Genomic DNA, 57,671 nt, shown 5'->3' with positions numbered 1-57,671 from the left:
GTCCAGGTCGACTCCGGCGCGCACGCGATGGTCGGCGGCCATGGTTGCCGCGGCGGCCGCGCCCCCGATCGAATGTCCCGCGATTCCGATCCGGCTCGCATCGATCGCGCGGGACAGCACCCCGGCCCGTCGGGGCTTCGTCAGCTCGTCGATCACGAAGGACATGTCCTTGGCCCGGCCGCGCGCGACGGCTGCATTCTCCTCGCGTGTGTGGACCTGCGCGCAGGCCGCACAGGTCAGCATTCGGCCTCCAGGAAAGGCCGTGCCAACGGATTCGTATGCGTGGTCCACGGAGGCAACGACGTAGCCGCGACTCGCGAGATCATCGGCGATCGACGTGAGTGTGGTGCGCGGCATCGAGAATCCCGGAGAAAGCAACACCAGGGGGAAGCGCCCCGGCGCCGGGAGAACACCTTCCCGAGCGTGCGTACGCGCCCCTGCAACCGTTGCGGCAGGCACCACGCCGCCGAGACCTCGGGCCTCCAGCAGGAGCTGCGCCTCGTCATCGGTCATGTATGCCGCCGGTGAACCGCTCGTGCCACGCGCGGGGTAGGACACCGACACCATCAACTCCCGGTTCCCCGCCCTTGGCACCCACGGGTCAGTGCGGTGCCTGTCGACCAAGTGCAGGGCGCGGCGGCCCACCGTGTACGGACCGGTGGGAAGTGGCAACGCCAACCCGCTCGTGTACGGGACCTGGGAGCCAGAGGTCTGCACGCTCTGGGCAAGGGCGGGGGGTGCGGTGTCAAGGAGCGGGGCGGAAAGGGCGAGGGTGAGCAGACTGGCTGCCATGGCTCTGCGACGTCTGGTGGTCATACAGCCGACGCTAGACCTTCGGCGTCCTCCAACTCATCGCTCTGCAGGCTTACTTGGGCGTACCTCTGTGGTCGGATCTTGTCGGGCAGGTTTCCGACCGTGTGTGAGCGGATCCGCTGCCTCGGAGACGGCGGGGCAAGGAGCCCGCAACAACCGCGCCGATGGCGACGGCGACGAGGTGGACGGTGATGCTCGCCGCGAATCCGCCTGGCAGCCAGCCCAGCAGGCCGGCGTTGCTGTGGTCGACCAGCTGGCGGATCGCTCCCTGCCCCCCGAGGACGAAGAGAGCCACGCCGAGGACCTGTAAGACGTCGTGCTTCACGTGATGCCCTCCGGAGCTCAAGATGACGCTGCCGCGGCAGAAGCACCGCTGAGAACGGTGGTGAACCACGTGTAGACGGGAGCGAGTGTGGGTGATGCGGGCCATCCATTGATCGTCGCCAGGAGCTGCCAGTAGCGCTTGGCGTGTGGGTCAACGGTCATCTGCAGGCGGGCGACGAGCCAGCGGCGCAGATCTCCATCGCCGGCATGCTCGAACGCGTGGCCGTAGAGACTGCCCAGTGAGCCGGCAAGGGGTGCGGTTTTGGCGGAGGCGGGGAGGACGCCGACGGATACGGCTTCGTCGATTCGTTCACGCATCGCTTGATCGAGACCGTCGTGCAGACCACTGACGTCCTGCTGGGAAGGCTCTTTCGCCTGGTCCTCCGCTACGCGCCGTACCGCGGTACGGAAGTCCGCGTCCTGGCAGAGTTCGGCGAGTTCCACCCAGGCCCCCACCTGTTCGGGCGTGGGATCGTCGGGGAGTTCGGGCAGTGCGGATCGCATCAGGGCCACGAACTCGGGGTTGGCGTCGAAGCCTCGGAAAGCGTCGTCGATGAAATCGGTCACCAGCCGGCGTTGTTCGGACTGGGAGAGCGTGGCGAGTCGATGCAAGAGGTCCATCTCCATGGTGGTGGGGCCGCGTCTGGCGGCTGCTCGTAGTACTGCCCGGCGCAGCCGGAGGGTCTGGATCTGTACGTCCAGCGCGTCGGCGTGTGCTTCTGCGACTTCCGGTAGGGATGCCTCCCGGTCCAGCACCTTGCGCACGGTCGCCAGGTCGAGCCCGAGATCGCGCAGTGTGCGGGCCAGATCCAGGCGTGCGAGCGCGTCGCGGCCGTAAAGCCGATAGCCCGCCGGGCTCCGGTCGGTCGGCGGGACGATGCCCTGGTCGGAGTAGTACCGGATGGTCTTCACCGTCAGACCGGTCCGGCGGGATAGTTCTCCGATGGAGTAGAGCGTCTCGCTGTCCATGCCCCCAGCTTGGTGTCTCCCCCCACGGGAGACTCAACCGGGCAGAGCCCTGTTCTTAGATCTCCTCCCATGGTTTCCAGGCGTTGGTGCAGCCTTCCTGCCGGCGCTGATCGAGGTAGGGGTTGTAGTCGTCGGAACAGGCCGCGAGCGTGTCAGCCTCCGTATCCCGGATGCCACTGGCTCAACAGACACCTTCTAGACTGAGCCATTGGTACAGCCTCAGCGGTTGGAAACGGACGAGGAGGGCGCGGCATGCCCGTGGACGAGCTCGACACCCGCATCCTGCGGCTGCTGCTGGAGCAGCCGCGCACGAGCGTGCGCGAGTACGCCCGCATCCTCGGCGTCGCCCGGGGCACGCTCCAGGCCCGACTCGACCGTCTGGAGCGCGACGGCGTGATCACCGGCACGGCGCCGGACCTCTCCCCCGCCGCGCTCGGCCATCCGGTGCTCGCGTTCGTGCACATCGAGGTCACCCAGGGCCATCTCGACGAGGTGGGCGACGCGCTGGCGGCGGTGCCGGAGATCGTCGAGGCCTTCTCCATCACGGGCGGCGGGGATCTGCTGACCCGGGTCGTCGCGCGGGACAACGCACATCTGGAGGACGTCGTGCAGAAGCTGATCAGCCTGCCCGGGGTCGTCCGCACCCGCACCGAGATCGCCCTGCGGGAGCGCGTCTCCCACCGGCTGCTGCCGCTGGTGGAGTCGATCGGTCGCGCGGCCCGGCCCTGACCCCCTCACGACCCCCTTACGCTCCCTGGATCATGGTCTTTGGCATGCTGACACCATGAGCAATCTCGGCGGCATATCGGTCATCTTCGATCTCGACGGAACGCTCGTGGACAGCGAGCCCAACTACTACGAGGCGGGCCGGCAGACCCTCGCCGAGCACGGCGTCCCCGACTTCAGCTGGGCGGACCACGAGCGGTACGTGGGCATCAGCACCCAGGAGACGGTCGCGGACTGGAGGGAGCGGTACGGTCTGCGGGCTTCCGTGGAGGAACTGTTCACCGTCAAGAACCGCCGCTATCTCGAGCTCGCCCGCAGCTCCACGCGCGCCTACCCGGAGATGCGCCGGTTCGTCGAGCTGCTGGCGGCCGAGGACGTGCCCATGGCGGTGGCCTCGGGGTCCTCGCCCGAGGCCATCGAGGCGGTCCTGAGCGGCACGGGCCTGGACGCCAGCCTGCGGACCGTCGTCTCGGCGGACGAGGTCGCGCACGGCAAGCCCGCTCCGGACGTCTTCCTGGAGGCGGCCCGCCGGCTGGGGGCGGACCCGGCCGGCTGCGTGGTGCTGGAGGACGCCGCTCCCGGCGCCGCCGCCGCGCACGCGGCGGGGATGCGGTGCATCGCGATCCCGTATGTCCCGGCGCAGGCGGACGCCCCCGAGTTCGCCACCGCCGGACTGCTCCTGCGGGGCGGCCAGAAGGAGTTCACGGCACAGACGGCGTTCGAGTGGCTGGTCCGCTCGGCACGTCTTTCCTGAACTCGCCTCGCCCGTTCCTGAACTCACCTCTCCCGACCCGTTGACGCTCCCCCGTCCCCTCCCTAGGGTCTGGTCGATCACTCGCACAGCGTTCGGCATATCGAATACCTTGAGTACGTCGAATGCGTCGAGTCCGTGGACCCGTCGGCCCCGTGGAGGAGCACACATGGCACGGCCCCTCTCCAGACGATCCCTTCTCCAGGCAGCGACGCTCGCCGCCGCCGTACCCGCGCTCTCCGAGGCGGCGACGGGCCGGGCCGTCGCCGCCCCCGCGACCACCGCCGCCATCCCGGCCGCCTGGACCGTACGGCCCTTCGGGCTGGAGGACGTGAGCCTCGGCCGGGGCGTCTTCGCCGACAAGCGGCAGTTGATGCTGGACCACGCCCGCGGCTACGACGTGAATAGGCTGCTCCAGGTGTTCCGCGCCAACGCCGGTCTCGCCACCGGCGGCGCGGTCGCCCCCGGCGGCTGGGAAGGCCTGGACGGCGAGGCCAACGGCAACCTGCGCGGGCACTACACCGGCCACTTCCTCACCATGCTGGCGCAGGCGTACCGGAGTACGAAGGAGCAGGTGTTCGCCGACCGGATCGGCACCATGGTCGGGGCGCTGACCGAGGTGCGCACGGCGCTGCGGCGAGAGCCGGAGGTGCTGAGCGTCGCCGGGAGGTTCGGGACCGCCGCGGACCAGGTACGGGGCTCCTACCAGTACGTGGATCTGCCGGCCGCCGCGCTCGGCGGGACCTCGGCCGTCACCCTCTCCGTCTGGGTGCGGCCCACGCACGACGCCAACTGGACCCGCGTCTTCGACTTCGGCAACGACACCACGCGCTATCTGTACCTGGCCGCCCGCGATCAGACCGGGGTGCCGCGCTTCGCCGTCACCACGTCGGGCGCGGGCGGCGAGCAGGGCCTCGACGGCACGGCCCCGCTGCCGCTGAACCAGTGGACCCATCTGGCGGTGACGATCGCGGGCGGCACCGGCACCCTCTACGTCAACGGCACCGCCGTCGCCCGGAACACCGCGATGAGCCTCACCCCGGCGGCTCTCGGCATGCTGAAGAACAACTGGCTCGGCCGCTCGAACTACTCCGCGGACCCCGTCTTCGCGGGCGCCTTCGAGGAGTTCAACATCTTCTCGCGGGCGCTGACGGCCGCCGAGATCACCGAGTTGCAGAGCCGCCGGGCCGCCGACGCCTCGACGGGCCGGGGCGATCTGGCCTCGTACGCCTTCGACGAGTCGGCCGGCGGGACCTTCGCGGACGCCTCCGGGCGCGGACTGACCGCCACTCTGCGCCGTACCTGGGGCGCACCGAGCCACCCCGGGTTCCTCGCGGCGTACCCGGAGACGCAGTTCATCGACCTGGAGTCGAGGACCTCGCCCGACTACACGAAGGTCTGGGCGCCGTACTACACCGCGCACAAGATCCTCAGGGGTCTGCTCGACGCGTACGCCGCCACGGACGACGACCGGGCCCTGGACCTCGCGTCCGGCCTGTGCGACTGGATGTACTCCCGGCTGTTCAAGCTGCCGGAGGCCACGCTCCAGCGGATGTGGGGGATCTTCTCCAGCGGGGAGTTCGGCGGCATCGTCGAGGCGATCTGCGATCTGCACGGCATCACCGGCAAGGCCGAACACCTCGCGCTGGCCCAGCTGTTCGACCTGGACCGGCTGATCGACGCGTGCGCCGCGAACACCGACATCCTCGACGGGCTGCACGCCAACCAGCACATCCCGATCTTCACCGGGTACGTGCGGCTGTACGACGAGACGGGCGAGGAGCGCTACCTCACCTCGGCGAAGAACTTCTGGGACATGGTCGTCCCGCACCGGATGTACGGCATCGGCGGCACCAGCACCGCGGAGTTCTGGAAGGCCCGGGACGTGATCGCGGGCACCCTGAGCGCGACCACCGCCGAGACCTGCTGCGCGTACAACCTGCTCAAGCTGAGCCGGACCCTGTTCTTCCACGCGCAGGAACCGAAGTACATGGACTACTACGAGCGGGCCCTCTACAACCAGGTGCTCGGCTCCAAGCAGGACAAGCCGGACGCGGAGAAGCCGCTCGTCACGTACTTCATCGGGCTGACGCCCGGTCATGTCCGTGACTACACGCCCAAGCAGGGCACGACCTGCTGCGAGGGCACCGGCATGGAGAGCGCCACGAAGTACCAGGACTCGGTGTACTTCGCGAAGTCCGACGGCAGCGCCCTGTACGTCAACCTGTACAGCCCGTCCACGCTGACCTGGGCCGAGAAGGGCGTGACGGTCACGCAGACCACCGGATACCCCAGGGAGCAGGGCAGCACCCTCACCTTCGGCGGTGCCCGCGCCGCCTTCACGCTGCGGCTGCGCGTGCCGTCCTGGGCGACCGCCGGGTTCCGGGTGACCGTCAACGGGACTGCGGTGCCGGGCACTCCGGCGCCGGGGAGCTATGTCGCCGTGTCCCGGACCTGGCGGGCCGGCGACACCGTCCGGGTCACCCTGCCGTTCCGGACGCGGGTGGAGAAGGCCCTGGACGACCCGTCGCTGCAGACCCTGTTCCACGGCCCGGTCAACCTGGTCGCCCGCGCCTCCGCGACGGAGTTCCTGAAGGTCGGGCTGTACCGCAACGCCGGACTGTCCGGCGACCTGACCGCCTCCCTCACGCCGGTGCCGGGCAAGCCGCTCCACTTCACGCTGGACGGGACCGAGTGGGCGCCGTTCTCCGAGGGGTCGGAGGATCCGACGCACGCCTACTTCCGGCGCCAGGAGCCGAAGGTCGTCTTCGGCGACCGGGACTCGGGCGTGGCCAACCCGGCGAAGAGGGACGGCACCACGCTGCTGGACGAGGTCTGGGCCGGGGCGCCCTTCCGGAACAAGGGGGCGCTGGTGGCGCGGGTGCGGTCCACGGTGGACGCGTGGGTGACGGCCGGACTGCTGAGCAGGGCCGACGGGGACAAGGTGGTGAGCACGGCGGGAGCGGCCTCCTACGAACCCTGAGCGAACGGAGCGGCGTTCGGGTGGGCCCGGTGCTGTGCGTTTCCGGCACCGGGCCCCGTCACATCCGGAACTTTTTTGCGGCAGGGGTGATTGTTTCGCGTCGGGCATCCGTACTTCTCGGTGTTGGGCCGTTCATACCCCAGGAGGCACGATGCGCATCTCGCGCAGCACGGCAGGAACCGCGTTTGTCGGCGGTGCGATGATCCTGACGCTCACCGCGCTCGCCTACCCCAGCATGCTGGGTGTGCAGAACGCGGCTTCCGGCCAGGACCGCATCATCGCCAACACCCAGTACGGGCCGCTGACCGAGGCGGATCGCGACTTCGTGGTGAAGGTGCGTGCGGCCGGGCTGTGGGAGCAGCCGCTGGGGCAATTGATCATGGAGCGGAGCAAGTCGCCGGCGATGATTGAGGTCGCGGAGCATCTGCTCGTGGGGCACGGCCGGCTCGACGCGGGCTGCCGCAAGGTCTCCACGGACCTGGGCATCACCCTGCCGAACGAGCCATCGCCGCAGCAGCAGCAGTTCGTGGCGACGGCGGAGGGCAGCTCCGGCAAGGAGTTCGAGTCCACGGCCGTGACCCTCATGCGCATCGCGCACGGGGGCATCTTCCCGACCATCGCCAAGATCCGGGCGACCACCCGGAACAGCATGGTGCGGGAACTCGCCGACACGACCAACGACACCGTGCTCGACCACATCACGGTCCTGGAGAAGACCGGTCTGATCAACCACGAGCAGGTCAGCTTCCAGATCACCTCCCCGCCCAAGCTGCCCCAGGACCAGACGACGCCCCCGCCGCCGCAGCAGGGTGCGCCGGTCCGTGTACTGGGGGTCCCGGAGAACCTGAAGGATCTGCAGACGGTCGCTCCCAACCCGTCCTACGGGGCAGCGCCGCAGCCGACTCAGTCGGGCGGCTGAGCCGGAACGGTTCGCGAGGGCCTCGCCCGCTGCGGCGGGCCCCGGAACCGACTAGGAACGGCGGCGAGGCTTGCCGCGCCCGTCGCCCTTGGGGGCGCCGCGCCCGCCCTTGCCGGTGCGCTTCGCGCCCGCTGACCGCCCGGCCGCCGACTTCCCGGCCCCGGACTTCCCGGGCGCCGGCTTCCCGGACACCGGTTTACGCCGGGCGCCGCCCCGGTCGGACGCCGCGGACTCGTCCGGCTGCTTGCGGCCCCGAGTGCTGTTGACCGTGCGGCCGCGGACGACGCCGATGAAGTCCTCGACCTGGTCCGTCGTCGCGTCCTGGGGCCAGGCCAGTGCCACGCTCGACTCGGGGGCGTCCTTGAGGGGGCGGTGCGTGAGGTCCTTGCGGTGGTGGAGGCGGGCGAGCGACAGCGGCACGACGAGGACGCCGATCCCGGCCGCGACCAGTTCGATGGCGTCGGCCGTGCTGGCGGGGCGTTCGAGGGCGGGCTGTCCGGGGAGGCTCTCCCAGTCGAGGACGTCGTCGAGGGGGTGCAGCACGATGTCGTCGGCCAGGTCCTCCGGGGACACCTCGTCGACCGCCGTGACCAGGTGGTCCTTGGGCACCACGACGACCGTCTGCTCGGTGTAGAGGGGGATCGCGCTGAAGACCGTCCGGTCCACGGGCAGCCGGACGAGCCCCGCGTCGGCGCCCCCGCCCAGCAGCCGCTCGGCCACCGCCCCGGCGGCCACCTGCGTCAGAGCCAGCGGGACATCGGGCTGCCGCTCGTTCCAGACACGCACCCACTTGTCGGGCATCACCCCGGGGACGTACACGAGCCGGAACGAGGAAGAAACATCCGAGCCTGTCACCGGGCCAGGTTACCGGGCGTGGTCGGAGGTCGTGCACACGCTCGATACCCTGGGCAGTATGACGTCGCACCAGAGCACCCAGACGATGAAGCCCGCCACCGCGGCGAAGAAGCTGGGTGTGTACCTCGAGGCCACACCCGCCGAGTTCCGGGAGGGTGTCGTCTCGCGCGCCGAGCTGAACGAGCTCCAGGCGAACCCGCCGCAGTGGCTGCAGGACCTGCGGCACAACGGCCCGCACCCCCGCCCGGTGGTCGCGGCGAAGCTTGGGGTCTCCATCGCGGGGCTCGCCCGGGCCGGTGTCACCGAGCCCCTGACCACCGAGCAGATCGAGACACTGAAGCAGGAAGGCCCCGAGTGGCTGGAGCGGGAGCGCGCCACCCAGGCCGAGGTCCGCAAGGAAGCCGCCCGCATCAAGAAGAAGAACGCCGAGCAGGCAGAACGCCAGGCCTGACGCCCCCTGCCCCGAAGGCCCCGACCGGATCATCCGGTCGGGGCCTTCGTCGTTCCCGGGCCGCGCTCCCCGCACCGTATGGCCTCGGTGAAATCTTTCGGCCATGTATTGACATGCCGATGAAACGATCCGTAGCTTGGCCGATCATTTAGATTCGTGAAGTGAGTTCACGGATATGAACGGAGAACCATCCATGCGGGATCGCCGACGCTGCATCGATTTGCGGCTCCGCCGCGGGCGCCTCGTCGCCGCGCTCGCCGTCTCGGGGCTCCTGTTCGGAACGGCCGCCTGCGGCTCCGGCTCCGGCAGCGCCCGGGCCGGCGATCCGAACACGCTGGAGGTGTGGACCCGGAGCGATCCGGAGTCCGCCCAGACCTACCAGAGGGTTTTCGCCGCCTTCACCAAGAAGACCGGCATCAAGATCGACTACCAGCCGGTCATGAACTTCGACCAGCAGTTGCAGAGCCGCGCGTCCACCAAGGACCTGCCGGACGTCATGATCAACGACACGGCCCTGATGGGCAGCTACCAGGCCCAGGGCCTGCTCAAGCCCATCACCCCGGACTCGATCGCCGGACATGACGAGATCACCGCCAAGTCCTGGTCGTCGACGGTGGGACGCGACGGCCGGCACTACGGCATCCCGTACTCCCGTCAGGCCATGACCCTGTTCGTCCGCAAGGACTGGCGCGAGAAGCTCGGCCTGCCCCAGCCGAAGACCTGGCAGGACACCCTCGCCCTCGCCAAGGCCTTCGCCACCCGCGACCCGGACGGGGACGGCAAGAAGGACACCTACGGCATGGTGGTCCCCGGCAGCGCCCAGAACGGCTATGTCGCCTGGTGGGGTTCGAGCTGGCTGTGGCAGGGCGGCGTACGGATCCTGGAGAAGGAGGGCAGGGGCTACCGGCCCGCCATGGACTCGGCAGCGGCCCTGCGCACCGTCACCTGGATGAAGAAGAACCTCTTCTGCGGCGACAGCGGCGTCATCCAGCCCAGCGCCCTGACCTCCGTCACCGCGAACACCACCAACTTCCAGGACGGCAACGCCGGGATGTACCTCACCGGGCCGTACAACATCTCCACGTTCGACAAGGCACTCGGCAAGGACAAGTACGAGGTCCTGCCCGCGCCCTCGGGCCCGGCCGGATCCAAGGTGCTGGCCGACGGCGAGAACGTGTACTTCGGCGCCAGGACCGGCAAGGCGAAGCAGGAGCGGGCTCTCGCCGCCTTCCTGGTCTCCCCCGAGGGCCAGACGCTCGCCATGACCGGCGACCACCAGCCCGTCGTGCGCATCCCCGTGAACTCCACGCTCGACGCGGCGAAGGTGCGGAGCGACCCGCGCTGGAGCGTCGTGCAGAAGGCGTACGAGGACGACTCCACGCAGTTCCCCAACGCGCCCGACTTCGCCCCGATCAAGCAGGACACCGCCGACGCGCTCAACGCGATCTTCACGTACTGCGGCAGCGACGTCCGCTCCGGCCTGAAGGAACTCAACGACACCCTCGCCGGTGACCTCAAGGACCAGGACCTGTTGAAATGACCGCGACCGTGACGACTCCCGGGCCGCGCAGAGCCCGGATCCTCGGCAAGAGGGCCGTACTGCCCTGGCTGTTCCTCGCCCCGGGCCTGCTGCTCGCCCTCGTCTTCAAGTTCCTGCCCATGGGCAAGGGCGTCTGGCTGAGCTTCTTCGAGGTACGGCCCTTCCTCGGTGACAAGTGGGTCGGCCTCGACAACTACACCCGGGTGCTGACCGACCACCGCTTCCAGGACGCCATCGGCCACACGCTGCTCCTGGGCGTCGGGATGTCCCTCGGCGGCATCGTCGCCGGCTTCCTCCTGGCGCTGCTGCTGGAGGGTCAGGCCCGCTCACTGAAGATCATCCGTACCGCCGTCTTCCTTCCCGTCGTCACCGCGACCGCGGTGGTCGGCGAGATGTGGCGGCTGATGTACTACCCGACCTCCGACGGCCTGATCAACAGCGGTCTCGGGCTGCTGGGCCTCGGTCCCGTGCCCTATCTGGACAACCCCGACACGGCACTGTGGGCGACCATGGCCATGGGCATCTGGATGCTCGCCCCCTACAACATGGTGATCATCCTCGCCGGACTGGCGGGCGTGGACCGCTCGTTGTACGAGGCCGCCGCGATGGACGGTGTCTCGCTCTGGCAGCGGCTGCGCCACATCACGCTGCCCGCGATCCGCCCCGCCCTCGGCATCGTCCTCACCCTTGCCGCCATCCGCGGGCTGCGCGTCTTCACCGAGGTGTACGTCCTCACCGGCGGCGGCCCGGCCGGGTCCACCGATGTGTGGATGACCCGCGCCTACACCCTCGGCTTCACCCGTAACGACATCGGCGGCGCCTCGGCCGCCTCCGTGGTCCTGCTCTGCGTGACGCTGCTGCTCACCGTCACGGTCAACTACCTCCGCAAGAGGGGAGACGTGAGATGAGCGCTCCCGCCATCGACCCCGTCCGGACCCCGGTGACCGCCTCTCCCGCGGGCAGGTCCGCCGGGAAGCAGCGCACCACCCCCGCCCGCTTCGACACCGCCCTCGGCTGGAGCGACCGGCCGGGCCCCGCCTGGGCGCTGCGCGTCCTGCTCTGCGTGCTCGCCCTGGGCGTCTTCGCCGCGCCGTTCCTGACGATCTTCTCGGGTTCCTTCAGCGAGAAGGCCAGCGGCTCCACCCTGTCGTTCCTCCCCCACCATCCGACCCTGCTGAACTTCAAGGTGGCGGGGGAGCGCGGCATCTGGGACTACTTCGGCAACTCGCTCGTCATAGCGGGCGGCGGGCTGCTGCTCCAGCTCGTCGTCTGCACGCTCGCCGCGTACGCCCTGGCCCGGCACCGCTTCCGTGGACAGGCCCTGATCCTGACCCTGTTCATGCTGACGATGATGCTCCCCGAGGAGGTCATCGCCATCCCGCTGTCGCTGGTGCTCGGGCATGTGCCCGTGGTCGGCATCGACCTCAAGGGCACCGTCTGGGGTGTGATCCTGCCGCTCGGCGCCTGGGGCTTCTCGGTGATGGTGCTCACCGAGTTCATGAAGGACATCCCCGCCGAGATCGAGGAGGCCGCCCGTATCGACGGCGTGGGCGAGCTGCGGATGCTGTGGCAGGTCGTCCTGCCGCTGTGCAAGCCCGCGCTCGGCGTGGCCGGGGTGCTCGGCTTCATCATGATCTGGGACCAGTACCTGCTGCCCCTGATCGCCGCCAAGGACCCCACCGACTACACGGTCACCGTCGCCCTGTCCATCCTGCGCACCGACCCCGAGGTCGGCTCCGGAGTGGTGCTGGCCGGTGCGGTCATCGCCCTCGTCCCCAGCCTCATCGTCTATCTGCTCCTCCAGCGCTCGCTGGTCACCGGCATCGCCGCCGGCGCCACCAAGGGCTGACCCCCTGCCCCCCACTTATGAGGGAGACATGAAGTTCCACGGAGTGCTGTTCTTTCCGGTCACGCCGTTCACGGCGGACGGCTCACTGGACGAGGAACGGCTTGCCCAGCACATCGAGTCCGGTGTCGCCGCAGGCGCGGGAGGTGTGTTCGTCGCCTGCGGCACCGGTGAGTTCCACGCGCTGTCGCCCGAGGAGATCGAGCGGGCCACCCGGGTCGCCGTGCAGACGACCGCGGGACGCGTGCCGGTCCTCGCGGCGGCCGGCGGTCCGGCGGCGGTCGCCCGGGACCAGGCCGCACGCGTCGAACGGGCCGGCGCCGACGGCATCCTGCTGCTGCCGCCCTACCTCGTCAGCGCACCGCAGCAGGGTCTCGTGCGGTACGTCCGGGAGGTCACCGCCGCAACCGACCTGCCCGTCGTCTTCTACCAGCGGGGCACCGCCCGGCTCACCGAGGACACGGCCGCCGAGATCGCCGCCCTGCCCGGTGTCGTCGGACTCAAGGACGGCATAGGGGACATCGAGCGGATGCACCGCATCGTCCGCGCGGTGCGTGCCGTGCCGGGCACGGAGGACTTCCAGTTCTTCAACGGCCTGCCCACCGCCGAGATGACCGCGCCCGCCTACCAGGGCATCGGCGTCGAGCTGTACTCCTCGGCGGTGTTCGCCTTCGCCCCGGAGATCGCCCTGGCCTTCCACCGGGCCCTCGCCGAGCATGACGACGCCCTGGTCAACCGGCTCCTCGACGAGTTCTACGGCCCGCTGGTCGCCCTGCGCGACGAGGTCCCCGGCTACGCCGTGTCGCTCGTCAAGGCCGGGGTGACACTGCGCGGCCTGGACGTCGGCGGCGTACGGGCGCCGCTGCTCGATCCGGAACCGGAGCATCTCGCCCGGCTCGCGAAACTCATCGACCACGGACTGGAGGTGGCCGGCGCATGAGCTCCACGCGTATCCGCGAACTGATCGTCACGCCCATCGCGTTCGGCGACCCGCCGCTGCTCAACTCCAACGGCGTGCACGAGCCGCTCGCCCTGCGGATCATCCTCCAGCTGGTGCTGGAGGACGGCACGGTGGGCCTCGGCGAGTCCCCGGGCGGCACGGCCCGCCTGGAGCGGCTGCACATCGCCGCGAAGACCGTCGTCGGCATGGACGTCTTCGACACCACCGCCGTGGCCGCCGCGATCGACGCGGCCCTGCTGCCGACCGTGCCCAGCTCCCACGAGCGCGGCTGGACCACCTCGGCGATCGAGGTGGCCTGCCTCGACGCGCAGGGCAAGCTGCTCGACCGGCCGGTCAGCGACCTGCTCGGCGGCGCGGTCCGCGAGGCGGTGCCGTTCGCCGCGTACCTGTTCTACAAGTGGGCCGAGCACCCCGCGCTCGACGGCCGTCCGGCCATCACCGACGACTGGGGCGAGGCCCTGGACCCGGCCGGGATCGTGGAGCAGGCCCGGCTGATGCAGGAGCGCTACGGCTTCAGGTCGTTCAAGCTCAAGGGCGGCGTCTTCCCGCCCGACGAGGAGATCGCCGCGATGCGGGCGCTCGCGGAGGCCTTCCCCGGGCAGCCGCTGCGTCTCGACCCCAACACGGCGTGGACGGTGGAGACGTCGAAGTACGTCGCCCGTGAACTGGACGGTGTCCTGGAGTACCTGGAGGACCCGGCCCAGGGCATCGAGGGCATGGCGGAGGTGGCGAAGGACTCCCCCATGCCGCTCGCGACCAACATGTGCGTGATCGCCTGGGAACATCTGAAGCCCGCCGTCGAGCAGAACGCGATCCAGGTCCTGCTCACGGACCACCACTACTGGGGCGGACTGCGCCGCACCCGTGAACTGGCCGCCGTCTGCGAGGCGTTCGGGCTCGCCCTGTCGATGCACTCCAACTCGCACCTGGGCATCAGCCTCGCCGCGATGACCCATGTCGGCGCGGCCATCCCCAACCTCGACCACTCCTGCGACACGCACTACCCGTGGAACTCGGCGGACGACGTGATCGTGCCGGGCGTGCTGGAGCTGCGCGACGGGGAGGTCAAGGTGCCCACCGGTCCGGGTCTCGGTGTGGAACTCGACCACGAACAGCTCGACCGGCTGCACCGGCGGTACGTCGAGTCAGGGATGCGCAGCCGGGACGACACCGGCTATATGCAGCGCTTCCAGCCGGAGTACGAGCGGCTGCTGCCCCGCTGGTGACACCCGTGCGCCCCTCCGCGGGGAGGGGCGCACGCTCTCACTTCCCGGACCGGGGGACCTTCAGCCGGTCCCAGGTGAGCTTGCCGGGGATGCCGTCGGCGTCCTTGCCGGAGAAGTTCTGCTTCTGCTGCCAGAGCGCGTAGGACCGGCGGTCGGCCTCGGACCAGTCGGGGCTCGGCCCCTCCTCGTAGCGGCTGCAGCCCTCGGCGACCAGGCGGCGGCCCATCGCCGTGATGATCGGGGAGCGCTGTCCGACGTGGAAGAACCCGGCCCCCGGGAACGGCTCGTAGGACGGCTTGGGCGCGGGCTCGGGATCCGGGTCCGGCTTGGTGCTGCCCCCGGCGCCCTTCAGCCGGTCGGAGATGCGCTTGCGCATGCCGTCCATGGTGAAGCCGCGCGGGTCCACCTTGCCCGGCTGCCACTCCTTGTGGCCGATGACGGAGCGCTCGGACCAGCCGTGGTGGCGGCAGATCGCCGCCGACACCTTCTCGATGGCCTCCTTCTGCGCCTCGGGCCACGGGTCCTTGCCGTTGCCGAGGTTGATGCACTCGAAGCCGTAGAAGTGCCGGTTGCCGTCGGTGTCGGCCTCGTTGTCGCCCGGCAGCTTCGACTCGTTGATCACCGCGCGCAGGACATCGCTGTCGCCGAGACCGGCGTGGTTGGCCCGGCCGTTGCCGACCAGGTGCACATGGCCCTTCTTGTCGATGACGCCGTGGCACAGCGGGCCGGGCAGGCTCGAGTAGCCGTCGTAGCAGGTGTCGACGGAGGAGGCGGTGCCCGAGGTGACGGTGTGGTGGATCATCACGCCGTTCACCGGACCCCAGGGGCCCTTGCTGTTGCGGTTGTGGGTGCGCCAGCTGCGGACCTCGTGGACGGTCACGCCCTCGGCCCGCAGGATCTCCACCAGCTTCGACGCGCTGAGCGGCTTGGCCATCAGTTGTCTCCTTCGACGGCGGCTTCCGCCTCCGCTGTGGTCTGGGACCTCCCCTGTGAGGGGTCCTCGGCGGCCAGCTCCTCCAGGCGGGCCTGTTCCTCCGCGGCGAGCGTCGCCTCGTCGGCGGCCGGCATGCCGCTCGCCAGCGGGCCGAACGCCAGGCGCAGATCGACCGCGCTGCCCTCGCCCTTGATCAGGGCCAGCGGGGCGAAGTGCCGGGCGATGCCGGCCGGTCCCCGCAGCAGCGGGCGGCGGGCCGGGTCGACCGGCCACTCGACGCCGCCGGTGGCGGTGCGGGCGGGCACGATCCAGTGGTCGCCGGTGCGGTAGGCGCCGCCCTTGGCGAAGTACACCTCGACGCCGTCCTCCAGGGGCAGCCACTCGCCCTCGGTGACGGGGATCGCGCCGCCCCGCAGTTCGGTGCTGCGGCCCTTGCGCTTCGGGCCGCCGCGGTGGTCCCAGCGGCGCAGGTACGGGTTCAGGTGCGCCAGCCGTCCGACGCCCGGGTCCGGTTCGGCCGAGAGGCGGACACGGCGGCCGGGCAGGTCCAGTTCCTCGACGCGCAGCAGCGGCAGGGGCTCCAGGCGGGAGGCGTAGGCGGTGTCGGTGAACTCGACGTGGTCGCCGACGTCCAGGTCCAGCTTGTCGTCGTGGCCGAGGGACGCCAACCGCACCCAGGTGCCGTCGAGTTCGTCGACGGGGAAGACGACGGAGCCGTTCTCGCGGGACCACTTGAAGGTGGCGTCCTCCGCCTCGCCACCCGCGTGGACCTCCACCCGGTACAGCTGGTTCTCCGGGCCCCGGTAGCGGGCGTCGGGCTTGACCAGGCACGGGTCCTCGTCCGCGTGGCCGGGCCGCTCGCTGCGCGCCGCGAGCCGGGCCGAGACGGCCGACCGGCGCTGCGCCCAGCGGGTGAACGCGGCCCGCACGACCTCCTTGGACGGGTCGGTCTCCTCGATCTCCAGCTGGGTGAGGGACAGCGGCAGTACCTGCCAGACGACCTTGAGGCGGGCGGCGGTGTCGGGCATGGCGGCGCCGAGGGCGACCTCGCGCAGCGCGGGGTCCTCGGCCGCGTTGACCGAGCGCTCCCACACGTTCAGGTAGACGAGGAACGGCGTCTGGGCGGGCGAGGGCAGCCGGTCGCCGGGCTTCTCCGGGTCGCGGAACGCGTCGGGCTGGTCCCAGTAGGTCCACTGCGCGGGCGGCTCCGGCGCGGACTCCTCGCTCTCCTCGTCGGTGACGGGCACCCCGGCCGCCGGGCGGTCGGCGTCGCACAGGACGCCGTCGACGTAGTAGCGGCCGCCGTGGATGACGAGGGTGTCGATCTCGTGCTTGCCGCCCACGTACTCGATGCGGAAGCCGGCGGCGTCGCGCGGCCCGCCGTGCGGTCCGATCAGGTCGGCGGCGAGGCTGCGGGTCTGGTGGAGCTGGATCGCGGTCTGCTCGTTGAGGTCGGCGTCGAGCTGGACGCGGCCCTGCTGGGCGACGACCGCCGAGTAGTGCCGCTCCGGCCGGAACGTGGAGCGGGAGAGGTCTGCGTGCATGAAGGGTGTCCCCTCGGGTTCAGAGGTGCGGGTTCACGAAGTCGGTGGCGGTGCGGCTCACGTCACGAAGAAGATCCCGGCGTCGGTGCCGGCCGGCGTGTACTCGGCGAGCCGGGCCCTGAGGCCGTCCTCGCGCTGCGGCCGGTACAGGTCGTGGAAGGCGCCCATCTCGGCGCCGTCGTCGGCGCCGCGCCGGATCTCCTCGGGGCATCGGTCGGACAAAAGCGCGTACCAGGGCGTCCCGTAGCGCTGGGACGTGAACGACGGCCCGGTGTCCGTGCAGCGGTGCCGGCTCGGCGTGCGCGAACCGCTGGAGACACGGGAGTAGCGCACGCAGCCGATGCCGCGCCGGGCCACGTGGAGCCGGCCCGTGAAGACGCTGTTCTCGGCGATCTTCACCGCGTGCGTGTGGATCTCGCCGATGACGGTGGTGCGGTGCAGGTGCAGCACGGCGTGGGCGTGGCGGCAGTCCGGGGCGGACAGGGCCTCGCGGTCGTCGGCGGTGGCGTCGAGGACGCTGTCCCGGATGTGGATGTCGAGGGGGTCCTCGCCCACCTCGTCGCCGATGACCTCGATGGTGCCGAGGACGCTGTGCTCGATCTGGAGGCAGGCGGTGGTGCGGTCCAGGACGATGCTCGGCTCCTCGGGCGAGTGCGGATCGCACTCGGGCTCCAGGGACCAGCCGGGCACGAGCGTGCTGTGCCGTACGACGACGGCGCCCATCGCGCCGGTCACGTTGATGCCGCGGCCGGCGACCAGCAGCCCGTCGAGGACGACACGCGGCCGCTCGTGCGGGGCGCAGTCCTCCGACACCGCGCGGATGTTGAGCGCGTCGGGGCGGTTGCTGTACCAGTCGAGCAGGCGGATCACGGGGCGTGTGCCCTCCGCCGCCCGCACCTCGAGCCGGTCGCCCGGGTCGAGGTCGAAGTCCAGCTGCTCCTGGTAGGCGCCGCTGTGGGTGATCTCGATGATGCCGTCGGGTCCGGTGCGTCCGGCCCGGCGGTCGTGCTGCCAGGCCCGGTAGGCGTCCATGATCTGCCGGTACGGCTGTCCGGGCCCGACCCGGTAGAACTCCGCGTCGGGGCGCGGCTCACGGTCGCGTTCGTACTCGCCGCCGCCCATGTCGGCCGCGAACGCGTAGTGGTAGTCCACCCACACGCCCTGCCGGGGCGCGGACCGCGAGCCGAAGGCGATCCGGCCCAGCTCGGGGTCGACGGCGACCTGGCCGCGCTTGGGCCGGTAGCGCCAGTCCGACAGATCGGCGACCACGATGTCCGCGGGCGGTACCGGGTTGTCCTCGCCGTCGCGCCGGATGACGAAGCTCTTGCCGGGGCCGTAGTAGTCGAGCAGCCGGTCGTGCAGGAGACGGCGGGTGACGAACGCCGGCACGTTGTCGACGGTGGCGATGTGCGTCGGCGAGGGCTCCGGGAACGGCTTGGTGACCAGCGGGGTGTCGTTGCCGAGGATCGAGAAGGTGTAGAGGTTGCGGGCCCGGTCGATGCAGTAGGCGGGGGTCCGGGTCAGTGCGTACGACTTCAGCCGCCATACGAACAGGGCGACGCCGGCCGGGGTCCAGCCGCCCTGCCGGTGCCGTGACTCGGCGCGGCGGACGTCGGCCGTACGGGCGCTGTTCGCGAAGGGGCCGCCGCCGAGGGCGAGTTCGGCGCCGTCGCGCAGGTCGGTCAGCCGGCCGCGTTCGCCCCGGTGGGTGCCGGTGCCGTACAGCTTCACCGGCTGGGTGTGGGCCACCTGCCGGGACAGTTCGACCGCGCGCGCCGGCCAGGCCGCGACCTGCTCGGACAGTTCCTCCAGCAGGTGCAGGGTGCCCTTGCGGCGGCGGCTCGCGACCGTGGCGGCCACGTCCCGGCGCGGGGCGACGGCCTCGGCGAGGGCGGCCCGGCCGCCGTCGTGCAGGCCGGTGGTGAGGACGCGTTCGTAACCGGGCAGGGTGCGGTAGCCGACGAGGTCGCCGAGGTACGGCAGCACCCAGGGGGCCGCCGTCTCCACGAACAGATCCTCGTAGCCCTGCTGGACGCCGTCGCGGACGCGGTCGACCTGCTCGGCGATCACGGCGAGCAGCGCGCGCAGCGGCTCGCCCTCCTCGGCGTCGCGCAGCCGGTGCCAGCGGGGCAGCAGGTCGGCGAGCCCGTCCGGCTCCCTGGGCACCACCGGGGCCGGCGTCTCCAACTGGGAATCCGGGGACATCACTTGACCTCCGTCAGAATCAGGGTGTCCGCGGCGCGGGGCGACAGCAGCGCGAGCTGGGCCGGGCGGATGCCGCGGAAGACGAACACCGACCGGCCCTTGGGCAGGCGCCGGGTGTCGGTGATGTCGGGGTTGAGGCGCAGCAGCTCGGCGAGCGGGACGCCGTACTTCGCGCAGATCTCCGACAGCGTCTCGCCGTTCTCGGCGCGGACCGTGTGGATCTTCTCGTCGTACGTGGCCGCGTGCGCGGGGACGGACGCCTTGGGCGGGCCGGGCCGGGTGAGCAGCTCGGTGAGCTCCTCCGGTGTGGCGGAGGCGGGCACGCCGGTGAAGACGTCGACGTCCACGTAGTCGACGCCGGGCACGGTGTGGGCGGTGGCCAGGACCTCGGAGAGGCGGGCGGGCCGGCCCAGCTCCCGGCCCTCGAAGCCGAGCCGGTTCAGCAGGGCCTGCCGCAGGCGCGGCTCCACGGTGTGCCAGGCGTGGTCGGGGGCCACCTTCACCCGGGCGGCGATCAGCAGCAGGACCAGTTCCCGGCCGTCCACGCGGACCGGCAGGTTGGGGTCGCCGTACTCGGTGAGGGCGCCGCGCAGGGCGCGCAGGGTGTCCGATTCGGGGGCGATGGGCACATCATCCGTTCCGGCGACCGTCACGTGCAGCACGCGCCGCCGCCCGTCGAAGAGTTCGCGTGCCGAGGCCCGGCCGATGCCGGCGCGGGAGCGGGCGAAGTCCTCGTAGTCCGACTCGGACACCAGCCGGTCAAGCGCGGACACGGCCAGCGGGACCGTACGGCGGGTCAGGCCGGGGCCGTCGACGTCGGCGCCGCCGGTGGCCGGACGCGGGTTGGTGACCGCGGTGACGCCCAGCGGCCGGGTGAGGGGCTGGGTGACGCGGTCCGCGGGCACGTTGGCGGCCCTGCCGGTGCCGAAGCGGTAGCGGGCGCGGACGTTCTCGTGGCCGGAGGGCAGCCGGGCGCCGTGCACACCGTCGCCGAAGGTCACGGTCGTCCGGCCGTCGGCCGTGGCACCGCTGATGTAGACCCGCTCGGTCGGGCCGCGCCCGGCGAGGCTGTCGACCTCGTGCCACAGCACGCCGTCGACGCGGAGTTCCAGCACGGGGGTGGCGCCGAGGGGGTTGTCGTCGGCGAGCCAGGTCAGCGGGGACTGCCAGAGCGCGAAGGTCTGGTTGACGCGGTCCGAGTCGCCGCTGCCGATGGCCTCCTCGCGGCTCTCGCCGTGGGTGGACTCGACGACGTTGCCGAGGATGCGGACCGTCTCGCGACGGTAGCGGTGGGCGAGGTCGGCGGTGAGGGTGAGCCGGGTGTGGACGTGATCGCCGGGGAGCCGGGGGTCGACGGCCGGGTCGGCGGCGGCGACGGTGACCACCTCGGTGGCCTTGACGCCGGCCGTGCCCGGGAGGTCGCCGCGCTCCCCCGCCACGACGAGCGTGCGGCCGGGCCGCAACCCCTCGTACAGCTGGGCGAGTTCGATCTCGTTGCCGTGCACGTCCTCCCCGAGGGGCTCGTCGGCGAGCCGCAGACGCTCCCCGGCCGCGTGCACGGTGGTGTCGCGGATGTGCGACAGCAGCACGTCGAACTCGTCCAGCCAGGGGTCGGCGAGGGTGAGTTCGGTGCCGCGTCCGGTGATGCCGTAGTTGGTGTACGCGGCCGTACGCGCGGCCACCACCTGCGTGGTGACGAACGCCAGCTTCGGATCGCCGGGCACACCGCCCTCGACTCCCTTGGCGGGCCGCTGGATCGCCACCCAGCTGCCGACGGTGATGCCCTCGTGCACGGTGTCCAGCTGGAGCGTGCGGCGGTTGACGGGCTCCGGCTTGCTGGCGATCACGACCTCGACATGAGGCTCGGCGCTGCCCACCGTGTACGTGAGGCTGACCTCGTGGTCGCCGTGCGTGAACTGCTCACTGGCGCCCGGCCGCAGGGCGATCTGCTCGGAGGTGCCGTTGTGGACGCCGACGTGGACCAGGCCCTCGTCGTCGGGCCGGGACACGAAGAGCGTGCGCTCGGGCAGGGCGGAGAGGTAGCGGGCCGTGACACCGGGCTCCTGGGAGTCGGCCGGACGGCGGTTCAGCCAGCTCAGGTCGCGGTCCTGGCCGGAGCGCACGGACAGTTCGACCTGGCCGGGGCCGAGCGTGAAGGTGACCGGCTGGGCGACGGGCAGGTTCTCCGCGCGCTGGTCGGAGCTGCTGCCCTCGACGTACTGGAACTCGGCCCGCACCGGGGACTTGCCCGCCGTGTCGAAGACGACCCGCATGGTCGCCAGCACCGCACCGGTCAGCGGCCAGTCGGCCGTGCGGATGACCCTGCCGCGATCGTCCTGGACCGGCTTCAGCGGGGCCGTGGCACCGAAGGGAGCCGCGGTGACGCGCAGGGCGAGCAGCTCACGCAGAAGCTGCGGGTTGCCGGGCGCGGCGGCCGTGCGCCAGGCCGGGTAGAGGCTGCCGAGGCCGGGGTTGAGGGCGGAGAGGAGACGGGCGGTGTCGGTGCCCGGGAGCTGCCGACCGGTGGCGCCCCGGGGTGCGGGGGCGGTGGCGCGCAGGGCGGGAAGTACAACACCCAGGGCTTCCATAGCGGCAGCGCGCTCATGGTCCTCCAGGGGCGCGGGGAACTGCGCGACCTGCCCCGACGGCGCCGCGGACGGCAGACCACCCGCATCCGTCTGGGCAGGCGCCAACTCCATGGCCCGCTCGGCGAGTTCCGCGAGCACCGCCTCCAACCGCTCGAACCACGCCGCCACGTCCTCATACGGAGCAGCCAGCACCTGCGCCTCACCGAGCCGGGCAAGAGGCTCCGCGAGCCGGCCCGCGAGCCGCTCGGGCGTCTTGACCCCGTCCAGGTCGTCACGCAGCGGTTCGAGGACCTGGTCCTCGAAGTCCTCGATCAGTCGGCTGACCGGCCGCGGGTTGGGAACCTCCGGCGTGGGCGGCTCCTCCCCCGGTTCGCCGGGGGCAGCGGGCTCGGCGGTCCAACGCCGTACCTCGTCGACGAGTTCCTCAACGGTGCGCGGCGCCGACTTCGGCAACGAGATCGCCGTGATCTCGTCGTCCCGGTCGACCCGCGTCTTCGCCACCGGCAGCAACTTGCGCGCGCCCCCGGCCCCCTCCCCGAAGACGAACAGCAGCTGATCGCCGGTCTGAAGGGAGAGCCCCGTGCCCTCGACGAAGAGCTCGGAGCGCTTCTCGAGGTCCTGCGGCGTCAGCAGCGAGGGACGGCGGCGACGGACCTTCAGCTCGTTGAAGTCCCAGCGGGCCGTCAGATCCCGTGCGGTCTCGAACGTCAGCGACGCCTCATCGGCGGAGGCCGGCACGCTGTGGCTGCGCGCACCGCGCGGGATCAGCACGTTCTGCGCCTCGGCGCGCGGGTCGCGTTCGAGGGTGTACGCCAGGTGCGTGGCGGCGGCGACACCGGGACGCGGACGGTGCCCGACGAGCCGGCCGAGCAGCACCAGGGAGCGGTGCTCGTCGGCGGTGCGGAGGTAGGCCTCGTCGGCGATCCGCTCGGAGTGGAAGGTGAGCAGGTCGCCGAGGACGGCCGTGGCGTCGAGCAGGCCGATCGCCGGGTCGTCCGGGGTGCGGACGGTGAGGCGGTTCAGCGCCGGGTACGCGGGCGAGGCGAGCCGGTCGAGCAGGGCGGCCAGGAAGGATCCGTACTCGCCGACGCGGTAGTCCAGCGCGGTGCGGCCGGGCGGGTTGTGCGGCGGCTGCGGCGCGAGGCGCTCGTCGTGGCCGCCGCGGCAGGCGCCGCCGCAGCCGCAGTCGTCGGTCGCGGGGACCGGGTGCGGGTCCGTCATCGGGCACCTCCCAGGGATATCGCCAGCAGGCCGTTCTCCGGCCGGTCCGGGTCGTTGTCGCAGGTGGCGATCTCCAGCGGGCCGAGCCGCAGCACGCCGTCCTCCCTCTCTCCTCGGTCCTGTTCGGACAGCCGGCGCAGCCGGGTGACCTCGACGCTCTCCACCCCGGGCACGGCCGCGGCGACGGCGACCAGGCGGCTGAGCCGGACCGGTTCGCCGAAGGTCAGCGCGTCGGGGTGGAAGAAGCCGAGCCGTCCGCCGGGCAGCCGTCCGCTGCCCAGCACGCGGTACAGCTCGGCCAGGATCTGCCCGTGCTGGTGCCCCGGCTCGGCGCAGACGCTCAGCGCGATGTCGAGCGGCACCAGGCGGGCGGGCCCGACGACCAGGTCGTGGCCGATGCGCCGGTACGTCTCCAGGGCCTGGGCGACCGAGTCGAGCAGGCCGGGCGACGGGTCGGCGGTGCCGTACGTGTCGATCGCGATGTGTGCTTCCTGGACGCTGCCGGTCCAGCGGATCTCGGCCGCCGCCCGCTGCACGCCCGGCAGGGTGCCGGCGAGGGCGGCGTAGTCCTCGGCGGTGACCGCGCGCAGCCGGGTGCGGCGCAGGTCGAGCGGGGCCAGCTGGCGTACCTGCTCGACGGGTTCGGGCCGGGTGCCGCCGGTGGCGGGCAGCGGGTTGCGCACCACGGCGGCCGGTGCCTCGCAGTCGCCCTGTACGACCAGGTGGTTGATGGCCTCGGCGCCGACGTTGCCCGCGGTGCCGCCGCCGAGCCGGTAGCGCAGCTCCAGGCGGGCTCCGGGCGTGGGCTTCGCGCCGTGCCGGCCGTCGCCGAAGCGCAGGGCGAGGCGTCCGTCGTCCTCCAGTTCGCCGACGAAGTGCCGCTCGCGCGGACCGCTGTCGAGCAGGTCGCGGCGCGGCTCCCAGGTCCCGTTTCCGTCGTGCGGGTGTACGGCGGGCAGCGCCCGGCGCGGGTCCTGGGCGAGGGCGGCGGTCGCCGAGCCGCGCAGCACCGTCTCCTCGGGGTGGAGTCCGCTCGCGTAGGCCGGGCCCCAGGCATGGGCGATCTCCCAGGCGATGTGCCCGTCGAGGACGGTTCCCGCCCGGGCGCGGGCGGCGAGGACCTCGACGCGGCGCAGTTTGGTGTCGAGCAACTGGTCGCTGCGGTAGAGCAGTTCGCGCAGGCCGCGGACCGGGTGGCGGTGCAGTTCGAACCGCTCCAGCACGTTCAGGCCGTAGATCACGGCGAGTTCGGCGATCTCCTCCTGGCCGAGCCCGTCCCGGTCGCGGGCGCTGCGCCACAACTCGACGAGCCGCTGCCGCACCCGGCCCGGGATGGCCGCGATCCGCTCGGCCTGTCCGGCGGCGACGGTGCCGGGGTCGGGGAAGGGCACCGCCTGGGTGACGGGCGTACGGCCGAGGACCGGGCGGAAGCGGGGTGCGATGCCCGGGTAGACGGACTGGGCGAGCAGGGTGCGCAGGGCGGCGGCCTGGGCGTACGCGGTGCCGGGCACGACCTGTTCGTGCCGTTGTCCGGCGCTTTCCAGGCCGAGGCCCGCACGGTTGGTCGCTGCCTCGCCGACGACGTCGAAGAGTTCGCGGACGTCGTCGGGTACGAGGGCCCGGCCCGACTCGGCCTTGTCCGTCAGGGCGTTGATCAGCCGTGCGGGGGCGTTGCCCTCCTCGGTGTCGTGGCAGCCGAAGGCGGGAGGGTCGCAGGGGGCGGTCACGGCGGGCACGGGCGGCACGGTGACCGTCTCGGGCAGGCCGGTCAGCGTCCGTCCGTGGTCGGCGAGGACGACATTGCCGCGGGCGAGGGTGACGTCCTCGACGGGCAGGCAGTCGCGTCCGCCGCGGGTGGTGAGGCAGAGCGGGAAGCGCAGCGCGTCCTCGGCGGCCCAGGTGATCTCCAGGACCGGCTGGTCCTCGATCCGGTCGAGGCCGGGAGTGACGGAGGTGATCCGGACGGCCTGGCGGTGGGCGGGGTCGGCGTCGCCGGGGGTGCCGGTGCGCGGGCCCTTCACCTCCTCCAGGACGAGCACGTCGCCCGCCCGGAGAGCCAGCCGGCGCTCGCGGCAGGTCTCCGGGTCCACCCACGCGTCCCGCAGGGTGGCGGCGGTGGCGCCCCGCGGCAGGGTGCACACCTCGCCGCCCCAGGTCCACAGCCGGATCGCGTTGTGCGCGACCCGCAGCTCCAGCGGGTCGGTGGCGACGACCGGTTCGAAGACCTCCACCGAGCCGCGCTCGTCGAGGTCTCCGAGGTCGGCCTCGTCGATCACCGTGCCCGGTTCGGGGCGGTCGTGCGGGTCGAGGCTGCGTACGTCGACGGAGGCGAAGCGGAACGTGCCCGGGGCGAGCGTCCGGTCCTCCGCGGTCCGGACGGTGACGTAGGCGCGGGCGTTGCAGCCGTCGTGCATCGCGTAGTCGATGAGCTTGACGTGACGGCGTACGGAGACCCGGCGGCGGGCGGTGTCGAGGTAGGCCTCGGTGGCGACCGCGTCCTGCTGGTAGCTGATCTGGTCGCCGGTGTGGGCGAGGAGTTCGACGAGGGTCATGCCCAGGTCGGCGGGGTTGCGCTCGGCCCAGTCGGGGGTGGTGAGAGCGAGCCGGTCCAGGAGCAGCTTGCGGATGGTCTCGTAGTCGCGGGCCGTGTAGTCGATGACGGGCGCGGCGGGGAAGTCCGGCTCCGGCCGGTGCTCGTCCTCGCAGTCGAAGGGGGTGGGGCAGTCGGGCCGGAAGGAGAACGTGGCGCTGTGGTACCGCTGGTCGAAGCCGCGGTACGGCTCGGTGCCGGGCCGTCCGTACGGGTCGGTCTCGACGAGGGAGAGCCGGTAGCGGGAGGTGTCACCGGCCCGGTCGAGGGTGACGTAGAGCCGGTCGTCGAGCTCCGGGTCCTCCTCGCGTTCGACGCTGACGTCGACGGCGGCGATGCCGGTGACGCGGCGGCCGCCGTCGATGCGGACGTTCTCGGGGCACAGGCCGTGCGGGGCCTTGCCGAGGAAGGTGACGGTGAGCAGCAGGCCGTCGTCGCCGGTCTCGACGGTGTCGACGCCGTTGAGCTGTGCGGCCCTCACCTTGCCGCGGCGGGACGCTGTGGTGCCGGTCGTCATGCGGCGGCCCTCCCTTCGAAGACGTCGTCGCGCCGGGCGCCGGTGGCCCGGACGGCGTACGACAGGTACACGCGGACGACGCCGTCCTCGCCGCCCTCGCTGACGATGTCGAGGGCCTGTACGTCGATGAGGTCGCCCAGCCAGCGCTGCAACGCGGCCTGCACGGACAGTTCGAGCGTGCTGATCAGCTCGGGGCTGTTGGGCGCGAACACCAGGTCGAGGAGTCCGCAGCCGAAGTCGGGGCGCATGACGCGCTCGCCGGGGCTGGTGAACAGCAGTTGCTCGATCAGGTCGTGCACGTGCTCGCCGTGTGTGGCGTGCGCGGTGCGGCCGCGGCGGTCGGCGCGGAAGGGGAACGCGATGTCGGAACGGGGCCTGGCGGCCCGGCTGGTGGGGTTCATCGGACGGTGACCTTTCGCTGCGCGGCCTGGACGACGGGCGGCCCCTGCGGGACGAAGGCCGCGCTGAAGCACTGGGCCGCGGAGGTGTCGAGCAGCACGGGCGCGCCGTCGACCGTGATGCCGGTGGTGTCGGCGGTCCAGCGGACCGTGACGCACGGCGAGGGCACCCGGTGGACGGTGTGCGGACAGCCGGTGACCACGTAGGAGTGCGCGGCCGTGGCGACGGCGGCACCCGCGACCCGGACGCCGCCGGAGGGCGGGGTGGCCGCGGTGACGCGTCCGCCGTGCGGGCAGCCGAGCACGGTGCCGGCGTCGAGAAGTCTTCTGTTCGTTCCTGTCACTTGCTGGATCCCCCGTCGTCTATCGCTTCGAGAGCACGGTCAACTGGCCCTCGTTGATGGTCACTTCACGTCCGCGCAGCACGACCTCGGCACCCGCGCCGGTCGCGATGACCACGGCTTCCTTGGTGATGCGGATGTAGGCGCCGCCCTGTGCCTGGAGGAGGATCCCCTGCTCGGCGCCGGGTGTGTCGTTCATGACGAGCTTGTGCGCCTGCGGTGTCTGCACGACGACCGGCTTGCTCGGCGAGTTCGCCTGGAGCTCGCGGCGCGCGTCTGGCGGCAGTTCCTCGGCTGCGCCGTACCAGCACCCCGTCCACACCGGGAAGCTCGGGTCGCCCTGCTCGAACTCCACCCACACGCCCGCGCCGGGCGGCGGCACCACGAACTGCCCGGACTCCGGACCGGTGAAGGGCAGGCAGGGCAGCGCCCAGGTCGACGGCTCGTCGCCGAGCACGTCCGGGACCTCGACGGTGACGCGGCCGATGCGCAGCGGGTCGTTGTTGTCGACGACCCGGCCACGGAATTTGCCGAGGTAGCGATTGCTGGGTGCCGCCATGGTGGGGATGCTCCTGGAGGATGGTCGCGGGGGCTGTTGCGTGTGTGTGGGTTACGGCCGGACGTAGTCGCTGCGGGCTTCGAGACCCTCCCGGGAGAGGGTGAAGTTCTGCTGGTACGAGCCCGGACGCAGGTTGTGCGTGACGGACTTGACGTAGTAGTCGCCGTCGTAGGCGCGCCCGGCGCCCCGTACGCCGACGAGCTGGCGCGGCTGGAGGATGTAACCGTGCCGGTTGACGTCGAGGGAGCCGGAGCCGGAGACGACGTCGGCGGAGACGGCCGCGCGGGCCAGCAGTTCGGCCTCGGCCTGCTCGCGCTGCTGCTTGGCGGTGCCGGACAGCGTCTTGCGCTTCAGGGCCGGGGTGGGGCGCCTGCCGAGGGGCGGGCGCAGCGGGCTGATCGGCGGTTGCGGCAGCAGCGTGGACTGCCGGGTGCCGGGGTCCTGCCAGCGTGCCTGCGGCTCTTCCCTGGCCGTCCCGTCGTACGCGAACGTCAGCTGGTCGACGGTCGACTGGGCGTCCATGTTGACGTTGAGGGCGTGCTGGCGGATGCCGAGCCGGACCTCGGGGCCCCAACGGGCCGACGACTGACCGGGGTTGGGACCGGGCTCCAGGTAGAAGGTGTAGCCGTTGGCGCGGGCGAGCTCGGTGACGTACTGGAGGTCGGTGCCGGTCTGGTAGTGCACGCGCAGGTCCTGGTGCGGGGGCTGGGCGACCTTCTCGGTGTAGACGTCGGGCCGGATGCCGTAGTCGGAGTAGCGGCGCAGGATGGAGAGGGCCCGCTCGGAGGGCGGCAGGTTGGGGTAGCGGGCGGTGCGCTCCTCCAGGTCCATCAGCAGGGTGAGGTCCTCGCCGGTGACGGTGAGGGTGGAGTGGCCGGGCCGGTTGCTGGCCCCGACCTCCTGCCGTACGACGAGCCCGTCGAAGAGCACGGCGGCCGTGCCCCGCACGGTGACGGTCACGATCAGCCGGGTCTTCGGATCGAAGTACCCCTCGGGCAGCAGCCGGCGGCTGATGATGCCGTTCTTGGTGAGGTCGAAGGCGAGCTGGAACCCGCTGCGCTCGCCGGCGGTGGCGGTGATCTGCGCGGAGAGCAGGGCCTCGGTGACCTCGGCGGGCACGGGGCGGGCGAGCTTGGGCCCCATGAGGAGGGTGATGTGCACGGGGCCCTGCCCCACGGGCAGGTCAAACACGCCGGTCCCCCTGCGGGAAGCCGCCGGCGGTCGGTATGCCGATGATCCGCCCGGCCTCGTCGGTCAACTCCCGCGGATCGAGTACGGGGTTGGCGTCGGCGATCTGCCACCACTGCCCGGGGTCGCCGAAGTACCGCTGGGCGAGCAGGTCGGGCCGCTCCCCCGCGCCGACGACATGGGGCTGGGCCTCCTGGTGGCCGCCGTCGTCGAGGGGCGGCAGCAACCGGCGCTTGGTGTACCGGACTTCGGTTCCGTCGGGGCGGCGGTGCACCCCGATCTCGGCGTCGTGGTACCGGCTGGTGCGTGGATACGGATGAGCCCCGGGGACGGCGTCCAGGGCGCTCTCGTACGGTTCGATGTCGGCCATGGTGTGGCTCAGCCCCTCCTGATCGATGCGCTCACCGCTGCCCCGAGTCCGCCGCCGAGCCCCAGCGCGCCGAGGCTGCCGCCCCTTGCCGCCGCGGCGAGCCGCTCCTTCTGCGCGAGGTGCGCGAGGTAGAGATCGGCGCCGCGGTGCCCGGCCGGCAGATCGCTGACGGTGAGGATCTTCATGCCGATGCTGAGGGAGGCGCGGATGGGATTGAGATTCACGTCGAAGGCGGACTCGTTCACGGACAACTCCGTCAACCGCACCGGCATGACCCGCTTGCTCCCCCACGTGAACAGCGTCAGCGGCATCTCGATCGGACTGATCTCGATGGCCCCCTTCTGCGACAGCTTGCTCGCGGCCCGCAGTTGCGCGGTGGTCGGCTGTACGAGCATCTCCAGCGTGGCGAGCTGAGGATGAATCCCGTCCGGCGCCGCGACCTCGAACTGATCCGTCGCGTCGATCTCGGCGGTGAACTTCCAGGTCTCCTGCGCGGGGCCCTTCAGCCGCAACGCCTCGTTCCTGTCACCACTACCGGTCCCTCCGCCTCCGGCGTCCCCGCTGTCACCGGCGGACTGGGGGCTCACGCTGCGTTCCAGGGTGTCCGGGTTGAACTGCAGCACGATGATGCGTTGGGGGGTGCCGGTGTCGGGGTTGACTACGACGATGCCGGAGCGGATGGGTTTGGGGATGTCGGCGTAGCGGGTCACAGGCGGGCCTCCAGACGGGCGCGAAGGTCCGTGTAGTCGTGGTCGGGGAAGAGGCGGGGGAAGACGTCGAGCATTTCTCCCAGCTCGTCCCCCAGGCCCACGAAGTCGTCGTCCGCGAAGGAGACATCACAGAACAGGAACTGCCAGCCGAACGTCCCCTTGGTGAGCGTGAGGGCGTCCAGGTAGCGACAGTGGTCGAGGGCCATCCGGAAGCCGCCCAGGTTGTAGTGGAAGTCGTGGTACCAGATCTCCGGGGTGGGGGTTTCCGGGTTCAGGCGCAGCGCCGCGAAGGCGCCCGTCCCGCTCACCGGGTGATCGTCCAGCACCCTGAACTCCGCGTACCGCTGCCGTTCGTCCTGGGTCATGAGCTCCGTCGCCGTGGGCGGCGCCTCGCTGGCGACCACGGCGGGCAGGTGCGAAATGCAGAACTCTCCGGAGAGGCCGTTCTCCGAACCTTCCATGCTCCAGCCGGCCGAGCACCGGTCGAAACGAACGAAACAGTCCTTCAGCGCGCCGTCCAGGGAGATACCCGTGGACACCGTGAGATCGGCGAATGCCGCGTCGACGTCCTCGCACACGGGGTCGACGACGCCGGGCAGGGCATCGTGCACCTCGAACTCGGACGCCTCTCGCAGTTCACTCATCATCAGCCGCAGTCGTCGTTCGGCGGGGTTCAGGTCGGTCATGGGGTAGCTCCGTTCGTCAGGCGTGGGGCGGTACGTGGTCAGTAGGAGATCAGTCCTTCTACATGCCGTGCGCGGATCTCCGCCTTGACCGTGCTGAACTCGCTCTGCAACGGACTGCTGGTCGCCTTCAGGTGTTTCTCCAGCCGCGTGGTGAGATCGCCGACGTTTCGGAACCGCCGCTGGCGGGACAGCTTCCTGATCTCCGCGGCCATCTTGGTGGATGCCTTGAAGTACTTCGAGAACATGCGGTCCTCTTCGCTCTGCCGGTTCACTTCGATGAACTTCGGCAACGGAATGTCCTCGGTGTAGTGGTGCTTCGGCGCCGTGATCGGCGGCCTTTCCTTCCACGTGTTCCCGGACTTGTAGTGGTAGTTCCACCTGGTCATGACGTTCTCCGGGAAGAACTCGTGCGGGTTGCTGCGGAACTTGACCCGGACGGTGTACCAGATCGCCTTCCCCGCCGCCGACCTCGCCGTGTTCGCTTCGTCTTCGACGCCGTAGTGGAATCTCGTGTTGATGTCACCCGGTGCCGGTACGAGATTCGAGCCGGATGCCAGGCCGCCCAGCTTGAAGGGCAAGAGGTGCATCTTGACGAAATGGTTCGGGGCCTGGGAAAGGGCTTGGCTCCACCCGACGGGGTTGGGCTGTTTCTTGTTGTGCAACCCTGCCGGTTGCCCCTTCGGAATGCCCTGTTGCAGGTAGTGGGCCTTGAAGTTCCGTGCCCGCACGTTGTCCACGAACGGCGGGAAGACCGCAGGGGGAATATCGTTGTTGTTGTTCGTGTCGCGTTCTTCGAGGAGGCGGGCGAGTTTGGCCATCGCCGTCTGGAGTCGCTTGTACTGCCAGGACCGGATGTTCGTGGGAATCGGACGGCTGCCGTAGTTCGCGGTCGTGTACCGGGGCGACATACTGTTCTGCATTCCGTCGACGTGCTGAGCCAGCGCGTCCGCCTTGCCGAGGGCGGTCGTCTGGGCGTTCCTCTCGGTACCGGCGGGCATCGTCGCGATGTCCGACTGCCAGTCGGCGAAGAACGCGCTCATCGCTTGCTGCACACTGCGCACCACGAGGTCGGCGCTCTGCGTACGGCCGTTGAACAGCAAGGTGTGCACCTCGCCGTCGGCCATACGGAACCGCACCCGGGGAAGCGGCGGCGCCTGCTGCTGCCTGGTCTCCTCCCGCCGCCTGTCGTTGTCGCGTCGCCGGTCGCGGTCCCTCCCACGTGTGCGGTCCCGATCGTGCCGACGCCGCCACTGGTCGCGCAGCCGGCGCAGCCGGTCGTTGAGACGGTTGCCGAGCCGACGACGGGCTTTCCCGTAGAGCTTGCGCGCCGCCCGGCGGGCGCGGCTGACGGCCGCCTTGACCGTCTGGCGGGCGCGCCGGAGCGGGCTGCGGCGAGGCCGGTCACCGGGCTGACGGTCCCGGGGGCGGCGGTCGGGCGTGCTGTCGGTGTCCCGGCGGCGCTCGTCGGGGCGCCGCCTGTCGTCGGTGCGGGGCTCGTCGGCGCGCCGTCCGTCGTCCGTACGGCGGTCATCGGGACGCGTGTCGCGGGCGTCGCGGTCACGGCCGTCCCTCCGGTCGGCGCCGGGGCGACGCCGGTCGCGGAGCGTGTCCCGTGCCGGGCCGCGGCGGTCGACCCCGCTGCCGCGCTCGTCCCTGTCGTCGTCGCGCATCCTGCGCTCGGCGTCCTTTGCCCGGCGCCTGGCCGCGTTCACCTCGCGGCCCTCGTCGCGGCGTTCGTCGTCGTCGCGGCGCTTCTTCGGGCGAGTGGTGTGGGCGGGGCGTCGCTTCTTCTCCGGGGTGGGGCGCTTGCCGGGGCGGGGCTTCGAGGGCGGGCGGGAGGTCTTGTCCGGGGACGGCTTGCGGGGTGCCGACGGGCGGTTGGTGGGGCCGTCGTTCGTGCGGTCGGGGGTGCGGTCGTCGGTCGGGGCTTGGCGTTCGTCCTTGGGTTTGGCGGGGGCGTCCGGCTTGTCGTCGGCGGGGCCCGGCTTGTTCTTCTTCGTGCGGAGGTTCTTGAGCATGTCGCCGAGCCGTTCGGCCACCTTGCCCATGAAGCGGCCGACGCCCTCGATGAGGAACTCGTAGACCAGCTCCAGCAGCGCGACGACTCCCGCCGCGACCGCCTTCGCGAACGGCAGCGCGCCGTTGCCGCTCTTGACGGACTTGAGGAAGTCCATGAACAGGCCGAAGGCGGCGAGGATCTCGCTGAGGGCGCCCCACGCGGTCTGCAGGGCGTCGATGACGGCCATGACCCAGCCGGCGCCGGGGATGAGCTTGGCGACGACCTTCTCGACGACCATCACGCCGATGATGACGGGGAGTTGGGGAAGGGCCTCGTCCCAGGCCATCTGCGCCATCTGCTCGACGGTGACGCCCCCGGAGATCAGCTCCTGGAAGTCCTCCATCGGGATGCCGATGATCTCCTGGACCTTCTGGTTGAACCAGGCCCTGACCGCGGTCTTGATCTCCTCGAAGAGGTGTTCCTTGGCGCCCGTCTCCGCGGCGGCACCGGCCTTGCCGATCCAGTCGCCCGGGTCGGAGACGATGTCGTTGAAGATGGCCGCCCACTCACCGAGCGCGGCGACCGCGGCGGCACCGAACTCCAGCGCGCCGACGGTGACCGTCTCGGCGATGTCGACCGCTGCCAGCAGGCCGCCCTCCAGGGCGTCGAGCCCCGCCAGGAGCGCGCCGCACAGGCCGTCGAGGAGCTTGCCCGCGACCTCCTTCAGCGCGTCCGCCGCCTCGTTGACCTTCTGTACGGCCCAGTCGCGCGCGCCGTCGATGGTGTTGCGCCACTTGTCGCGCATCGCCGGGTAGTCGGCGAGGAGTTCGTCGCCGAGGGCGATCAGCGCGTCGGCGAAGGTGTTGATCTGGTCGATGACCCAGTTGCGGGCGTCGTCGATGAGCTTGAAGACCTGCTGCTTGAACTTGTCGATGAGGTCGGTGACGACCTGGCGGGCCTTCTCGAAGACGCTCTTGATGGCGTTCTTGAGCTTCTCGAAGAACTCCTTGAGCTTCTCGATGGCCTCTTCGAGCCAGTTGTCGGCGTCGTCCTTGCCGTCCTCCTGCTTCTTCTCCGCCTCCTTCTCGGCGTTGGTCTGCTCGTCGTCGATCTTCTTGTTGTCGTCCTCGGTCCGCTTGTCGACGTCTTTGTCGGTGTCCTCCTCCTTCTTCTTGATGTCGTCGCGGACCTTGTCGTACTTCTTGCCCTTCTTGCCGTCGATCTCCGAGACCTTGGCGTCCTGCTCCCCGCGCCACCGGTCCCGTGAGTCGGCGATGTCGGAACGGCCCTTGTCGCGGGCGTCGGACTGCTTCTTGCCGCTGGCCGTGACCTCCTTCTGGAGGTCACGGTCGTGCTGCTTGCGGTCGTCCGCCGCCTTCTTGTCCTTGGCCTGGCGCTCCTGGCCCATCTTGTCCCGGCCCCGGGAGAAGCCCGCCTGGATCTGCGGGCCCCGGTCGTGCTCGGCGACCGCCGAGGCGGACTCGATCGGCACCCCGCCGCCGGACACCGACCGCCCGCCGCCGCCCTTCGCGGACTTCTTCCCGCCGGCCACCTTGCCGGTCAGGGTCTCCTTGGGCACATCGGGATAGATCTGGTCCTCGCCCATCGGGCGGGCCGCGTCGTCACGTCCCGACTGGTGCAGTTCGTTCTTGCGCTCGTCGAGCTTGTGGCCCTGCTCGTCGGTGCGCTGCGGGTCCGAGTCGTTCTCCAGCGGAAGCCTCGGGGCGTCGCCCACGCGGGCGTTCTTCAGCCCCTCGTCCTTGGTCGGCAGCCCGAGGATGGAGTCGATCAGGTCGTCGAGCGGAAGGATCTCCTTCAGCAGCTTGCCGAAGAGCTGGGCGCCGATGGTGACGGCGATGTCCCACCAGCTGGGCTCCGGCACGTTCGCGCCCGGGACGTCGCCTTCCGGCTTCTGCTCGCCCTTGATCTCGGGCGTCTTGCCCTGCGCCGCGTCCGTACGGGCGACCTTGGCGTTCGTGTACGTGCCCGGGGCCGCCGCACGGGGGCCGCCGGGGACCGTGCGCGGGGAGCCGGAGGGCCGCTGCATCTTCGGCGGCGCCTTGCGCAGGGTGGTGCGTTCCTTGTCGACCGAGCGGCCGACCGCGCTGCCGACGCCCTTGAGCGTTTCCAGGGCCTGGTGCGGCTTGAGTCCCTCGGCCGTCGACAGGCCGGACTCGGGGGTGGCGTTGGAGACGTCCGGGGGTGGGGTCTCCTTCTTGGCCTTGGGGTTGGCCTTGGATCCGCCGGAACGGGAGGGGCGGCCGCCGGAGCGGACGGATGCGGGGGCCGGGGACTTGCGGCCGCCGCCTCCGCTTCCGCCACCGCCCCGGCGCGACGCAGTCTTTGCAGCCTTTCGTGCCGCCTGGCGCTTGCTGCCCGTCGGGCGGGAGCGCGAGCTCGTGGAACCGCTCGATGCTCCGCCGGATCCCGGGGACTCGGAAGCTTTGGGGGTATTGGTCTTCGCTTCCGGTCCTGCTGCCAGAGGCGAAGGCCCGTTGCCCGGTGCCAGTTTGGGCGCACTCCCGAGTCCCGGGGTGGAGACCTTGTCCGGGCCGCTCTCCGGGCCGGGGGTGGTGGCCGGGCCCTTGCCTTCGGTAGCGTCCTGGCCGCTGCCGGTTGACGTTTCGGGTGCGGGAGCCGTCGCCCCCTGGTCCCCGCCGGTCTCACGCTGGCCGTTCGCCGAGCCGGCCTCGGGCTTGTCGGCCTGCTTGTCCTTCCCCTTCTCGCCCCCGGAGTCGGCATCCTTGCCGCCGCTGCGGTCGGGAGCTCCTGCTTCCGGCTTCTTGGCACTCTGAGCTTGGCTCTCGCCGCCGCCCTTCTCCGTTCCAGTTCCCGACGGCGAACCGGCGCCCTGCGCGCGGGCATCCTCGCCTGCCTTGGCCAACTGGTCCGGCGCGGCGGTCTCCCCGGGCCTCGCGGCCGCCCCGCTCGCAGCGGCGTCCGATGCCCTGGCCTCCTCGTCGCGCCGCGCGGCCTCGGCGTCCTCCTTGCCTTCGTCCGACTGCTTCCGGTCCCGGCCCACCCCGGCGGCGTCCGCCGTCGGGGCCGCACCGGGAGACGCCGTACCGAGGCCACCGCGGATCCCGGAGTGATCGGTCTGCTGACCGGAGTCCGGCCCGAAGGTGACGGCGTCCGGGACGTCGTCACCCGCCGCCGTCTCCTCGGCGGACAACGAATCGTCCTGCGCGGCCCTGGGCCGCTCGTCCTGCCGCGCCCCGTCCGACACCGAGGCGACGTCCGTGGACGGAAGCGGGGGCCGGGGCGCTGTGCCCTTCTGCCGTTCCTCGACGAGGCTCGCGTTCTTCGCCGCGTCGGTGTGCCCGAGGAGGTCGGCCTCCGAGGGGGACGCCTCCTCGCCGCCCGGCGCCTCGTCCCTCCGAGTGTCCTCGTCGGCTTCGTCCTGCTCGGACTCCTGTTCCAGTCCCAACGGCTCATCGTCCGCGTCCTGTTCGTTCTCGGGATCCCCCACCGCACGGGCGGTCCCGGTCTCACCCCCCGTCCGGGACTTCTCGCCGGGCTCCGCGCCGCTGCGGTCGACGGTGCCCGGGGCGGGGGCCTGGCGGTGGGTCGCCTCGGGCGTGGCCTCGTCCTCGCGCCGCTCCTGCTCGCCGGCCTGCTTCTCGGGCTCCTGGGCGGCCTCGTCCTCGGGGCCGCCCTGGTCCTCCTCGGCGTCGCGCTCGTCCTGCTTGTCCTGGTCCTGCTGGTCGCGTTCGGTGTCCGAGGCGTCCTTGCGTTCGTCGGCGGCGTCCTTCTCGGCGTCCCGGCCGGAGGCGTCCTTGTCCTCCTGCTGGTCCTGCGAGCGCTCCTGCTCGTCCTTGGAGCCCTCCTGCTGCCGTCCGGCCGAGCCCGCGCCGCCCTGGGCATTCTCCTGGTCGGCGCCGCCGGAGGCGGATTCTCCGTCCTCCTGGTTCTCGGCGTCCTCTTCACGGTCGCCGCCGGGCGCGGGCCGGCCGTCCTGCGGCTTCCCGCCGGGCTTTCCGGGCTCGTTCGGCCGTACGTCCTGTCCGGGGGCGGGATCGGCCTCGGAGTCCTCGCGAGCGCGCCGCTCCTCCTCGATCTCCTCCGCCGCACCGGGGACGGCCGACGGAGCCGCCGCGGTGTCCATCGGCAGCGGCCCGGCGCGCTCCGTCTCCTCCACGCCCTCCAGCAGCCGGTCGACGACGGGCACGGGCAGTCGCAGTTCCAGCCGGTCCAGGACGCTGTCCTGCACCTCGGGCGCCATACGGGCCAGTTGGATACGGACGCGGCCCGACCGGTCCTCCGGATCGCCGCGCAGGGAACGCAGGAGGCCGTTGGCGAGGCGGTCGACGAGGGTCGCGGGGTCCAGTTGCTCCGTACGGCGGCGGTCCGCGTCGACGGTCGCGTAGCGGAGCCAGCCGGGGGTGGCCTGGGCCTGGTCGAGGTCCGCGGCCGTGTCCGGGCCCTGTTCCGGGTCCCGTACCAGGTCCTGTGCCGCCGACTCGGCCTCCCGTTCGATGGCCTGCTGGGGCAGGCTCACCGCGCCCAGGTCGCGGCCGGCGCGCAGGGTGCCGAGGCCGTGCGGGTTCTGGACGGTGTGCAGGAGTTCGTGGGCGAGCAGACGGCGGCCCTCGTCCGTGCCCGGCCGGTACGCCCCCTCGCCGAAGAAGATGTCCTGGCCGACGGCGACCGCGTCCGCGCCGAGCAGGTCCGCGAGCTGGCCGGCGTCCCGGCCGGTGTGCAGGCGTACGCGGCTCAGGTCGTGCCCGAGGCGCTCCTCCAGCTCCCGTCGTACGCCGGGGTCGAGCGGCTGACCGGCGCCGCTGACGATGTCCTTCGGCTCGGGGGCGCGGGACGTGGCCGCACGCTCCTTGCGCTTGCGGCGTCGCTGCTCGGCGGACTGCTCGGAACGGCTGTCCTGGGTCGGGGAGTTGCTCATGACGTCACCTCCCCGCGTCCGCACAGGCCTTCGTGCACCGCGCGGGCCAGTTCCTGGCCGAGGCGCCGGGCGGACAGGCCGGCGGGCAGCGGCGGCAGTCCGGACAGGACGTCGGCCGTCCACGGGCCGTCGGCGGGCACGCCGCGCTCGCGGACCAGCCTGGTCAGCTCGTCCTCGAAGGCGGCCGAGACCCGGTCGGGGTCCGCGCGGAAGCCGTCGAGGACCAGCTCGCCTATCTCCACGCGGATCTCGCGCGGCGCCGGTGCCCCACCGGGGCCTGTCCCACCGGACGGCGTCGCCCCCGTCTGCGTCACACCCATCCGCGGACCTCCGTCGGCGTCAAGGAGCGTTCCAGCTTGAGGTATTCGGTACGGGCGCCCGCGAGCATGTGCCGCATCTGGAGCGCCTCGCCCTCCTCGGCGGCGAGGAACGCGCCGGACAGGGCGATGTTGCGGATCGAGCCGCCCGCCACGGTCAGCTGCGCGAGCAGCTGCGGGTCGATGTCCTTCACCGGGGCCTGCGGCGGCAGCACACGGCGCCAGATCTCGGCGCGTTCGTGCTCGGCGGGGAAGGGGAAATCGACGACGAAACGGATGCGCCGCAGGAAGGCGTTGTCCAGGGCCTTCTTCATGTTGGTGGTGAGGATGGCCAGGCCGCGGTAGGCCTCCATCCGCATCAGCAGGTAGCTGACCTCGAGGTTGGCGTACCGGTCGTGGCTGTCCTTGACCTCGCTGCGCTTGCCGAACAGGGCGTCGGCCTCGTCGAAGAGCAGGAGCGCGCCCCCGCGTTCCGCGGCGTCGAAGACGCGGCGGAGGTTCTTTTCCGTCTCGCCGATGTACTTGCTGACGACCTGCGAGAGGTCGATGGCGAACAGGTCGAGGCCGAGTTCCTTCGCCATCACCTCGGCGGCCAGGGTCTTCCCGGTGCCGGAGCCGCCCGCGAAGAGCGCGGTGACGCCCAGGCCCCGGCGCAGGGTCGCCGCGAAGCCCCATTCCTGGTGGACCATGGCGCGCTGACGCACATGCGCGACGATCTCCCGCAGCACGCCGGTCTGCCGCTCGTGCAGCACAAGGTCGTTCCACCCGGCCTGGGGTTCGATACGGCGGCCGAGTTCGTCCATGCCGACCCGGGCCTCGTCCATACCGGCCCGCCAGGCCAGGCCGGCGGCATCGAGCTCGTCCTCGTAGGGCAGTTCACGGCGTACGGTGGCGGCGGCGGACCGTACGACGTGCGGCGGCAACTGGAACTGGGCGATCAGGGACCGCAGTTCGGTCGGCTCCAAGTCGGCCACGTCATCGAACGCGTCCGTCCACAGGGCCAGTTGTTCCTCGTCGTCCAGGCTCGGCACGCTGACCCGGGTGCCGTGCGGGCGGTCCGTGCGGCGCGGGTCGGCGCTCGACACGACGACGGGTACGGCGGCCCCGGCCAGGAACGCCTCCGTGGCCGCCTGCTGCTCCCGGTCCGGCTCGCCGAACTCCAGAAGCAGCGCGGCGGGCAGCAGGATCGCCTCGCGCTGCCACAGCCGGGCGAACCGGTCGCGCTCTGCGGGGTCGACGGGGATGTCCTCGGCGCTCAGCGCGTACAGCCCGAGCCCGGCACGCGCTGCGGCCGCGGCGGCGATGTCGGCACGGCTGCGCAGGTCGCCGCCGACCAGTTCGACGAGCAGCGGCGCGTCGGGGCGGGCGCCGTCCGTCCAGCCGGCCGCGACCCCGCTCGCGGCGAGGTCGTACGACGGCGGCAGCCGGTCGGGCACCGGCGTACGGCGCAGCTGGCCGTGCAGCCGGGCGTCCAGGTAGGGCGAGCCGAGCAGGAAGTGCAGGATGCGTTCGTCGAGGCGGAGCCGGGAGGTCGTCAGCCGCGACGCGTCGTCCAGCTCCACGATCCGCCAGCGGCGCAGCGGCGACACGGGCGGCAGCGCGCTCCAGTGCGGTTCGTCCAGGGCGGCCAGGGCGAGCGAGAAGGTCGGGTACGCCCGCTCGGGATCACCACTCGCGGCGGCACACCGGGCACCGGTCGTCGGCTCCAGTTCCTGCGCGGCGGCGAGCAGCACGAGGTCACGCTCGAAGCGGGTGAGCCCGAAGCAGGCGACCAGCGCGTCGAGGGGGGCGACACCCGGACCGTCGACGGCAGCCTCGGACACGGTGCCCCGCGCGGCGCCACGCCCTTCCGACGACGCGCCGACACGGCCGGGGGCGACGGTGCCGTCGGGGTCCTGCGGGACATGCTGCGCGGCGGAACCGTCGTGGTCCCGCAAGACACTCTGCGCGGCGCCGCCATCAGGGTCCTGCGAGCCGCGCTGCGCGGCAGTGCCGCCGGATTCCTGCGAGACAGGCTGCGCGCCGGTGACGTCAGGGCCCCGCGAACCGCGCTGCGCGGCGGTCCCGCCGGAATCCTGCGAACCGCGCCGCGCAGCAGAACCATCGCGGTCCCGCGAGACACGCTGCCCAGCTGCCCCACCAGGGCCTCCCCCCGCCCCGCGCCCCGCACCCACACTGCCGTCCTGCCCGGCGCGACGCGCGGCCGTCTCCCCGAGCGTCTCCCCCGCCGCCCGTCCCGCATGGGCGTCGACGCGGGCCAGGACACGTCGGATCTCGGCCGTCAGCGTCGTGCCGGTGCCCAGCGCGGCGGCGGCAGCCGTCGCACCGGCCGGGGCCGTGCCGTGCGCTTCCATGTCCTCACCTGCCCCCGTCGCTCCCATGGGTCTCAGTTCTCCGTGTCCTCGTCGCCGTCCGTGTGATCCGCCGCCGGCCGGGTCTGCGGGGACTTGGCGGGCTTGGCGGCCGTCTTCTTCGCGGCCCTGGCGGGCGGCGCCGGCTTACGGCCCCGGGTCGCCTTCGCGGGCGTCTTCGCCGGTGTCTTGGCGACGGCTTTCGCAGGTACGTCGGACGGCTCCGCGGCACCCTCCGAACGCGGGCCGTCGGGCGCCCGCTCCGGCGACGCGGCCGGCGGCACGGGCGCCCCCGGCGTCCCGAACGGCAGCACCCGCACCTCCGGCCGCTCCACCGGCTTCGCCGGCACCGGTGTCTCGCGCCCGTCGATGAGGACGAGGACCGCCTGGTAGACCACCGACAGGGTGTACGGCGTCTGGTGGAGCATCCCCCACAGCTTGGACGTCTCGTCGACGTCCATCGCCGTCGGCGTGAACCGCACCCGCTGCACCGCCTCGGCGAGGTCGCTCCCGTTCAAGTGCGGCCGCTGACCCGCGAGTTCGATGATGTCCCTGGGCAGTACGGGTATCTCGTGGAGTGTGCGCACGACCGAGCCGATCAGGCGCTGCCCGACGAGTTCCGCCTCCTCGCCGTACGCGCTGATCAGGTAGTGCAGGTCGAGCGCGGCGGCCGGCCGCCGGACCAGTGTCCCGTCGGACGCCCGGACCGGCAGGTCGTTGTTGCGCTGCGAGGTGTTGGGCGTGACCTGGTACAGGAACACGGTGATGGTCGGCTCGAGCGGCGGGTCGGCCGGCGGCTTGCGCGGTTCGACCTTCACCGCGATGTCGATGTCCGGCGGAAGGTTGGCCTCGATCAGCAGGGCGAGGGCCTGGGTGACGTGGGCGAGGGCAAGTGCGTTGCTCATGGCGTCGGTTCCTCGGTCCCTCTCCTCGTCCTGGTCTGTCTCGTCGTACGGCTGCCGTGCCGTCGCGGCTCACTCACTCGCGTCCCCTGGCCAGATAGTCCGCCAGGCTGACCGCGGCCCGGGGCCGCTCGGCGTCCCGTGGCCGGTGCCTGCCGCCACCGCCCTGCGGCGCCCCGCCCGCGGTGACCTCCAGCCGCCCGATCTGCACCTGCACCACCTGCTCGGCCGGGCGCCCGGGACGGCGGGCCGCCGCCTGCCGGACGGCGTCCCGTGCGGCCGCCGTGTCCGCCGCGCTGGGGAGCAACGGGGCGGACACGGCGGCGGGGGAAGCGGCGTCCGCACCAGGGGGGGTCGGGACGGACGCCGCGTTCGTGGGGGCGGCCCGCTCGGTACGGCCCCGGCCCGCCGCGCGGCGCGCGGTGTCGGGGACCGGCCGCAGTACGGGGCCCGTGGGGGTGACGGGACGCAGCAGCGGCCCTTCGGACTCGGTCGGCCGGGCCGGACGGAGTGCGGGCTCGTCGGGTGCCGGGGCGGGCTCGGTCCGTACGACCGTCCGCTCCCGTTCCGTACGGACGACCTCGCGGGCCGCCGGGCGCGTCCCGTCCGGCCGGGTGACGGCGGCCGGGGCGGCGACGGGCCACAGCGGCTCGGTGCCGTCCGGGTCCGGTGCGGCGGCCCGTACCGCCTCGACGCGTTCGAACGGGCCGGCCAGCCGGGGTCGTACGCGCACCACGCCGGGTCGCCGCGCGGCGGGCGCCGCGTGCCGGGCGAGCAGCCGGTCGAGGAAGTCGGGCTCCGGCCGCCCTTCCGTGGTGGAGTCAGACATCCGCACACAGCTCCAGGTAGTAGCGGCGCCGCAGCGGGCTGAGCGCCAGGATCTCCGGCTCGCTCCAGCCGTAGGCGGTGGCGAGCAGATGGACGTCGAGCAGCAGGTCCCGGGCCCAGGCGTCCAGTTCGGTCCACAGGTAGGAGGCGATGTCCAGCTCGGCCCGGGTGGGCTCCCCGCATTCGGGGCAGGCGATGGCGAGCGTGACGTCGGCCCCCGGGTCGGCGGCCTGCGCCGCCTCGGCGATCCGCCGCTGTACGGCGACGGGCAGCATGTCGGCGGACACGGGCCGCCCGTCGCGTACGGCGGTGACCACACATCGGGCGAGCAGCGCCCGGCGCGGGTCTGCGTCCCGCGCCGCCGCCGTCAGGTCGGCGACGCCGGGCACCCGGAACTCGACCTCCCAGCCGTCCTCGGCGACCCGCACCAGCGGATCGCCCCGGTCGGCCAGGGTGCGGGCGAACTCCCCGGCGTCCAGCTCGAACTCCATGTCCGCGCCGCACGCCCCGCACTCGAGACGCACCTGCATCCGCTCGCCGAACAACGCCCGGCGCAGCGCGAACAGGTCCGCCTCGCGCTCCCCGATCGGCAGCGAGAGCAGGGTCTGCTGATCGCCGCCCAGGTCCGGCCGGGCAGCCCGGTGCAACAGCACCGCACGCCCGGCCGGCGCCTGCCCGAGCCCGGACTCCCAGGTGGCCAGGACATCGGCCGCCCGCGTGATCACCTTCTGTCCCCCCCCCTTGCCAGTGTCCGAACAGTTCCCATCAGGGGCGCGGGGCTGTGTTGACCGTGCGGCTACCGCCGCGTGGGCGCGACCAGCCACGACGCGCCGTCAGGCAACAGACGGCCGGTCGCGGCACTCCCCGCGGAGCGCTACGCCGGGTTCAGGAACGACGGCTCCTCCGGCTCCGGCACCTCGTAGTCCCGCTCCCAGCCCTCGCACTCGAGCTTCAGCGACTGGATGGCCACCGCGTTGGCGTTGGCGTCCAGTTCGCCGAGGACCTGGTACTCGCTGGGCCAGGTCCGGTACAGCTTGTGCGAGACGGCGACCTGGCCGGCCTCGTTGAGAACCTGGATCACGATGTCCTTGCGGAAGTCCGCGAGGGACACCTCCGAGCCGAGGCCCGCGCCGACCTGCCAGACCTTGTTGGCCCAGCGGTCGAACTCGGGGTCGTGCGTGACGCCGCGCTCCAGGGTGATGCCCTCGAACTCGGAGCGGCCCGGCGACTTGCGCGGGGACGAGGGGTCGCCGCCGTGGCGGTGCTTGACGACCTCGGTGGTCCGCTTCAGCGGACTGATCTTGCTGATGCCCGCGACCGTCCGACCGTCCCACAGGACCAGGAACTTGAAGTTCTTGTACGGGTCGAAACGATGGGCGTTGACCGTGAACTCTGCCATCGAAATGTCCTCAGGGGTTCCTTGGAGCGTTCCTTAGAGCGCGAACTGGCCGGACGTCTGCTGGATCTTGACGATCACGAACTCGGCCGGGCGGACCGGCGCGATGCCGACCAGGACGTTGACGATGCCGTTCTCGATGTCCTCGTCGGTCGTGGTGTCGCTGTCGCACTTGACGAAGTAGGCCTCGCGCGGCGTGCCGCCCTTGAAGGCGCCCTGGCGGAAGAGCGTGTGCAGGTAGGAGGAGGCGCTGAGGCGGATCTGCTGCCACAGGTTCTCGTCGTTGGGCTCGAACACCACCCACTGCAGGCCCCGCTGGAGGCTCTCCTCGACGTGCAGCGCGAGACGCCGTACGGGGACGTACTTCCACTCGCTGTCGAGGGCGTCGGAGCCCTCCAGCGTGCGCGCGCCCCAGACGACCGGGCCGGTCACCGGGAACGTCCGCAGGACGTTGACGCCGAGCGGGTTGAGCAGGCCGGTCTCGCGGTCGGTGAGGTTGACCGTGAGCGAGTGCACGCCCGCGAGCCGCGCCTCGGTGCCGGCCGGGGCCTTCCACACGCCGCGCTCGGAGTCCGTACGGGCGACGACGCCCGCGACCGCGCCGGACGGCGGGAAGGAGCGCAGCCGGCCGGTGAGCGGGTCGGTGAGCTGGAGGTGCGGGAAGTACAGGCCCGCGTGGTTGCCGCGCACGGCGTCGAACGCGGCGAGCCCGGCACGGGCGGTGTCCACGCTGACCCAGGTGCTCGGCGCGTCGACGAGCAGGAAGATCCGCCGCTCCTGGCACAGCCGCTGGGCGGCCGAGACGACGGTGAGGGCGTCCTCCGTCTTCTCGTACGCCGCGAGTTCGGGCAGCACGAGCAGGTTGACGTCGGGGACGCCGCGCAGCGCCTGGATGCCGGACTTGTCGGCCTCGGAGCCGATGAGGTCGCGCGGGCCGGGCGCCTCGCCGTCCTCGCCGCCCTCCAGCGGGAAGACCGGCGGGTTGACGGACGCCTCGAGGCCGAGGTCGTTGGCGCACTCGCCGAGGAAGCGGACGACGTCCTCAGGGTCGGTGGAGCCCGCGACGACCTGGACGCGCCGGCCGAAGGCGGTGACCTCGGCGCCCGCGAAGGCGTGCTTGCCGGGCGCGTCGGGCAGGGCGCGCAGCTTGCGCTCCAGCAGCAGCGCCAGCTCGGCGACGGAGCTCGGGGCCTCGCCGTCGCAGTCGGGGTCGTGGAGCGTGAACTCCCGCTCGACGTCGCCGATCTTGACGGTGAGGTCCACGGCGAGGTCGGGCAGCTCGTGCCCGAAGGGCTTGGAGACGGTGCCGGACGGGTCGGGCCGGCCCTCGCCGACGACCTCGACGCGGATCAGCCGGGAGCCGGCGTTGACGACGGTCTGCACGTACCGGCCGTTGGACGGGTCGGCGGACAGACCGGTGAAGCTCTCGCGGGCCTCGCCCTTGGCGTCGTGGACGCGCAGGTTGAAGGTCTCGTCGGGGCAGGGGGTGTCGTAGTCGACGGCGACGCGCAGACCGTTGCCCCACACGCCGGGTTCCTTGGCGTGCACCTTGAGGACGTCGCACTCGCTGTGGCCCTCGGTGGACTCCAGCGTGACGCAGGCGGCCTGGCCGCTGCCGGCCTTGGCGACCCGGACGATCACGGCGACGGTGCCGCCGTTGCCGAAGAACTGGTGAACGGCGTAGCCGACGGCGCTCTGCGCGCTCAATCCCCCGAAGCGTCGCTCGAACTCCGTGAAGCTGGTGACGCGCACCGGCTCGTTCAGCGGACCGCGGCGGGTGTGGCCCACGAAGGCGGTCACCGAAGTGGTCAGGGTCGAGATGGTGCGGGTGCTGCTGGGAAGCTCTTCGACGTAGACACCGGGATACGTCGGCTTGGCGGCGTTCACTGCACTCATCGGCATTCCCCCTCCTATCCCTGTCTCGGGCACCGGATGAAGGCACCAAGAGAGGGCGAGGGAGAGACGTTCCGGACGTGCGCGAGGAACTGCCCCCCGAGCGTCGGCGGTGGGCACGCGCACTTCATCAGTTCCCCCGTCAGTACCCGCGCGGTTCGGTCGCACGGGTCAAGCAGCGCGCTTGTGACTCCTGATGCTCAAGTGCTCAATCCACCTTGGTGCGTTCGGAGTTGACCGAACAAGACAGGTTCTGGCCAGCAGGGTGGAAGGTTTTGTGAAGGCAAACTTCCCTGATTCACACATCCTGCCCGCGCGCCCTCGTGGACTGGCCCACACACCCTGCACAGCGGGTGTGAACGCGGGATGGCGGGCATGCCTGGGGGCCGCGCGTGTCCGGTGCCAGCGGTCCATCCGCCCAACGCGCTCCCCGAGTTCTCCCCGAGTCGTTCATCGGCCAGTGGCCGGTTTCGTATGGGCGGCATGGACCCGCCCGGAGTTGACCGCGGCCTTACCTGATGCGTCTTTGAGTGCCCTCTTTCGACCGGGCCATGCCCGACCCAAACGCCAGGCCACGCCACCCCTTCCGGCGCCTAGAAATATCTACGAGCATGACTGGGGCCGGATCGGCACCGCGGATCTCCCGGATTCCCGCGGGCCCCCGGCCCGTGTCCCGCGTGCGTCCAGCGGGGCGCGCCGAACCGTGCCTGGGGTGGCCATGCAGAGCGTCATGTGGAAGCAAGCCGTCGAGTGGCTCGCCGCGGCCGCCACGGACCCCCAGGAGTGCAAGCGGGAGTGGGACTACGGCGCGGGCACGGTTCTCGTGGAGGCCGGGCGGTACTGGGACGTGCTGAGCGTTCCCGACCGGCTCGGACTGCTCGCCCTGGACTACCTGTGGCGCGACCCGCTGAAGGTGCCCGGCCCCACGCTGGTGGACTGCACGGCGCGCAGAGTGGGCTTCTTCCTGCCGCCCGACCCCGTCAGCGAGTGGGTCGGGTTCGGGGTCCGGCACGTCGGCCGTGGTTCCTGGGTCGCGGTACCGCCGCCGTACCGGCCCGCCGGCCGCCTGGAGTGGCTCGTCCCACCGGACGGCACCGGCGCCCTGCACTCCCCCGGGACCCTCGAGTCGGCCCTGCACGAGGCCACGGGCACCCTCGCGGTACTGGCACCGGTCAGCGCGGAGCCGGTGGCGCTTGACGGTTGGTGAGGCGGACGCCGGGAGGAGTGGCCGGGGGTGCCGGGTGCCGTTCGGCGGCCGGGCCTGTGCACCGACCGGGGGTCGGATGTGCTGCGGGAGGGACGACCGGGTCTGTGTGCCGGCCGACGGCTGGGGGCGCCGGCAGGAGCGGCCTGAGCACCCCCGTGTCGATCAGCGGCCGGGCGAAGGCCCTGACGCGGCGGCCGAGCCTGTGAACCGACCGGGGGACGACTGAACTCCGGCAGAGCCGACCGGGTTTGCGTGCCGGCCGGCAGTCGGATGGGCGCCGGCAGGAACGGCCTGGGCACCCGAATGTCGATCGACGGCCGGGCGCAGGCCTGACGACGCGGCCAGGCCCGTGAACCGGCCGGGGGCCGGGTGAACTCCGGCGGAGCCGACCGGGCCCGGGTGGCGGCCGGCAGCCGGTTGCGCGCCGGACGGGACGACCGGGCCCAGGTGCGGGCCGGTGTGCCACGCGAGGACGGCGGTCCAGGTCTCGCTCTCGGTCGGTGCTGCGAAGGAGACCCACTGGCCGTCACGGTGCTCCGGGGTGGTGTGGCCCCTGGCCTCCCATTCGGCGACGAGGGCCGCGTAGATCGGCGGATGGCCCGAGTATCCGCTGGTGAGTTCGGCGTACGGCCGGGGCGCGGCGTCGTTCCCGAGCAGGCGCCGCGCCGTCGCAGTGCTGTCCATGCCAGGGCAACGCGACGCCGCGCGCCGGTGGTACGCGGGCGGGACCCCGTCCGTCGGGTCGAGTGAACCCGTCACCCGTACGGCGGCACGCGGGGTCCGGACAAACATCCAGTCAGGCGGTCGCCCGTTCAGAGCAGCGTCATTTCCCGGCCAGTCATCCGGAACCCCGGCCCCCGGTCCGCCGGTTTCCTCGACCGGGCCCGGTGCGTCCGGTAACACTGACCTCACGCCGAGAACCGGTACGACCGCAGGGAGAGGTATGTCACAGCGCCCTGACCTCCGGCAGCGCAGGGCCGTGCTGGAGGACGAGTGGTCCCACTGGGTACCGCGGCTGAGCGTCCCCGGCACGCGGCCGGGCGGCAGCGCGGCGTTGCGCCACGAGGTGACCGAGTCCTGGGCGCGTTCGCTGGGCAGTGTGGACCCGGGCCGGGACAGCGCCCCGGTCACCGACGGCGGCCCGGTGCACCAGCGTTGGACGTCCTCACCGCTGTACCGGCCGGTCTCCGGCCTCGCCGGCGAACTGCACAGCATCGCCGAGGACGCCGGGTTCGTCACGGCGGTCACCGACGAGTCCGGCACCATCCTGTGGACCTGCGGTGGCCGGACCATGCGCCGCCGGGCCGAGCGGGTCAACTTCGCACCGGGCGGCCGATGGGACGAGCAGGCCATGGGCACCAACGCCCTGTCCCTCGCCCTGCGTACCGGCCGCCCCAGTTCCGTCTTCTCGGCCGAACACCTGGTCTCGGCCCTGCACGGCTGGGTCTGCTACTGCGCCCCCGTGCACGGCCCGGACGGCCGTGTCATCGGCGTACTGGACCTGTCCACCACCTGGGACCGCTCGCACCCCCTGGCCATGTCCACCGTACGGACGCTGGTGACCACCATCGAGGCCCGCCTCACGACGGAACACCACCGCCCGGACCGACCGAGCCGGCCGTCCCGGCTGCGGCTCACCTGCCTGGGCGCCGAGCAGGCGGTACAGGAAGGACGGCACCTCCCCCTGCGCCCCCGCCAGCTGGAGATCCTCACCCTGCTCGCACTCGAACCCGACGGCTTCTCCCCGGAGCGGCTGCGCGCCGCCCTCTACGGTGACCGGCCGGTCACCGCGTCCACCTTCAAAGCGGAGATCTCCCACCTGCGCCGCGCCCTCGGCGGCGGCATCGCCCCCCGCCGCTACGCCCTGACGATCCCGGTGTCCTGCGACGCCGCCGACGTCCTGCGCGCGCTGGAGCAGGGCGACACGGACACCGCCCTGCGCCACTACGGCGGTCCGCTGCTCCCCCGTTCCGAGGCGCCCGGCATCGAGGAGTGGCGCACCCGCCTCGAAGTGGCCGTACGCGAGGCCGTGCTGGCGAGCACCCGCCCGGACCACGCCCTGCGCTACGGCGAACGGGCCCCGTACGACGCGGAGATCCACGAGCACGCGCTGCGTCTGCTCGGCCCGGACGACACCCGCCGCGCGATCGCCGCCGGCCGGCTGACCACGGCCCTGCGCGACTGACGGCCCCGCGCGACCGCCGGCCTCGCGGCGCCAACCTTGCGCCAACCTCCGGACAGCACAGTGGGAACGCCACGAGGGCGTGGCCCCACTCTCACGCCTCCCCCGCCCTTCACCGAGGAGAGCCGCCATGGTGTACGCGCAGCCAGGAACCGACGGCAGCATCGTCAACTTCGCCCGGCGCTATGACAACTTCATCGGCGGTGACTTCGTCGCCCCGGTCGAGGGCCGCTACTTCGAGAACCCGAGCCCGGTGACCGGCAAGGTCTTCTGCGAGGTGGCCCGCTCCTCCGCCGCCGACGTCGAACTCGCCCTGGACGCCGCGCACCGGGCGGCCGACAAATGGGGCCGCACGTCCGTCGCGGAACGCGCGGGCATCCTCAACAGGATCGCGGACCGCCTGGAAGAACACCTGGAGAAGATCGCGGTCGCCGAGACCTGGGAGAACGGCAAGCCGGTCCGCGAGACCCTCGCCGCCGACATCCCGCTGGCCGTCGACCACTTCCGGTACTTCGCCGGCGTCGTCCGCGCCCAGGAGGGCAGCATCGCGGAGATCGACGCCGACACGGTCGCGTACCACTTCCACGAGCCGCTGGGCGTCGTCGGCCAGATCATCCCCTGGAACTTTCCGATCCTGATGGCCACGTGGAAACTCGCCCCCGCGCTGGCCGCCGGCAACTGCGTCGTCATCAAACCGGCCGAGCAGACCCCGGTCAGCCTGCTCTACGTCATCGAACTGATCGCCGACCTGCTCCCGCCGGGCGTGGTCAACGTGGTCAACGGCTTCGGCGTCGAGGCGGGCAAGCCGCTCGCCTCCAGCCCGCGTGTGGCGAAGGTGGCGTTCACCGGGGAGACGACGACCGGCCGCCTGATCATGCAGTACGCGAGCGAGAACATCATCCCGGTCACGCTGGAACTGGGCGGCAAGAGCCCGAACATCTTCCTGCCCGACGTCACGGCTGCGGACGACGACTTCCTCGACAAGGCCGTCGAGGGCTTCGTGATGTTCGCCCTCAACCAGGGCGAGGTGTGCACCTGTCCGTCCCGCGCCCTGATCCACTCCTCCATCTACGACGAGTTCATGGCCCGTTGCGTCGAGCGCACGCAGGCCATCGTCGGCGGCGACCCGCTGGACCCGGACACCATGATCGGCGCGCAGGCGAGCAACGACCAGTACGAGAAGATCCTCTCCTACCTCGACATCGGCCGGAAGGAAGGCGCCGAGGTCGTCACGGGCGGCAACCCCCGCACGGTCCCCGGCCTCGAGGGCGGCTACTACATCGAGCCGACGATCTTCCGCGGCACCAACGACATGCGCATCTTCCAGGAGGAGATCTTCGGCCCGGTCGTCTCGGTCACGACCTACGACTCCGTCGACGAGGCCCTCAAACTCGCCAACGACACCCTCTACGGCCTGGGCGCCGGCGTCTGGACCCGCGACGGCAACACGGCCTACCGCCTGGGCCGCGAGATCAAGGCGGGCCGCGTCTGGACCAACTGCTACCACGCGTACCCGGCCCACGCGGCGTTCGGCGGCTACAAGAAGTCCGGGATCGGCCGCGAGACACACAAGATGATGCTGGACCACTACCAGCAGACGAAGAACCTGTTGGTGTCGTACTCGGCGAAGAAGCTGGGCTTCTTCTAGACGCAGAAAAAGGGCGTCTGACCAGGGAAGATACCCGTCAGGCGCCCTTCTCGGCGCACATCTAAACGACGAGCCGAAAAGCTCCCTTACTCCCGATATTTCCCACCCGTGTCCCAGACTTGACCAGCAGTTCCGGGGCATTTCCGGGCCAAGGTCCTGCTAAGGCACTCTCCGCATCGCCATCGTCCGTCGCCGCCTCCCATCGCCGCATGGAGTCTTCGATCAGGGTGTTTGCGTGGTTCTGCGCTTCAGCCAGGAACTTGGCGTAGTAGCGGAACAGGACCTGGATGCTCTGCCCTGCCCGGCGTGCACATTCCGCGGGGTCGACGCCGGAGGCCAACCAGAAGGAGATGCCGGCGTGGCGCAGGTCGTAAGGACGCGTGCTCGTCAAGCATAAGAACAGCCTCGCGCGCTCGCCCCATGTGATGCCGTACGCCGAGGCATCGATGTAAAGTGCAACGTCCGTGTGCTCCGGCTCCCTGGCCCTTGGCGTCACCTGACCGTGGGAGGTTCTGGGGGGTCTGGGCCTCCCATATCGCCGAGCGGCCGCTGCTGCGCGCGCGGTGACAGTCGGGGCCCCGACCGGTGTGGTGCGGTGTGGTCCTCGCGGCCGTCGGCCCGCTGGTGGGTCGGCCGGCCATCACACACCGGAACTGTCTCGACAGGCTCACCAAGATCGACGGCTCGATCGACGTACGCGCGGCTGTCAGGTACGTCGATGACGCGACATCTTCATGCCTCCGCCGGTGTGTCGGCCGGCATCGACATGGCACTCCACCTGGTACACCGTTTCGACGGGGCCGAGGCGAGCGAAGTGCGTCACCGCCCTGCGGACTCGGGCTCCCTGATGTGGGTGGAACGCCTGGGCCGCGAAGCAGGCCCAGCTGGTCGCCCGGGGCGTGGGACGTAGGCATGGCGATCTCCGTGAGGTGAGCAGGAAGGTGACCGGGATGGTCAGGCGAAGCAGCTGCACAGAGCGGGGGTGGCGCGCAGCCGGGCGAAGGCGGTGAACAGGACCACGGCATGGAGCACGGAACAGAGGGTGACGACGTGGCCGAGCTGGGCGGACGGCGCCGTGGCGAGGAGGACGCCGGCCACAGGGGAGCGCAGCAGCAACAGAAGCACCTACCAAGAACGCTTCAGCCGGGACCTCAAGGCGATGAGCCGACACCTCATCGACGACGTCCGCATCGGCGGGCGGCGGGAGCTTGCAGCGGCGGCCACCCTCCCGGGTGACGATCAGCATCGTGACCCACTCGACCAGGTCATGAGGCAGGTCGAGTGCGGCAGGATAGGCAACCAACAAGGCTCCACTACCAATGAGTTGAGACGTCGAGCACCTCCCTCAGCGGCGTAGGAGCCTTGTCCTTTGCGGACGCCGGCGTCGTCACCCGATCAGTGGCCACGACCTGCCGTTCTCAGGCGCGGGTCGGCACCGGCGCGGACGGCATTGCAGCCGACGATCGCAGTTGCTCGATCACGTCTTCCAGATGTGCGGCTGTAGCCCGTGCCGCTGCCGTGGCATCACCGCCGGCGATCGCGTCGACGATGGCCAAGTGCTGCTGCAGGGACTGGGCGGGACGGCCGGGGCGCAGTGCCAGCCGGAACTGGAAGCGCACCATTGGTCCGTTGAGCCGGTCGAGTTGGCGCCTGGCCACCTCCTGACCGCTGGCCTCGACCACCAGTTCGTGCAGGCGCTGGTTGAGGATGGAGTAGGTGTGCACTGCTCCGTCCGCGACCGCCTGCTGCATCTCCGCGCCGATCTGGCGCAGCTCCGTGCGCTGCGCTTGGCTCGCCTGCGTGGCCGCCTTCATGGCGCATAGCTGCTCCAGCGCGGAGCGGCACTCGGTGATCTGGATGGCCTCGTCGACGGACACCGCTCGGACGCGGGCTCCGCGGCGAGGGACGATCTCGACGATCTCTTCGGCGGCGAGATCCTGCAGAGCCTCGCGTACGGCGCCGCGGGTCGCCCCGTAGGACTCGGCGAGGTCGTTTTCCACAAGCCGCTGCCCGGGCGACAGGTCCCCGGAGCTCAAGGAGTGCCTGATGGCCTCGGCCACATACTGGCGTCCGGCAGCGCCTGTCAGCTTGTCCGTCACTCGTTCGACCTCTTCCGTCAGCAGCTCTGTATACGTGAAGCCTAGAGCCGCGCGGCCTGCGGCCAAGGCCGCCGAGGACTTTGCCAGCGATTTCTTCAACCTTCTTGTCAACAATCTGGTTGATGATTTAGTTTCCTCTGCGTGCCCCCAGCTCATGAAGGAGTGGCCATGCCTGCCGAAGCAGCCGCCCAGGTCCACGGGACCCGCCGTCGCGGCTCACAGATCGCGATTCCGTGCCTGTTCATGCGGGGCGGTACGTCGCGGGGACCGTTCTTCGACGCGCGGCTGCTGCCCGAGGACACCGGGGTCCGGGACGCCGTGCTGCTGGCCGCGATGGGGTCGCCCGACCCTCGCCAGATCGACGGCATCGGCGGCGCGCACCCGCTGACCAGCAAAGTCGGACTCGTGCGTCCGGGGACGGAACCCGGCATCGACGTGGAGTGGACCTTTGCCCAGGTGCAGCCTGGCGGGGACACCGTCGACACCACGTCCAACTGCGGCAACATGCTCGCCGCCGTGCTGCCGTTCGCCATCGAGACCGGCATGGTCGTCTCCACTGCCGATCTCACCACCGCCCGCGTGCTCACCCGCAACACCGGCATGGTCGCCGAGATCACGGTCGCCACCCCGGCAGGCCCCGCCGGGGTGCGGCATGTCGCCTACGAGGGGCAGGCCCGTATCGACGGGGTCCCCGGCGCCGCCGCTCCGGTCGAGATCGGGTTCCTGGACACTGCCGGCTCCGTCGCCGGCTCCCTGCTCCCCACCGGGAACACGCGCGACACCGTCGAGGTCCCCGGTGTCGGCGCCGTCGACGTCACCCTGATCGACAACGGCCAGCCCCTGGTGATCGTGGCAGCCGAGCGCATGGGCGCCACCGGCTACGAGACACCGGCGGAGATCGACGCCGACAACGAGCTCAAGGCCCGCGTGGAGGCACTGCGCCTGGTTTGCGGCGAAGCCATGGGCCTGGGCGACGTCATGGAGAAGAACTACCCGAAGATGACGCTGGTGGCGCCGCCGCGTCAGGGCGGCACCCTCTCCACGCGGAGCCTCATCCCGCGGGTGTGCCACCAGTCCATCGGCGTGCTGGCCGCTGTCACGGCCGCCACCGCCTGCGTGCTCGAAGACAGCGTCGCCCGCGACGTCGCCGCTGGCCTGTCGGACACGGAGGCCACTGTCTCCGTAGAGCACCCGTCCGGAGAGTTCACCGTCACCCTCGGTCTCGACCCGGACGCCCCCCAGCAGATCGCACATTCCGCGCTGCTGCGCACCGCCCGCCTCGTCATGGCCGGCGACCTGCTCGTACCCCGTTCCGTCTGGGACCCCACCACCACGCAGGAGAGCACCGCGTGATCGTCGACATCCACGGCCACTACACGACCGCACCGGCTCCCCTGGAGGAGTGGCGCGACGCGCAGGTCGCCGCGCTCACCGCCCCGACGCGGGAGCCCGACCCTGCCGGGCCCGCCATCAGCGACGACCAGATCCGTGAGTCGATCGAAGCAAACCAGCTGCGCCTGATGGACGAGCGCGGCATCGACTTCACCGTCTTCTCCCCCCGCGCCTCGTTCATGGCCCACCACATCGGCGACTACGCGACCTCCTCCGCCTGGGCCCGCATCTGCAACGACCTGTGCCACCGTGTCGCCGAGCTGTACCCCCGGCGCTTCGCCCCCGGGGCGATGCTGCCGCAGTCACCGGGGGTCGATCCGGCCACCGTCATCCCCGAGCTCGAGCGCGCCGTGGTGGAGCTGGGCGCCGTCACCGTCAACGTCAACCCGGACCCCTCCGGCGGCCACTGGACCGCTCCGCCGCTGACCGACCGGTCCTGGTACCCGGTATGGGAGAAGCTCGTCGAACTGGACGTGCCGGCCATGGTGCACGTCTCCACCAGCTGCAATCCGTCCTTCCACACCACCGGGGCGCACTACCTCAACGCCGACACCACGGCGTTCATGCAGCTGCTGACCGGGGACCTGTTCACCGACTTCCCCGAGCTTCGCCTGGTCATCCCGCACGGCGGTGGCGCCGTGCCGTACCACTGGGGCCGCTTCCGGGGCCTGGCGCAGGCGCTGGGCAAGCCGGAGCCGGAGGAGTCGCTGCTGCGCAACGTCTTCTTCGACACCTGCGTCTACCACCAGCCCGGCATCGATCTGCTGCTGGACGTGATCCCGCACGCCAACGTCCTGTTCGCCTCAGAGATGATCGGCGCCGTACGCGGCATCGACCCTCGCACCGGCCATCACTTCGACGACACCCGCCGCTACGTCGAGAACACCGGCCTCTCCGACGAGGACTTGGCGGCTGTCGAGGAGCGGAACGCCAGGCGTGTTTACCCACGCCTGGACGCCCGCCTGACCGCCCAGGGCCACTGAGCCCCGCAACCCCGCGCCGGCCACCCCCGGTCAGCCGCGCAGCCACGAGAGCGCAAGGAACAGCACCATGCACGAACTCGGAGTCGTCCACCGGACCATCGAACGCGCCGACCGCACGGCGGTCGAAGCCCTGTCACAGTTCGGGGTCGCCACCGTCCACGAGGCCATGGGCCGCCTCGGCCTGATGCGTCCCTACCTCCGGCCCGTCTACGAGGGCGCGAAGCTCTGCGGCACTGCCGTCACCGTGCTGCTGCAGCCTGGCGACAACTGGATGCTGCACGTGGCCGCCGAGCAGGTGCAGGAGGGCGATGTCGTCATCGCCGGCTGCACCACCGAGAGCGAGGACGGCTTCTTCGGCGAGCTGCTCGCCGCCTCTCTCCGCGCCCGCGGCGCCAAGGGCCTGGTCATCGACGGCGGCTGCCGCGACGTCGACGAGCTGCGGCGAATGGACTTCCCCGTCTTCTCCCGCGCCATCAACGCCAAGGGCACCGTCAAGGCCACGCTCGGCTCGGTCAACGTGCCCGTCGTCGTCGCCAACGCGCTGGTCAACCCGGGCGACGTGATCGTCGCGGACACCGACGGCATCGTCGTCGTCCCCGCCGCGAAGGCCGCCACGGTCGCCGAGGCCGCAGCGAAGCGCGAGGCCGGCGAGGAGAGCAAGCGGGAGCGGTTCAAGGCCGGAGAGCTCGGCCTGGACATGTACGGAATGCGTGGGCACCTGGCCGAGCTCGGCCTGACCTACGTCGACTGACCCTCCGAGGAGCAGCTCTGATGACCGACGAGACCTTCGCCGTCACCCCCGGCTGGCTCGACTGGCACCGCGGCCCCAGCAAGCCGGCGTTCACCCTGCCAGAGGGAGCCGTGGACGCCCATTGCCACGTGTTCGGCCCCGCCGCCGAGTTCCCGTACGCGCCCGAGCGCAAGTACACGCCCGTCGATGCCGGCAAGCACGACCTGTTCGCGCTCCGCGACCACCTCGGCGTCTCGCGCAACGTCATCGTGCAGGCCACCTGCCACGGCGCCGACAACAGCGCCCTGCTGGACGCCCTGCGCGCAGCCGACGGCCGCGCCCGCGGCGTGGCCACGGTGCGTCCCGACGTCAGCGAGGAGGAACTGCGGCGCCTGCACCACGCCGGAGTGCGGGGAGCGCGCTTCAACTTCGTCCGGCGCCTCGTGGACGCCGCCCCCACCGAGGCGCTGGAGACCATCGCCCGCAGGATCGCACCTCTGGGGTGGCACGTCGTCCTCTACTTCGAGGCTCCCGACCTGCCCGACCTGGCGCCGTTCTTCGCCTCCCTGCCTGTACCACTGGTCTTCGACCACATGGGACGCCCCGACGTCACCAAGGATCCGGACGGGCCCGAGTTCGCGCGCTTCCTGCGTTTCGTCGAGGCCAACAACGTCTGGGTCAAGGTCTCCTGCCCCGAGCGCCTGACCGTCACCGGGCCGCGTGCCCTGGACGGCGAGCGCCGCGCCTACCAGGACGTCGTGCCGTTCGCCCGCAAGGTCGTCGACGAGTTCACCGACCAGGCCCTGTGGGGCACCGACTGGCCCCACCCCAACCTCAAGGACCACATGCCCGACGACGGTCTCCTCGTCGACCACATCCCGCATGTCGCCACGACCCCGGCCAGGCAGCATGCCCTGCTGGTCGACAACCCCATGCGCCTCTACTGGCCCGACAAGGCAACCGACCAACACATCTGACACGGCCACGGCGCCGGGTCTCCACCCCAGGAGCGTGCAGTGCAGCACAATCCCACCACCAACGCGGCCAACCGGCTCGACCGGCTTCCCATCTCGAAGTTCCACAAGACCACCCTGATAGCGGTGGCGTTCGCCTACTTCTTCGAGTTCGCGGACATCAACACCTTCGCCATCACGGCCCCGGTGGTGCGCGAGCAGTGGGGCGCCGACGTCAACCACATCGCCTATGTAACCTCGTTGTCTTTCGTGGGCATGTTCATCGGCTCCGTCGTGGCCGGCGGACTTGCCGACCGGCTGGGCCGCAAGCGCACGCTCACCCTGACCACGCTCTGGTTCGCCCTGTGGTCGTTCGCGTGCGTCTTCGCCTGGGACATCTGGTCCCTGGGCGTCTTCCGCGTGCTGACCTCAGCGGGGCTGTCCGCGATGACCGTCGTCGCCGTCGTCTACATCAGCGAGCTCTACCCGCGTGCCAGGCGCGGCAAGTTCCAGGCGTACGCCATCGTCATCGGCATCTGCGGCACCCCCGCCACCAACCTCATCGCCTCCATGGTGGTGCCGATCTCCGACTGGTCCTGGCGCCTGGTCTATCTGTGGGGCTCCCTGGGCGTGCTGTTCCTGTTTCTCGTGCGGAAGCTCGAGGAGTCCCCGCAGTGGCTCGAGTCCCGCGGTCGCCACGGGGAGACCGAGGCCGTTCTGGCGCGCATCGAGGCGAGCGTGGCAGCCGAGCACGGCCAGTTGCCCGCTGCGGAGGCCCCGCAGCCGCAGGGCCCGGTCACCAAGTCCGGCCTGGGCATGCTCAGGGACAAGAAGTTCCTGTTCCCCACGATCCTGCTGTCGGTGCTGTGGATCACCCAGACCATCGGCTTCTTCGGCTATTCCAGCTGGGCGCCGACGCTGCTGGCCGCAGAGGGCGTCAGCGTGGAGGACTCGATCTTCTACGTCGCCCTGACCACGGTCGGCGCACCGCTCGGCTCGTTCCTCGCCGCGATGGTCACCGACCGGTTCGAGCGCAAGTGGTGCCTGGTGATCTTCGCACTGATCATCGCCGCGTCCGGCCTGATGTACGGACTGACCTTCACCCCGGTGCTCATCGTTGTCTTCGGCTTCCTGGTCAACCTCTTCGAGCGCGGCTACACCGCCCTGGCCTACGCGTACTCACCAGAGCTCTACGACACCAAGGGCCGCTCGCTCGGCACCAGCATCTCCTACGGCCTGGGTCGCCTGTCGAACGCGGTCGGCCCGCTGACGATCGCCGGGATCTACAACGGAATCGGCTACCAGGCGGTCTTCATCTTCATCGCCGGCACCTGGACCCTCGGCGCTCTCGTGCTGGCCCTCTTCGGGCCGGCCACGCGCCGGCAGCGGCTGGCGATGGAGGCCGCGGCGAAGGAACAGCCGGAGGAGGTATCGGCGACGTCCTGAACGCCGAAGTCATGGCGGTTGGGTCATCCGGAACAAGATCAGTACGCACTCCGGACACGCCGCCGACCAAGATCGCCGAGCGCTAGACCCGCAGCTCAACTCATTCTGAAACGGTCAGTCAGGGGCCGGGATCCCCATTGCGGGGTCACGAAGAAGGTGATGGGGGAAGGAGTACCCCTCGATCGCCCAGAACGGGGTCCGGCCCGCTCGGCGGGCGGGCCGGGCCCCCGGTG

Annotated in this window: 45 protein-coding genes and 1 pseudogene (1 of these 46 running past the window's edge); 19 read left to right on the top strand and 27 right to left on the bottom strand. The window is 71.3% G+C overall.

All coding sequences use genetic code 11. The annotated features are described in order from the left end of the window. Positions 1-816, bottom strand: partial view of an alpha/beta hydrolase family protein gene (locus tag ACFT4A_RS30940; RefSeq protein ID WP_382836516.1) — the 5' portion only. Its footprint begins 366 nt before the window's first position; only the first 816 of its 1,182 coding nucleotides appear in the window; its start codon is at positions 814-816; the stop codon falls past the left edge of the window. A 103-nt stretch (positions 817-919) separates the two neighbouring features. Here ACFT4A_RS30940 and ACFT4A_RS30935 point away from each other — a divergent pair, with 103 nt between their 5' ends. Next, a complete protein-coding gene (locus ACFT4A_RS30935) occupies positions 920-1,123 on the top strand; it encodes a hypothetical protein (protein ID WP_382836513.1) in 204 nt (67 codons plus the stop codon). A gap of 32 nt (positions 1,124-1,155) precedes the next feature. Here the strand turns inward: ACFT4A_RS30935 and ACFT4A_RS30930 are convergent, their stop codons facing one another. Beyond that, positions 1,156-2,106, bottom strand: a complete 951-nt coding sequence (locus tag ACFT4A_RS30930; protein ID WP_382836510.1) for a MerR family transcriptional regulator — start codon at positions 2,104-2,106, stop codon at positions 1,156-1,158. A 252-nt stretch (positions 2,107-2,358) separates the two neighbouring features. Here ACFT4A_RS30930 and ACFT4A_RS30925 point away from each other — a divergent pair, with 252 nt between their 5' ends. From ACFT4A_RS30925 to ACFT4A_RS30910, 4 genes are all read left to right on the top strand, one after another. Further along, on the top strand, positions 2,359-2,835 hold the full coding sequence (locus ACFT4A_RS30925; protein ID WP_311129958.1) for an Lrp/AsnC family transcriptional regulator: 477 nt from the start codon (positions 2,359-2,361) through the stop codon (positions 2,833-2,835). A gap of 55 nt (positions 2,836-2,890) precedes the next feature. Beyond that, positions 2,891-3,586 carry an HAD family hydrolase gene (locus ACFT4A_RS30920; protein ID WP_382836505.1) on the top strand — a complete coding sequence of 232 codons (696 nt, stop codon included), beginning with the start codon at positions 2,891-2,893 and terminating at the stop codon, positions 3,584-3,586. Between the two features lie 166 nt (positions 3,587-3,752). Continuing rightward, on the top strand, positions 3,753-6,566 hold the full coding sequence (locus ACFT4A_RS30915; protein WP_382836502.1) for a beta-L-arabinofuranosidase domain-containing protein: 2,814 nt from the start codon (positions 3,753-3,755) through the stop codon (positions 6,564-6,566). 151 nt (positions 6,567-6,717) lie between these two features. Next, the gene (locus tag ACFT4A_RS30910) at positions 6,718-7,485 is read left to right on the top strand and encodes a DUF4142 domain-containing protein (RefSeq protein ID WP_382836500.1); all 768 of its coding nucleotides are present in this window, start codon (positions 6,718-6,720) and stop codon (positions 7,483-7,485) included. A gap of 51 nt (positions 7,486-7,536) precedes the next feature. Here ACFT4A_RS30910 and ACFT4A_RS30905 read toward each other — a convergent pair whose 3' ends face one another. Continuing rightward, entirely contained in the window at positions 7,537-8,340 is an 804-nt protein-coding gene (locus tag ACFT4A_RS30905; RefSeq protein ID WP_382836497.1) for a LysR family transcriptional regulator substrate-binding protein, read from the bottom strand. A 58-nt stretch (positions 8,341-8,398) separates the two neighbouring features. Here ACFT4A_RS30905 and ACFT4A_RS30900 point away from each other — a divergent pair, with 58 nt between their 5' ends. From ACFT4A_RS30900 to ACFT4A_RS30875, 6 genes are all read left to right on the top strand, one after another. Beyond that, a complete protein-coding gene (locus ACFT4A_RS30900) occupies positions 8,399-8,791 on the top strand; it encodes a DUF5997 family protein (protein ID WP_382836494.1) in 393 nt (130 codons plus the stop codon). Between the two features lie 193 nt (positions 8,792-8,984). After that, positions 8,985-10,331 carry a sugar ABC transporter substrate-binding protein gene (locus ACFT4A_RS30895; protein WP_382836491.1) on the top strand — a complete coding sequence of 449 codons (1,347 nt, stop codon included), beginning with the start codon at positions 8,985-8,987 and terminating at the stop codon, positions 10,329-10,331. After that, positions 10,328-11,239 carry a carbohydrate ABC transporter permease gene (locus ACFT4A_RS30890; protein ID WP_382836488.1) on the top strand — a complete coding sequence of 304 codons (912 nt, stop codon included), beginning with the start codon at positions 10,328-10,330 and terminating at the stop codon, positions 11,237-11,239. The genes ACFT4A_RS30895 and ACFT4A_RS30890 overlap by 4 nt, the downstream gene beginning before the upstream one ends. After that, the gene (locus ACFT4A_RS30885; protein WP_382836485.1) at positions 11,236-12,180 is read left to right on the top strand and encodes a carbohydrate ABC transporter permease; all 945 of its coding nucleotides are present in this window, start codon (positions 11,236-11,238) and stop codon (positions 12,178-12,180) included. The genes ACFT4A_RS30890 and ACFT4A_RS30885 overlap by 4 nt, the downstream gene beginning before the upstream one ends. 28 nt (positions 12,181-12,208) lie before the next feature. Next, entirely contained in the window at positions 12,209-13,117 is a 909-nt protein-coding gene (locus ACFT4A_RS30880; RefSeq protein ID WP_382836483.1) for a 5-dehydro-4-deoxyglucarate dehydratase, read from the top strand. Further along, positions 13,114-14,364 (top strand): glucarate dehydratase family protein, encoded by a 1,251-nt coding sequence (locus ACFT4A_RS30875; protein WP_382836480.1) that lies wholly within the window; start codon positions 13,114-13,116, stop codon positions 14,362-14,364. Before ACFT4A_RS30880 ends, ACFT4A_RS30875 begins: the two co-directional genes overlap by 4 nt. A gap of 37 nt (positions 14,365-14,401) precedes the next feature. Here ACFT4A_RS30875 and ACFT4A_RS30870 read toward each other — a convergent pair whose 3' ends face one another. From ACFT4A_RS30870 to ACFT4A_RS30775, 20 genes are all read right to left on the bottom strand, one after another. Next, positions 14,402-15,298 carry a peptidoglycan-binding protein gene (locus tag ACFT4A_RS30870; RefSeq protein ID WP_382836478.1) on the bottom strand — a complete coding sequence of 299 codons (897 nt, stop codon included), beginning with the start codon at positions 15,296-15,298 and terminating at the stop codon, positions 14,402-14,404. After that, positions 15,298-16,842: a DUF6519 domain-containing protein gene (locus ACFT4A_RS30865; RefSeq protein WP_382836475.1), complete on the bottom strand. Its 1,545-nt coding sequence runs from the start codon at positions 16,840-16,842 to the stop codon at positions 15,298-15,300. Before ACFT4A_RS30865 ends, ACFT4A_RS30870 begins: the two co-directional genes overlap by 1 nt. 57 nt (positions 16,843-16,899) lie before the next feature. Beyond that, positions 16,900-19,047: a hypothetical protein gene (locus ACFT4A_RS30860; RefSeq protein ID WP_382836472.1), complete on the bottom strand. Its 2,148-nt coding sequence runs from the start codon at positions 19,045-19,047 to the stop codon at positions 16,900-16,902. Then, positions 19,047-22,856, bottom strand: a complete 3,810-nt coding sequence (locus ACFT4A_RS30855; RefSeq protein WP_382836470.1) for a putative baseplate assembly protein — start codon at positions 22,854-22,856, stop codon at positions 19,047-19,049. Before ACFT4A_RS30855 ends, ACFT4A_RS30860 begins: the two co-directional genes overlap by 1 nt. Continuing rightward, positions 22,853-25,963 (bottom strand): putative baseplate assembly protein, encoded by a 3,111-nt coding sequence (locus tag ACFT4A_RS30850; RefSeq protein WP_382836467.1) that lies wholly within the window; start codon positions 25,961-25,963, stop codon positions 22,853-22,855. Before ACFT4A_RS30850 ends, ACFT4A_RS30855 begins: the two co-directional genes overlap by 4 nt. Then, positions 25,960-26,364: a GPW/gp25 family protein gene (locus tag ACFT4A_RS30845; RefSeq protein ID WP_382836464.1), complete on the bottom strand. Its 405-nt coding sequence runs from the start codon at positions 26,362-26,364 to the stop codon at positions 25,960-25,962. The genes ACFT4A_RS30850 and ACFT4A_RS30845 overlap by 4 nt, the downstream gene beginning before the upstream one ends. Next, positions 26,361-26,705: a hypothetical protein gene (locus ACFT4A_RS30840; protein ID WP_382836461.1), complete on the bottom strand. Its 345-nt coding sequence runs from the start codon at positions 26,703-26,705 to the stop codon at positions 26,361-26,363. Before ACFT4A_RS30840 ends, ACFT4A_RS30845 begins: the two co-directional genes overlap by 4 nt. 19 nt (positions 26,706-26,724) lie before the next feature. Further along, on the bottom strand, positions 26,725-27,261 hold the full coding sequence (locus ACFT4A_RS30835) for a phage baseplate assembly protein V (protein WP_193483451.1): 537 nt from the start codon (positions 27,259-27,261) through the stop codon (positions 26,725-26,727). A 51-nt stretch (positions 27,262-27,312) separates the two neighbouring features. Beyond that, a complete protein-coding gene (locus ACFT4A_RS30830; protein WP_382836458.1) occupies positions 27,313-28,452 on the bottom strand; it encodes a hypothetical protein in 1,140 nt (379 codons plus the stop codon). After that, the gene (locus ACFT4A_RS30825; protein WP_382836455.1) at positions 28,445-28,819 is read right to left on the bottom strand and encodes a hypothetical protein; all 375 of its coding nucleotides are present in this window, start codon (positions 28,817-28,819) and stop codon (positions 28,445-28,447) included. Before ACFT4A_RS30825 ends, ACFT4A_RS30830 begins: the two co-directional genes overlap by 8 nt. Before the next feature lie 8 nt (positions 28,820-28,827). Beyond that, positions 28,828-29,529: a hypothetical protein gene (locus ACFT4A_RS30820; protein ID WP_382836453.1), complete on the bottom strand. Its 702-nt coding sequence runs from the start codon at positions 29,527-29,529 to the stop codon at positions 28,828-28,830. Next, entirely contained in the window at positions 29,526-30,215 is a 690-nt protein-coding gene (locus ACFT4A_RS30815) for a hypothetical protein (RefSeq protein WP_382836450.1), read from the bottom strand. Before ACFT4A_RS30815 ends, ACFT4A_RS30820 begins: the two co-directional genes overlap by 4 nt. A gap of 38 nt (positions 30,216-30,253) precedes the next feature. Then, positions 30,254-37,111, bottom strand: coding sequence for a DUF4157 domain-containing protein (locus tag ACFT4A_RS30810; RefSeq protein WP_382836447.1), 6,858 nt, complete (start codon positions 37,109-37,111; stop codon positions 30,254-30,256). Continuing rightward, positions 37,108-37,431 (bottom strand): hypothetical protein, encoded by a 324-nt coding sequence (locus ACFT4A_RS30805; protein WP_382836444.1) that lies wholly within the window; start codon positions 37,429-37,431, stop codon positions 37,108-37,110. The genes ACFT4A_RS30810 and ACFT4A_RS30805 overlap by 4 nt, the downstream gene beginning before the upstream one ends. Then, a complete protein-coding gene (locus ACFT4A_RS30800) occupies positions 37,422-39,782 on the bottom strand; it encodes an AAA family ATPase (protein ID WP_382836441.1) in 2,361 nt (786 codons plus the stop codon). The genes ACFT4A_RS30805 and ACFT4A_RS30800 overlap by 10 nt, the downstream gene beginning before the upstream one ends. 32 nt (positions 39,783-39,814) lie before the next feature. Beyond that, a complete protein-coding gene (locus ACFT4A_RS30795; RefSeq protein ID WP_382836438.1) occupies positions 39,815-40,684 on the bottom strand; it encodes a Pvc16 family protein in 870 nt (289 codons plus the stop codon). A gap of 73 nt (positions 40,685-40,757) precedes the next feature. After that, positions 40,758-41,510: a hypothetical protein gene (locus tag ACFT4A_RS30790; protein ID WP_382836435.1), complete on the bottom strand. Its 753-nt coding sequence runs from the start codon at positions 41,508-41,510 to the stop codon at positions 40,758-40,760. Beyond that, the gene (locus ACFT4A_RS30785) at positions 41,503-42,234 is read right to left on the bottom strand and encodes a hypothetical protein (protein ID WP_382836433.1); all 732 of its coding nucleotides are present in this window, start codon (positions 42,232-42,234) and stop codon (positions 41,503-41,505) included. The genes ACFT4A_RS30790 and ACFT4A_RS30785 overlap by 8 nt, the downstream gene beginning before the upstream one ends. Before the next feature lie 149 nt (positions 42,235-42,383). Continuing rightward, a complete protein-coding gene (locus ACFT4A_RS30780; RefSeq protein ID WP_004003113.1) occupies positions 42,384-42,908 on the bottom strand; it encodes a phage tail protein in 525 nt (174 codons plus the stop codon). A 33-nt stretch (positions 42,909-42,941) separates the two neighbouring features. Further along, on the bottom strand, positions 42,942-44,807 hold the full coding sequence (locus tag ACFT4A_RS30775; RefSeq protein WP_382836430.1) for a phage tail sheath subtilisin-like domain-containing protein: 1,866 nt from the start codon (positions 44,805-44,807) through the stop codon (positions 42,942-42,944). 709 nt (positions 44,808-45,516) lie between these two features. Between ACFT4A_RS30775 and ACFT4A_RS30770 the strand changes: the two genes are divergently transcribed. Next, on the top strand, positions 45,517-46,005 hold the full coding sequence (locus ACFT4A_RS30770; protein ID WP_382836562.1) for a hypothetical protein: 489 nt from the start codon (positions 45,517-45,519) through the stop codon (positions 46,003-46,005). 162 nt (positions 46,006-46,167) lie between these two features. Here ACFT4A_RS30770 and ACFT4A_RS30765 read toward each other — a convergent pair whose 3' ends face one another. Next, positions 46,168-46,689 (bottom strand): hypothetical protein, encoded by a 522-nt coding sequence (locus ACFT4A_RS30765; protein ID WP_382836427.1) that lies wholly within the window; start codon positions 46,687-46,689, stop codon positions 46,168-46,170. Between the two features lie 259 nt (positions 46,690-46,948). Here ACFT4A_RS30765 and ACFT4A_RS30760 point away from each other — a divergent pair, with 259 nt between their 5' ends. Together ACFT4A_RS30760 and adh are read left to right on the top strand one after the other, a co-directional pair. Beyond that, entirely contained in the window at positions 46,949-48,190 is a 1,242-nt protein-coding gene (locus tag ACFT4A_RS30760) for a GAF domain-containing protein (RefSeq protein WP_382836424.1), read from the top strand. Between the two features lie 127 nt (positions 48,191-48,317). Continuing rightward, on the top strand, positions 48,318-49,835 hold the full coding sequence (gene adh, locus ACFT4A_RS30755) for an aldehyde dehydrogenase (protein ID WP_382836421.1): 1,518 nt from the start codon (positions 48,318-48,320) through the stop codon (positions 49,833-49,835). 954 nt (positions 49,836-50,789) lie between these two features. Here adh and ACFT4A_RS30750 read toward each other — a convergent pair. From ACFT4A_RS30750 to ACFT4A_RS30740, 3 genes and pseudogenes are all read right to left on the bottom strand, one after another. Then, positions 50,790-50,951: a hypothetical protein gene (locus ACFT4A_RS30750; RefSeq protein ID WP_382836571.1), complete on the bottom strand. Its 162-nt coding sequence runs from the start codon at positions 50,949-50,951 to the stop codon at positions 50,790-50,792. A gap of 82 nt (positions 50,952-51,033) precedes the next feature. Next, positions 51,034-51,138, bottom strand: a pseudogene (locus tag ACFT4A_RS30745) (IS5/IS1182 family transposase); the annotation flags it as partial. A gap of 115 nt (positions 51,139-51,253) precedes the next feature. After that, positions 51,254-51,934: a GntR family transcriptional regulator gene (locus ACFT4A_RS30740; RefSeq protein WP_382836559.1), complete on the bottom strand. Its 681-nt coding sequence runs from the start codon at positions 51,932-51,934 to the stop codon at positions 51,254-51,256. Positions 51,935-52,102: 168 nt separating this feature from the next. Between ACFT4A_RS30740 and ACFT4A_RS30735 the strand changes: the two genes are divergently transcribed. The 5 genes from ACFT4A_RS30735 (at position 52,103) to ACFT4A_RS30715 (ending at position 57,438) form a co-directional block, all read left to right on the top strand. Beyond that, a complete protein-coding gene (locus ACFT4A_RS30735) occupies positions 52,103-53,287 on the top strand; it encodes a 4-oxalomesaconate tautomerase (RefSeq protein WP_382836418.1) in 1,185 nt (394 codons plus the stop codon). Then, positions 53,284-54,309 carry an amidohydrolase family protein gene (locus ACFT4A_RS30730; protein WP_382836415.1) on the top strand — a complete coding sequence of 342 codons (1,026 nt, stop codon included), beginning with the start codon at positions 53,284-53,286 and terminating at the stop codon, positions 54,307-54,309. Before ACFT4A_RS30735 ends, ACFT4A_RS30730 begins: the two co-directional genes overlap by 4 nt. 67 nt (positions 54,310-54,376) lie before the next feature. Beyond that, positions 54,377-55,060: a 4-carboxy-4-hydroxy-2-oxoadipate aldolase/oxaloacetate decarboxylase gene (ligK, locus tag ACFT4A_RS30725; RefSeq protein WP_382836413.1), complete on the top strand. Its 684-nt coding sequence runs from the start codon at positions 54,377-54,379 to the stop codon at positions 55,058-55,060. A 20-nt stretch (positions 55,061-55,080) separates the two neighbouring features. Then, positions 55,081-56,016, top strand: a complete 936-nt coding sequence (locus tag ACFT4A_RS30720) for an amidohydrolase family protein (RefSeq protein ID WP_382836410.1) — start codon at positions 55,081-55,083, stop codon at positions 56,014-56,016. A gap of 39 nt (positions 56,017-56,055) precedes the next feature. Then, on the top strand, positions 56,056-57,438 hold the full coding sequence (locus ACFT4A_RS30715; protein WP_382836407.1) for an MFS transporter: 1,383 nt from the start codon (positions 56,056-56,058) through the stop codon (positions 57,436-57,438). The last annotated feature ends 233 nt before the right edge of the window (positions 57,439-57,671 follow it).

Origin of the sequence: Streptomyces sp. NPDC057099 (genome assembly GCF_042671245.1) — a bacterium.
Classification (GTDB): domain Bacteria; phylum Actinomycetota; class Actinomycetes; order Streptomycetales; family Streptomycetaceae; genus Streptomyces; species Streptomyces purpurascens.
The sequence above is the reverse complement of the archived record's forward strand: the minus strand, read 5'-3'. Positions and strand labels throughout refer to the sequence as shown.

Excerpts from the sequence above, each read along its gene's own strand:
- ACFT4A_RS30775 (WP_382836430.1), bottom strand. The coding sequence starts at position 44,807 with ATGCCGATGAGTGCAGTGAACGCCGCCAAGCCGACGTATCCCGGTGTC.
- ACFT4A_RS30920 (WP_382836505.1), top strand. The coding sequence starts at position 2,891 with ATGAGCAATCTCGGCGGCATATCGGTCATCTTCGATCTCGACGGAACG.
- ACFT4A_RS30835 (WP_193483451.1), bottom strand. The coding sequence starts at position 27,261 with ATGGCGGCACCCAGCAATCGCTACCTCGGCAAATTCCGTGGCCGGGTC.
- ACFT4A_RS30900 (WP_382836494.1), top strand. The coding sequence starts at position 8,399 with ATGACGTCGCACCAGAGCACCCAGACGATGAAGCCCGCCACCGCGGCG.
- ACFT4A_RS30720 (WP_382836410.1), top strand. The coding sequence starts at position 55,081 with ATGACCGACGAGACCTTCGCCGTCACCCCCGGCTGGCTCGACTGGCAC.
- ligK (WP_382836413.1), top strand. The coding sequence starts at position 54,377 with ATGCACGAACTCGGAGTCGTCCACCGGACCATCGAACGCGCCGACCGC.
- ACFT4A_RS30790 (WP_382836435.1), bottom strand. The coding sequence starts at position 41,510 with ATGTCTGACTCCACCACGGAAGGGCGGCCGGAGCCCGACTTCCTCGAC.
- ACFT4A_RS30875 (WP_382836480.1), top strand. The coding sequence starts at position 13,114 with ATGAGCTCCACGCGTATCCGCGAACTGATCGTCACGCCCATCGCGTTC.
- ACFT4A_RS30850 (WP_382836467.1), bottom strand. The coding sequence starts at position 25,963 with ATGACGACCGGCACCACAGCGTCCCGCCGCGGCAAGGTGAGGGCCGCA.
- ACFT4A_RS30870 (WP_382836478.1), bottom strand. The coding sequence starts at position 15,298 with ATGGCCAAGCCGCTCAGCGCGTCGAAGCTGGTGGAGATCCTGCGGGCC.
- ACFT4A_RS30825 (WP_382836455.1), bottom strand. The coding sequence starts at position 28,819 with ATGGCCGACATCGAACCGTACGAGAGCGCCCTGGACGCCGTCCCCGGG.
- adh (WP_382836421.1), top strand. The coding sequence starts at position 48,318 with ATGGTGTACGCGCAGCCAGGAACCGACGGCAGCATCGTCAACTTCGCC.
- ACFT4A_RS30890 (WP_382836488.1), top strand. The coding sequence starts at position 10,328 with ATGACCGCGACCGTGACGACTCCCGGGCCGCGCAGAGCCCGGATCCTC.
- ACFT4A_RS30780 (WP_004003113.1), bottom strand. The coding sequence starts at position 42,908 with ATGGCAGAGTTCACGGTCAACGCCCATCGTTTCGACCCGTACAAGAAC.
- ACFT4A_RS30800 (WP_382836441.1), bottom strand. The coding sequence starts at position 39,782 with ATGGAAGCGCACGGCACGGCCCCGGCCGGTGCGACGGCTGCCGCCGCC.
- ACFT4A_RS30845 (WP_382836464.1), bottom strand. The coding sequence starts at position 26,364 with ATGAACCCCACCAGCCGGGCCGCCAGGCCCCGTTCCGACATCGCGTTC.
- ACFT4A_RS30735 (WP_382836418.1), top strand. The coding sequence starts at position 52,103 with ATGCCTGCCGAAGCAGCCGCCCAGGTCCACGGGACCCGCCGTCGCGGC.
- ACFT4A_RS30885 (WP_382836485.1), top strand. The coding sequence starts at position 11,236 with ATGAGCGCTCCCGCCATCGACCCCGTCCGGACCCCGGTGACCGCCTCT.
- ACFT4A_RS30915 (WP_382836502.1), top strand. The coding sequence starts at position 3,753 with ATGGCACGGCCCCTCTCCAGACGATCCCTTCTCCAGGCAGCGACGCTC.
- ACFT4A_RS30930 (WP_382836510.1), bottom strand. The coding sequence starts at position 2,106 with ATGGACAGCGAGACGCTCTACTCCATCGGAGAACTATCCCGCCGGACC.
- ACFT4A_RS30760 (WP_382836424.1), top strand. The coding sequence starts at position 46,949 with ATGTCACAGCGCCCTGACCTCCGGCAGCGCAGGGCCGTGCTGGAGGAC.
- ACFT4A_RS30810 (WP_382836447.1), bottom strand. The coding sequence starts at position 37,111 with ATGAGCAACTCCCCGACCCAGGACAGCCGTTCCGAGCAGTCCGCCGAG.
- ACFT4A_RS30860 (WP_382836472.1), bottom strand. The coding sequence starts at position 19,047 with ATGTCCCCGGATTCCCAGTTGGAGACGCCGGCCCCGGTGGTGCCCAGG.
- ACFT4A_RS30765 (WP_382836427.1), bottom strand. The coding sequence starts at position 46,689 with ATGGACAGCACTGCGACGGCGCGGCGCCTGCTCGGGAACGACGCCGCG.
- ACFT4A_RS30855 (WP_382836470.1), bottom strand. The coding sequence starts at position 22,856 with ATGACGGACCCGCACCCGGTCCCCGCGACCGACGACTGCGGCTGCGGC.
- ACFT4A_RS30770 (WP_382836562.1), top strand. The coding sequence starts at position 45,517 with ATGCAGAGCGTCATGTGGAAGCAAGCCGTCGAGTGGCTCGCCGCGGCC.
- ACFT4A_RS30805 (WP_382836444.1), bottom strand. The coding sequence starts at position 37,431 with ATGGGTGTGACGCAGACGGGGGCGACGCCGTCCGGTGGGACAGGCCCC.
- ACFT4A_RS30865 (WP_382836475.1), bottom strand. The coding sequence starts at position 16,842 with ATGCACGCAGACCTCTCCCGCTCCACGTTCCGGCCGGAGCGGCACTAC.
- ACFT4A_RS30880 (WP_382836483.1), top strand. The coding sequence starts at position 12,209 with ATGAAGTTCCACGGAGTGCTGTTCTTTCCGGTCACGCCGTTCACGGCG.
- ACFT4A_RS30895 (WP_382836491.1), top strand. The coding sequence starts at position 8,985 with ATGCGGGATCGCCGACGCTGCATCGATTTGCGGCTCCGCCGCGGGCGC.
- ACFT4A_RS30795 (WP_382836438.1), bottom strand. The coding sequence starts at position 40,684 with ATGAGCAACGCACTTGCCCTCGCCCACGTCACCCAGGCCCTCGCCCTG.
- ACFT4A_RS30815 (WP_382836450.1), bottom strand. The coding sequence starts at position 30,215 with ATGACCGACCTGAACCCCGCCGAACGACGACTGCGGCTGATGATGAGT.
- ACFT4A_RS30910 (WP_382836500.1), top strand. The coding sequence starts at position 6,718 with ATGCGCATCTCGCGCAGCACGGCAGGAACCGCGTTTGTCGGCGGTGCG.
- ACFT4A_RS30925 (WP_311129958.1), top strand. The coding sequence starts at position 2,359 with ATGCCCGTGGACGAGCTCGACACCCGCATCCTGCGGCTGCTGCTGGAG.